Raw genomic sequence first — 46,605 nt, forward strand, 5'->3', positions numbered from 1 at the left:
GGTCGACGAGATCGCGACGGCCATCGCCGAGCAGGCGGACGCCAGCACGACCATCGCCCAGCAGCTGGAGCGGATCGCGCAGATTTCCGAAGAAAGCAGCCATGCGGCGGACGCCACGTCGAGCGCGGCTCAGCGTTTGAGCGGGCTGGCGGCGGAACTGCATGCCGCCGTCGCGCGCTTTAAGGTGTAAGGGCGATGCGCTGGACGGCATGCATGGCCCTCTTGCTGATGGCTGCTGCGGCGCTGGCGGAGCCGGCGCGCTATCAGTCCTACACGCTGGCGGTGGAACCTTGGGGCATACTCGACACCGACAGGGGGGTAGGCCCAGACTTCATCCGCTTCTTGGCCGAGCAGGCCGGTTTTGTCGTCGATGCCAGGGCTTGGCCGTATCTGCGCGTGATAGACGGCATGCGCAGCGGCGAGAATGCGATCAATCTGGGCATCCCCACGCCGGAGCGGGAGCGTTACGGCATCGCCATCTGCACCATAGGCTCGCTCAAGGTATCCCTGCTGTATCGGCGAGCGGGCGCCAAGCATCCCAACGCGGCCAGTTTCGCCGGCATGAGCATAGGCGAGCTGCGCGGCAGCCAGACCCTGGGCGTTTTCGACCGCGCCGTGCCGCATAAGACGGTCATGATCAATGATATGAGCCAAGGCGTGCGCATGCTGGCTGCTGGCCGGCTGGACGCCACGGTTTGCGTGCGACCGGGCTGCGGCAATGTGCTGGATCAGGCGGGCATCGAAGCCGAGCAAGTAGGAGAGTGGCTGCTCAGCGAGCAGCCGCTGGCGATCTACGTATCGCGCGAGAGCGCGCTGTCGCGCGATACGGCCACCATGCTGCGACTGCGCCTGGCGTGCGACTCTTATGCCGGAAGGCAAGAGGTGCGCCGCTTGCTGGCGCCGTATCGCTGAAAACGGCAGGCGCCGGCAGCCGGGCGGGCGGCATCCGGCGCGAGTCAGGTTTAGAGCGACATCGACATCAGCAGGCTGGAAATATCGTTATTGCCGGAGCTCGCCTGGAACAGGCTCAGCGCAGCCTGCAGCTGTTGGGAATTATTGATGGTGCCGGTCGTGCTGGAGGATTGCGGCTGATTGCCGTTGGCGGCGTTCAGCACGTTTTGCAAGCCGCCGCCGCTATTCTGTTCGCCGCCATCGCGATGATGGTGGTGATGGTGATGGCCTCCATCGGCCTGCTGGCCTTGTTGAGCGGCATCGGCTTGCAGACCTTGCTGCAGTTGCTGGAAGGCCTGTTGCGCCTGGCTCAGATTGCCGGCTTGCAAATCCTGGCCCAGAGCGTTCAGCAGGGAGGACATGGAGTTGCCGCTGCCTGAGGTCTGGCTGGTGTTGGCCGCGGCGAGCGGACTGGCGCTTGCCGAGCTGGCGGAGGAGGAGGCGCTGGCCGCTTTGATGGCGCTGTCCAGCGCGGCGCTGAAGTTCTGGTTGCCATTGCCGGACTGGGAGCCGTTCAGTTGCTGCAGAGCGGCCAGGGCTTGTTGCGCGCCGGCAAGATCGCCTTGCTGCACCGATTGCGTCAGGTTGCTGAAGTCCTGGCGGTGTTGCTGATGCATCGCCTGCAGTTGCTGCCAATGATTGCTGGTGCTGTTGATGGACATATTGCCTCTCCTTGAAAACGTGGATGCCGGGCAGCGCTTCACGGATCAGCTGCTGTCCTGAGCGGCGCGGCCTGCAATTTTTGCCGCCTTGCCGTCCTTGTTTGCCGCCTTGCCGGGATTCGGGCTTGGATTGCCCGGTTTTTCTTGCCGCAACAAAGGCTTGCTGTCATGAATGGCAGCAAGCGGCATGCCAGGAGAAGGCTGGTATTCGCATGCAAATGTTTACAAATATTACATCATAAGATTTAGCCGAATCCGCGCTGGCGCAGCGCCTGGTACAGCATGGCCACGCCCAAGGCGTCGTTGAGGGCGTCGTGGCGCGGCGGCGCGGGGATGGCCAGGTCGCGGTACAGCTCGGCCAAGCGCAGATCGATGTGGGCGCCGGGGTTTTGCCGGAATTTGTAATCGTAGAAGCGCCCGGATACTTCAATCTTCCGTTGCGGCAAGCCTATGCCCAGCAGCGGCTTCACGTATTTGTTCAGCACCGCCACATCGTATTCCAGGTAGTAGCCCAACAGCGGCCGGCCGCCTATGAATTCCAGCAGCAGCCGCACCGCCTGTTCCGGCGGCAGGGCCTGGTCGAGATCGCGCCGTCGCAGCCCATGCACCGCGATATTGTCGCCGGCCGGCGGGATTCGCGGCTTGACCAGCAGGTATAGCGCTTCGCTGTGCAGGATGCGGTTGCTGCGCAGCTTGACCGCGCCTATGGACAGCAGCTCCGCCTGTTGGACGTTGAGGCTGGTGGTTTCGCAATCCAGGCTGACCAGTTCTTGCGGATGTTCGTCGAGCAGGCCGCGCCAGGCTGGATCGCGCAGCCGCGACAACTGCCAGCGTTTGCGCAGGCGCTCCAGCATCATAGGCTGCCCAGCCGGTAATGATGGCGCAGCAGCGTTTTGAAGCGCTTCACCACGGCCAGCGCCTCTTTCAGCAGGTCGCGCTCCAGGGTCGACAGCCGCTCGGGTTCCAGCAGATTGTCCGGAGTCTGGCCGGCGTCCAGCCGGCGCAGGCCGTGTTCCAGCCGCAACTGCGACAGGATGGACAATGCCTCCGCGATGTCAGCGGCCAAGGCCGGCTCCAGCCGTCCGGCGGCGGCCAGCGCCTGGGCGCGGGCCGCGCTGGCGGTTTCTTCAATTCCATGCTCCAGCGCCAGCGCCCGCAGGCCGTGCACCAGCGGGAAGATACCGCCTTTTTTCAGGTCCAGCGCATCGCGCCCGTCGCGCTCGCGGGTACGCAGCCGCGAGAATGGCCCAAGCGGCGTGTCGAATTGCTCGATGGCGCGAGCGAAGCGCGCGTAGAAGCCCGCATCGTCCTGCAGCCGCTCGCGCAGATAGGCGCGGCTGTCCTCCAGCAGCGAGGCGTCGCCGCACACGGCCTCGGCATCGCAGAAGATGGCCAGCTGCATCATGCCTTCGCCGCTGGGATGAGCCAGCCAGCCGTGGATGCGCTCGCGCAGGGCAGCGCGGCTCAGGCGCCATTCCGGCCGGCTGACCATGACGCCGCCGGGGCAGGGCGGGTAGCCGAAGCGGGCGAGAGCGGCGGAGAAGGCCGCGCAATGCTCGGCCAGCCGTTCCGGCTCGTAGCCGTCGCGCAGCAGCAGCGCGTTGTCCTGGTCGGTTTTCAGTATCTGCTCGCCGCGGCCTTCCGAACCGAGCACGATCAAACAGCTGTTGTCCGCCAGTTCGGGCGGAACGATCATGCGCCAGGCGCGAGCGAACAGCCGGGCGCTGAGCGCCTGCACCAGCCGGCCCAGCTGAGCCGGCCGCACGCCGTGCCCGGACAGGATGCGGATCAGCCTGTCCATCTGGCCCGATGCCTCGGCCAGCTCATCCAGGCTGGCGGCCTGTTCCAGGCGCTGCGCGATCAGGTGGGAGTGGTTGGAGAAATAGGACAGCACGTCCACCTGGGCAAGCATGGCCACGGCGTGGCCGCGCTCGGTCACCACCAGGCGGCGCAGATTGCGCTGCGTCATCAGCAGCAGGGCGTTGAACAGGAAGTCGTCTATGTCTATGGTCAGCAATTCATAGCCGCAATGACGGCCCACCGGCTCGGCGCTGTCCACGCCGTTCAGGATCACGTCGCGAAAGTCCGTGGTGGTGAAGATGCCCAGCCGTTCGCCGTCGCGCACCAGCACCGATTTGCTGCGGCGCGTCTTCATCGCGGCGGCCACGTCGCGGATGCTGTCCTCGGCGTCGACGAAGACAGGCTGGCGGCCGCCGGCGTCGCGCACGGTGGCGGTCAGCAGGGTTTGCAGTTCCTGGTTGCCGGCGCGCTGCGCCAGCATGCCCAGCTTGTGCGACACGCCGGCGTAGAAATACGCGCCGAAGCGCGGGTTGCGCTCTGTCAGCGCCAGCAGTTCCGCGCGCGGCAGCGAGAGCAGCAGCGCTTCTTCTTCCGCCACGAAGCGGTGCGGCGTTTGGCCGGCGATCAGCGCTCGGGCGTCGAAGCTGTCGCGCGGGTGATAGCGCGCGATGATTTCTTCATCGGCCAGCTCGCACACCTTGCCCTTGATGATGACGTATAGCGCGTCTATGGACTGGCCCGGCGCGATGACCACCGCCTCGTCGGGAAAGTAGGCGACGTCGGCGCGCGCCTCCAGCGCGTCGCGCTCGGCGAGGCTCAGGGTGTCGAACGGCGGCTGGCTGAAGTCGAAACGGCTCATGGCGGGTCCGTTGGAGTGGGCCTGCCTTCAGCATACCGCCAATCGATGCGCGGAGTCAGTCCGCCTTGCGGATCAGCAGCGGCGCGCCGTCGCGGAACAGGATCAGTTCGCCCGGCGACAGCGCCGTCCAGTGCTCGTTGTCCGTCAGCGGCTGGGTGGCGATCATCGCCACTTGGTCGCGCGGAGTGGTGACGGCGGCGAAGTCCACGCTGACGTCGTCGTCCACCAGGTGGGCGGTGTTGAACGGCGCGCAGCGGATGATGTAGTGCAGCTGGGTGGAGCAGTGGGCGAACAGCGCCTCGCCGTTGCTCAGCATGAAATTGAACACGCCGTTGGCGCGGATTTCCGCCGACAGCCGGGCGACTTCCTCGAACAGCGCTTCCAACTCGGGCGGTTCTGCCCATTTGGCGCGCAGCCTTTCCATCAGATGGCAGAAGGCCTGTTCGGAATCCGTGGTGCCCACCGGACGGTAGTATTGGCCGGACGCGGGCTGGAAATTCTCCAGATTGCCGTTATGGGCGAAGATCCAGTATTGACCCCACATCTCGCGCATGAAGGGGTGGGTGTTGGCCAGGTTGACCACGCCCTGGGTGGCTTTGCGGATGTGGGCGATGACGTTTTCGGACTTGATCGGGTAACGCCGGACCAGGTCGGCCACCGGCGACTCGACCGAGGGCTTGTCGTCGAGGAAGACGCGGCAGCCCTTTTGTTCGAAGAAGGCGATGCCCCAGCCGTCGGCGTGATGGTCGGTCAGGCCGCCGCGGCGGTGGAAGCCCTCGAACGAGAATAGAATGTCGGTTGGGATGTTGCAATTCATGCCCAGCAGCTGGCACATCGGCTTGATTCCACTTCTTGACGGGTTGCTTGGCGCCGGACGTGACCGGCATGTTTCATGTAGCTGAGCTTAGGCGATCTGGCGGCTGGCGGCAATCGTCGGCGGCCATCCGGCGCGAAATTCATGTCGCCATTCCCAACGGGTCTAAGCGGACTGCCAGCCCGGCTGGCGATTCACTGCGTGAGGCCGGCGCTAGACGGCTGCGGGGCGGTCCCATGGCGGCTGCGGACCGCCCAGTTTTTCCACCAGAAAATCCAGCAGGCTGCGCAACGACAACGGCAAAAGCCGGCGCGACGGATACAGCGCGTGGATGCCCATCAGCTGCGGTTGCCAGTCCGGCAACAGTGCCACCAGCTCGCCGCGGCGGACGTAGGGCGCGGCCAGATAGCTGGGCTGCAGCGCGATGCCGCCGCCGGCCACCGCCGCGCAGAGCAGGGCGCTGGCCTCGTTGGCGCTGAGGGCGCCGCTGACGCGCGCGCTTTGCTCTTCGCCGTCGCGCTGGAAGCGCCATTCGCTGCGGCCGAAATTGCTGTAGCTGAGGCAATGATGCCGCTCCAGCTCCCGCGGGTGGGTGGGTGCGCCGTGGCGGGCCAGGTAGGCGGGGGATGCCACCACCAGCGAGCGGCAATCGCACAGCCGCCTCCCCACTAATCCGGGATCCGGCTCATTGGTGATGCGGATGGCCAAGTCTATTCTTTCTTCTATCAGATTGACCGCGCGGTCGCCCAGTTGCAGGTCCAGGCGCAGCTGCGGATGGCGCTCGCCAAACTCGGCCATCAGCCCGCCCAGCACGGCCAGGCCCAACGAGGTGCTGGCGGCCACCCGCAGCAGGCCGCGCACCTGGCCGTCGCGCTGGCTGGCATCGGCGCGCACTTCGGCCGCCAGCTCCAGCATCTGTTGGCAGCGCGCCAGGCAGGCCAGGCCGGCGTCGGTCAGCGTGACCTTGCGGGTGGAGCGTTGCAATAAGCGCACGCCCAGCCATTGCTCCAGTTCTTCGACATAGCGGGTGACCATGGGACGGGACATGTCCAGCTTGTCGCCGGCGGCGGTGAAGCTGCCCAGCTGGGCGACTTCGGCGAAAACCTGCATCGCGGTGAGTCTGTCCATTTATATGCACGATATAGGAAATAATAATGTGCAGTTTAGCGCATTTATTGGATCGATTACTGCGCTTATAGTGTGCGCATCTTCACTGAATCGCAGTGCAACCCGCCGGCGGGCGCCGGCTTCCAGACTTAAGGAGTTACACCATGATCCGTCAAACCCTGATCGCCGCCGCTCTCGCCGCCGCCGGTTTCGCCCATGCCGGCGACCTCAAGTTGTCCGTTTACAATGCCGACGGCAACAGCTTCAACGTTTCTTCTGTGCTGGTGACCGGCGACAAGGACGCCGTGCTGATCGACACCGGCTTCACCCGCGCCGACGCCTACCGCATCGCCGCCCGCGTGCTGGACAGCGGCAAGAACCTGCAGACCATCTACGTCAGCCAGGCGGATCCGGATTACTACTTCGGCGCATCCGTGCTGAAGCAGATCTTCCCCAAGGCCGAGCTGGTGGCCGCGCCGGAAGTGCTGGCCCACATCAAGGGCAATGTGAAGGGCAAGGTGGCGTTCTGGGGCCCCAAGATGGGCGCCAACGCGCCGCAGGCCAATCCGCTGCTGCCGACTGAAATCAAGGCCGACAAGATCATGCTGGAAGGCAAGGCGCTGGAACTGCGCGACACCAAGGGCGTGATGGCGCATCGCGGTTATGTATGGATTCCGTCCATCCGCGCCATCGTCGGCAATGTGGGCGTCTACTCCGGCATGCATGTCTGGACCGCCGACACCCAGAACGACGCCGAGCGCAAGGGCTGGTACAAGCAGCTGGACGATATGGAGGCGCTGAAGCCGGCCGTGGTGGTGCCGGGCCATATGATCGCGGGCGACAAGATGGACGTATCCGCCATCCGCTATACCCGCGACTATCTGAAGACCTTTGAGGCCAAGAATGCCGTCACCGCCAACAGCGGCGAGTTGATCGAGGCGATGAAGCAGGCCTATCCGAACGCGGCCGAAGTGTCCACGCTGGAGCTGGGCGCCAAAGTGCGCAAGGGCGAGATGAAGTGGTAAGCGAGCGCGCGATGAAACTGCATTACTTTTACGACCCGCTGTGCGGCTGGTGCTACGGCGCCTCTCCCTTGCTGAAGGCGGCGGCCGCTTTGCCGGGCATGGAGCTGGTCATGCACGCCGGCGGCATGATAGACGAAGCGGAAGGACGCACCATCACGCCGGAATGGCGCGGATACGTGATGCCGCACGATGCACGCATCGGCCAGATGAGCGGCCAGCCTTTCGGCGAGGCTTATTTCGAAGGCCTGCTGCGTGATATCGGCGCGCCGTTGGCGTCGGACCCGCCCATCGCCGCCATCCTGGCGGCCGGCAATCTGGGCCTGGAACCGCTGGCCATGCTGGCCCGCATCCAGCGCGCCCACTATCAGGAGGGACGGCGCATCGCCGAGTTCGATGTGTTGAGCGAGCTGGCGGCTGAGCAGGGCGCCGACGCTGCGGCTTTCGCCCAGGCCTGGAGCGCTGCGCGGACAGAAGCGGCAAGCCATATCGAGCAGACCCGGCAAATGATGGCCAAGCTGGGCCTGCGCGGCTTCCCATCGGTGCTGCTGGAGCAGGATGGCCAGCTGGAGCGGCTGGAGTTGTCCGGCTGGTTCGGCAAGCCTGAGCAACTGGCCGCCGCGTTGGCCGAACGGCTGCCCAAGCCGGCGGCGTCTGGCGACGACGCGCTGTTCTGTACGCCGGACAGCTGCCGATAAGATGCCGCGCAGCCGAAGCCGCGCCCGAGTGGGCGCGGTTTTTTTGCGTCTGTTTGTTTTGATAAATATCCAGGATGGATTTTCACCTTGCATTCTTGATTGCATCGCATAATCTGAAATACCAATCAAATACCAATTGGCTAAATCAAGACAAGGAGATGGAGATGCACAAGCGATTCGGCATGCCTCTGCGCGCGGTCGCCCTCGCGCTGCTGCTGGCCTGGGGGCAGGGCGCTTTGGCGGCGTGCCCGGCCTGGACCGAAGGAACGAGTTACAAGGCAGGGGACGTGGTCAGCTATAGCAATGCCAACTACACGGCCTTGGTGGCGCATACGGCTTATGTCGGCGCCAATTGGAATCCGCCGGCCACGCCAACCTTGTGGGCGCAGGGCGGCAGCTGCGCCGGCGGCGACCCCACCCCGCCGACGCCGCCGAGTCCTCCCACGCCGCCCAGTCCGCCGCCGAGCAATGGCGCGGCTTTTGCCAAGCATGCTTTGATCGGCTATTGGCACAACTTCGCCAATCCCAGCGGCCCGGCTTTCCCGCTGTCCCAGGTCAGCGCCGACTGGGATGTGGTCGTGGTGGCCTTCGCCGACGACGCCGGCAACGGCAATGTCAACTTCACGCTGGACCCGGGCGCCGGCAGCCAGTCCCAATTCATTCAGGACATCAAGGCCTTGCAGGTCAAGGGCAAGAAAGTGGTGCTGTCGCTGGGCGGGCAGAACGGCTCGGTGACGCTGAACAACGCCGCCCAGGTGCAGAACTTCGTCAACAGCCTGTATGGCATCATCGCGCAGTATGGCTTCGACGGCATCGATCTGGACTTGGAAAGCGGCAGCGGCATCGTGGTGGGCGCGCCGGTGGTGACCAATCTGGTCAGCGCGGTGAAGCAGTTGAAGGCCAGGGTGGGGCCGAACTTCTACCTATCCATGGCGCCTGAGCACCCCTATGTGCAAGGCGGCTTCGTCGCCTACGGTGGCAATTGGGGCGCTTACCTGCCTATCATCGATGGCTTGCGCGACGACCTGTCGGTCATTCATGTCCAGTACTACAACAATGGCGGCTTGTATTCGCCGTATTCCAATGGCGCGCTGGGCGAGGGTTCGGTGGATATGCTGGTGGGCGGCAGCAAGATGCTGATCGAAGGCTTCCCCATCGCCAACGGCGCCTCGGGCAGCTTCAAGGGCCTGCGGCCGGATCAAGTGGCTTTCGGCGTGCCGTCCGGCGCCAGCTCCGCCAATTCCGGCTTCGTCACGCCGGATACCGTGTCCAAGGCGCTGAGCTGCCTGACTGCCCTGCAAAGCTGCGGCAGCGTCAAACCCTTGCAAGCTTATCCGACTTTCCGCGGCGTGATGAGCTGGTCCATCAACTGGGACAAGCACGATGGCTACAATTTCTCCAAGCCGGTGGCGGCCAGCCTGCATCAACTGCCCGTGACCAACGCGGTCGGCATGAAAAAGGCCGCCGGCAAGAAGCCGGCGGCCCGATAGGCTGACAGGATGGCCGCTTAGGCGGTCATCTGGTAGCCGCTGATCTGGGCGGCGGATACCAGGCTGTTCAGGTATTCGTGCATGGCCTGGTTGACGGCCATGTCCGCCAGGTAGTGCTGCAGGCGTTCCTTGATCTCGTCGAAGCCGATCTTGCCGCCTTGCTCGCGCTGCTCAACCTGGATGATGTGGTAGCCGAACTGGGTTTCCACCAGGTGCGGAGTGATCTGGCCGGCTTCGGTGCTGAATACGGCTTGTTCGAATTCCGGCACCATCTGGCCGCGGCCGAACTGGCCGAGGCTGCCACCTTGCTTGCCGGACGGGCAGGTGGAGTGTTCCTGAGCCAGCGCGGCGAAGCGCGACGGGCTGGCTTGCACTTCGGCCAGGATGCCTTCGGCCTTGGCCTTGATCAGGCTGGCCTCCAGGCCTTCGCCCTTGGGCAGCAGGATGTGGTTGGCCATGGCGCTCTCGCCGGCGCTGAAGCGTTCCGGGTAGCGCTCGTAGAATTCGCGGCAGCTGGCCTCGTCGATGTCCGGCACTTGCAGCTTGCTGTCCAGCAGCGCCTGGATGGCTTGCTGTTCGTCAGCCACGTCCAGGCCTTCGCTCTTGGCCTGCTGCACCAGCAGGGTGTGCAGGATCAACTGCTGGATAGCGGTGTCGCGCGGGCTGGGCGTGTCGGCGTAGTGGTCCAGTTGGGATGCGATCATCTCTTCGCTGATTTCAACGCCGTTGACGGTAATGGTCATGAGAATTTCCTGTGCGGAGCGGCCGTGGCGGCGTTTCCGTTATGGGGCTGCCTGAGGCAGCGGGTGACTAGGGCAGGGCGGGCCTGCGCGGCGATGTGGCGCAAGGTAAGCGCGGCTGCGCGGACTGTCAAGCCCGCGCCACGCAAAACGGGGACGGCGCGCCGTCCCCGTCGCATCCGCTGGATGCGGCTTACTGCTGGATCTGGGACTTGGCTTTCAGTTCGCCCACGTATTTCTCGACGCGGGCGCCCATCACGCGCTGGGTCAGCTGCGGACGGATGTCGTCAAGCTTGGGCACGTTGCGCTCGGTGCGCACGTCGTCCAGCTTGATCACGTGCCAGCCATATTCGGTCTTCACCGGTTGGGCAGTCACTTCGCCCTTGGCCAGTTTGGCCATGGCTTCGGAGAACGGCGCGACGAAGGTGCCGGCTTCCTGCCAGCCCAGGTCGCCGCCATTGGCCTTGCTGCCCGGGTCCATGGACTTTTCCTTGGCCAGCTTGTCGAAGGACTTGCCCTTCTTCAGCGAGTCGATCACGGACTTGGCTTCGGCTTCGGACTTCACCAGGATGTGGCGGGCATGGTACTGCTTGGTTTCCGGCACCGAGGCCACCAGCTTGTCGTATTCAGCCTTCAGGTCGGCGTCGCTGATCGGGTTAGCCTTCTCGAAATCCTTGATCAGACGGTTGGCCAGCGCCATGGCTTGCATATTGGCCAGTTCGGCGGCGAATTCCGGCGACTTGTCCATGCCCTTTTTCACGGCTTCCTGGCGCAGCACCTCGGCGGTCACCAGTTGGTCCTTGATCTGGTCGCGGGCCTGCGGCGTGATGTTCTGGCCCTGGGCTTCCATCATCTTGGTCACGGCCTCGATGCGGGCGTCGGAAATTTGCTGGCCGTTCACGGTCGGGCCGGCGATGGCGCTGCCGGCGAAGGCGGCAACGAGGGCGGTATGCAGCAGGATCTTACGCATTTTGTTTTATTCCTGGTTCGTATTCGGGGGAGTTACTGGATTTTGCTCTTGGCGCGCAGATCTTCCACGGCCTTGGCAATGGCTTCTTCCTGCAATTGGCGGCCGATTTGCGGCTTGGCCTCATCCAGTGACGGCACTTGCGCGTCGCGGATGTCGGCTACCTTGAACACATGCCAGCCCAGTTGGGACTGGAAGGGCTGGCTGCTGACCTGGCCCTTGGGGATGGCCTTCAGCGCCTCGGCTAGCTTGGGTTCCATGCGAGCCAGATTGCCCCAGCCCATGTCGCCGCCGGTCTGTTTGGCGTTCGGGTCTACCGAACGGGTCTTGGCCAGTTCTTCGAACTTGCCGCCCTTCTTCAGTTGGGCGATCAGCTTCTGCGCATCGGCCTGGCTGGACAGCGTGATCTGATAGGCGTGGATTTCCTTGGTGCCGGCAAACTTGGCGACTTCCTGGTCGTAGCGGGCCTTGATCTGGGCGTCGCCCACGCCGGCTTTCTCGGCGATGTCGGCGAACAGCGCCTCGCGCAGCATTTCGGAGCGGACTTCGTCCATGCGCTTGGCGAAGGCGGGCTGCTTGTCCAGGCCGCGGCGCGCGGCTTCCTGCAGGATGACCTGGCGGCTGATCAGCGAGGTTTTGAGCTGTTCGCGCAATTCCGGCGAGTCCTGGACCCGGCCGCCATTGCTTTGCACCACATTGGCGACGGCCGCGTCGAGTTCGGACTTGTCGATGGCGACGCCGTTGACCACGGCGACCGATTCGGCGACGGCGGGCAGGCTGATGGAGGCTGCCAGCAGCAGCGCGGCGATACGGGAATGCTTCATGTTAGCCCTTTGTAGAAATTCAGAGTTCTTCTGGGGTGAGCGCGCGGATGGCCAGCGCGTGCACGCGGCTGTTCATCAGCTCGCCCAGGGTTTGGTAGATCAGCCGGTGGCGCTGCACGCGGCTCAGTCCTGCGAAACGGGCGCTGACTATGGTCAGCGTGTAGTGGCCGCCGCCGCTCCTGGCGCCGGCGTGGCCGGCGTGCAGGGCGCTGTCGTCCTGGATGTCCAGATGCTCAGGCGCGAGCGCTTGCAGCGCCGCCTCCAGCAATCGCGGAGTATCGCTCATGCGGGAAACACCTGGCGGAACGGCTTGACCTCGACGCTGGCGTAAACGCCGGCTGCGCGGTAGGGATCGGCGTCGGCCCAGGCTTGCGCCTCGGCCAGCGACGGAAATTCGGCGACGATCAGGCTGCCGGAGAAGCCGGCAGGGCCCGGATCCACGCTGTCTATCGCCGGGAACGGGCCGGCCAGGGTCAGGCGGCCGGCGTCCTGCAGGGCTTGCAGCCGGGCCAGGTGGTCGGGACGGGCGGCGAGGCGCTTGTCCAGCGAGCCGGGCGCGTCTTGGGCGACGATGGCGTACAGCATTATTTCTTTTCCTCGATGTACTTGGACAGGAACAGGCTCTGGGCGATCACGAACAGCAGCATCAGGCCCATGCCGCCGAACAGCTTGAAATTGACCCAGACGTCTTCGCTGAAGTGGTAGGCGACGAACAGGTTCAGCGCGCCCATGAAGGCGAAGAAGCCGCACCAAGCCCAAGTGAGCTTGCGCCATATGGCGTCCGGAAGGCTGATTTGCTGGCCCATCATCAGGCGCAGACCGTTCTTGCCGGCGAAGTCGCTGACCAGCAGGCCGCCGCCCATCACCCAATACAGCACGGTGGGTTTCCACATGATGAAGTGCTTGTCATGCAGCAGCAGCGTGGCGCCGCCCAGCACCACGATCAGCCCGAGGCTGATCCATTGCATGGTGTCCACCTTGCGGTGCTTGAGCCAGGCCCAGGCAACCATGACGACAGTGGCGGCGATGGCCACGCCGGTGGCGACGAACATGTCGCGCGTCAGCCAGTAGGCGCCGAAGAACAGCAGGACGGGGAGGAGGTCTGTAAAAAATTTCATGCGGATGATTATGCGGGCAGGCGCAGGCAGATTCAAGCCGCGCCGGGCCCTGCGGCAGGATTAACGGTTAGTTTGTTTAACGACGCTGAGCGCGCTGGCCACCAGCCCGCCGACGTCGGCGACGTTGCTTGGCATGATAATGGTATTGTTTTCCTTGGCCAATTTGCCGAAGGCGGCGATGTATTGCTCGGCCACTTTCAGGTTGACCGCCTCCAGGCCGCCTTCGGTGCGGACGGCGCCGGCGATACGGTTGATCGCGTCGGCTGTGGCGTCCGCCACCAAGCGGATGGCCTCGGCTTCGCCCTTGGCCTGGTTGATGGCTGCCTGCTTGCCGCCTTCGGAGTTGTTGATGGTGGCCTGCATCTCGCCCTGGGATTTCTGGATGGCGGCCTCGCGCGCGCCGGTGGCGAGGTTGATCTGCTCCACTTTCAAACCTTCGGACTGGGCGATGCGGGCGCGCTTTTCTCGTTCGGCGGTGATCTGGGCCTGCATGGCGTGCAGGATGTCCTGCGGCGGCACCAGGTCCTTGATTTCATAACGCAGCACCTTGACGCCCCAGTTGATGGCGGCTTCGTCCAGCGAGGCCACCACGCTGCGGTTGATGTCGTCGCGCTCCTCGAAGGTCTTGTCCAGCTCCAGCTTGCCTATCACCGAGCGCAGCGTGGTCTGCGATAGCTGGGTGATGGCGACGATGTAGTTGCTGGTGCCGTAGGAGGCCAGCTTGGCGTCGGTCACCTGGAAGTACAGGATGCCGTCCACCTTGAGCTGGGTGTTGTCGCGGGTGATGCAGATCTGGCTGGGCACGTCCAGCGGGATTTCCTTCAGGCTGTGCTTGTAGGCGATGCGGTCGATGAAGGGCGTGATGATGTTGAGGCCGGGCGTCAGCGTGGCGTGGTAGCGGCCCAGCCGCTCCACGATGTAGGCGTGCTGCTGCGGCACCACGGCCAGCGATTTGAAGATGAAAACGACGACAGCCAGAAACAGAATCAGGGCAATTTCCATGGTGGGCTCTTATTCGGGTTGTTTTGACGCGATTTTGAACAGATTGCCTTGGCGGCCGGCGATGTAGGCGCTGTCGCCGGCTTGCAGGGCGGTGTCCAGCAGCTCGGCATCCCATTCCGCGCCGCGGTAGTGGATGCGGGCGCGGCCGGGCGCGGTCAGCGCCAGGATTTCCACCTGGCGGCCCCAGTCCGGATCATCCTGTTGCTGGGGAGGCTTTGCCATGCGCCGCCTGCGCTGGCGCACCAGCAGCACGCCGCCGATTCCGCTGAAACTGGCCAGCAGCCACTGCCAGGGTTCGGGCGCGCCCAGCCAGGCGGCGAGTCCGCCGCAGGCCATGGCCAGCGAGACCACCAGCAGATAGAAGGTGCCGGACATGAATTCGAGGATCAGCGCGACGAGCGCGCTGCCCAGCCAGAAGGTGAGCGCTTGCGACATGAAATTCCCGCGTTGACGGCATGACGGCTATTGTCCGGCCATTTGCCTGAAATGACAACGAGCTGCGTCTTGGCCGCAACCTGATCGGCGCGCGGGCTCAGACGTGGTCGCGGTCAGGCAGGTAGTGCGACAGATGGATGGCGTCTTCGCTCTCCAGCCAGCACTTCCTGATGAACAAGCACAGGCCGGCGACGATCAGCGCGGAAGACAGCAGCAGGGTTTTCATGGCTATGCTCCATGGTTTCCGCTTTCAGTCTAGACCGTCGCTGGGCGCTTCGCGCGCGGCGGCGTACAATGCCCGCCCGTTTCAGACCGCAGGATGCGAAAAATGTTCCAGCTCGAAGAAAAAGCCTGCGCCGAAGTGGACATCCGCAAGAGCCGTTTCATCGGCATCGTGCAGCCGGCAGCCAGCCGCGCGCAGGCGCTGGCTGCGCTGGCCGAGATCCGGCAGCGCTGGCCGGATGCCCGCCATTATTGCGCCGTGCTGCTGTGCGCCAGCGACTCCATGCTGGATGACGACGGCGAACCGTCGGGCACGGCGGCCAAGCCGATGTATAACGTATTGCAGCATCGCGAAATCGCCAATGTGCTGGCCGTGGTGGTGCGCTATTTCGGCGGCGTCAAGCTGGGTGCGGGCGGGCTGGTCAGGGCCTACACTCAAGCTGTCAACGCCGCGTTGGAGGAGGCCAGGCTGGTTCCGGTGCTCAGGCTGCGCCGCTTGCGGCTGGGCGTGGATTTCGCCGGCGAGGCGAGGCTGCGCAGGCTATGTCAGGAGAAGGGCGCGACTGTGGTGGAGCAGCGCTACGCGGACAAGGCCTGGCTGACGGTGGAAATGCCGGAGGCGGACCTCGCCGCGAGGCTGGCGGAACTGGTCGACGGCATGGCCGGCGCGCTGGAAACGGCGTCGGACGATTGAGCGGCAAGGTGAATCGGGAGGGCTGGCGGAATGACGCAGAAACAATACAGGCTGGTCACGCGCAGCGACTTCGATGGCTTGGTGTGCGCGGTATTGCTGAACGAGCTGGGCTTGATCCGGGAGGTGCAGTTCGCCCACCCCAAGGACATGCAGGACGGCAAGGTGGAGATCAGCGGCGACGACATCACCACCAATCTGCCCTATGTGGCCAAAGCCCACCTGGTGTTTGATCACCACTTGTCAGAGACGCTGCGCAACGCGACGGACGCCGACAACTACGTGATAGACCCGCGCGCGCCGTCGGCGGCCCGCGTGGTGTACAACCACTATGGCGGCAAGCAGACCTTTCCCGACATCAGCGACGAAATGATGGAGGCGGTGGACAAGGCGGACTCCGCCCAGTTCAGCATCGAGGAAATCTTGAACCCCAAGGGCTGGGTGCTGTTGAATTATCTGATGGACGCGCGCACTGGCCTAGGGCGCTTCCGCGAGTTCCGCGTTGGCAACTTCCAGCTGATGATGGACCTGATAGGCTACTGCCGGAACCATTCCATCGATGAAGTCCTCAGCCTGGCGGACGTGCAGGAGCGGGTGGGGCTGTACCGCGAGCATGAAACCGAGGCCAAGGCGCAGATTCTGCGCTGCGCCAGGGTGCACGGCAATGTGGTGGTGCTGAACCTGCAGCGCGAGGACATCATCCACCCGACCAACCGCTTCATGGTGTATGCCTTGTTCCCGGACTGCAATGTATCCATCCACGTGATGTGGGGATTGAACAAGCAAAACACTGTGTTCGCAGTGGGCAAATCCATCGTCAATCGCAGCTCGCACAGCAATATCGGGGCCTTGATGCTGCAGTATGGCGGCGGCGGCCATGAAGCTGCCGGCACCTGCCAGGTGCCGCACGATCAGGCCGACGACGTGCTGGACGAGCTGCTCGCCCGCATCCGCGGCCTGGGCTGAGTCGTTTACAGCGCGCGGATCAGCTGCAGCGCTTGATGCAGATCGCCGCACACCGCCAGCGCGGCGGCGCGGTCGTCGTCCGTGGGCTGCAGCAGATCCGGCACTAGGATGACGCGCGCGCCGGCGGCCACGCCGGCCTGCAGGCCCATGCGCGAATCCTCCAACACCAGGCAGCGCGCCGGATCGGCGCCAAGCTGGGAAGCCGCCGCCAGATAGACGTCCGGCGCGGGCTTGGCGCGGGCTACTTCGTCGCCGGCGACCGTGATTTCAAAAAACGCGCCCAGGCCGCTGCGGTCCAGCTTCAGATCGGCCTTGAGCCGCTGGGTGGATGTGGCCACCGCGCGCGGGATGCCGCTTGCCTCGGCCCAGCGCAGCATTTCCATGATGCCGGCCTTCAGCGGAATGGGTTCGTGGCGCAGGATGTGCTGGTAATGCTTGTCCGAACCGCGCTGCAGGCGGTCCGCCGCCTCCTCGTCGCCCAGATACTCCGCCACGTAGCGGATGCACCCTTGGAATGACATGCCTACCATGGCGTCCAGCATTGCTTCCTGGATGTCGATTCCCAGCTCGGCGCCGGCGCGGCGCCAGGTCTCGTTGGAAAGCCGTTCCGTGTCCAGCATCAGGCCGTCCATGTCGAACAGCAGGGCGTCGAAACTGCGTGGCATTGCAACTCCTCTTGGGGCGTATGGTCTGTCTACAGGCGATTGTGCGGCCAGATGGCGGGAGCTGTCGAGCTGGACTGTCATGAAAAGGCCGGGGCTGCCATGGCTCTGGTATAGTGGCCGCATGCGGCAAAGAGGGGAGGGTGATGTGCGGTCGGTATTGATAGCGAATCCCAAGGGAGGCAGCGGCAAGTCCACGCTGGCCACCAATCTGGCGGGCTATTTCGCGGCCAGCGGCAAGAAAGTGATGCTGGGCGATGTGGACAGGCAACAAACCGCCTTGCACTGGCTGGGACAGCGCGACGCGGGCTTGCCGTCCATCTCGGGCTGGGAAGTGGAGCCCAATGAACCCAAACGGCCTCCCAAGGGAACGGAAGTGGTGGTGCTGGACAGCGCTGCCGGGCTGCGCGGCAAGAAGCTCAGCGCCTTGTTGTCGCAAGTGGGGCATGTGATCGTGCCCATTCAGCCGTCGCCGTTCGACATGTGGGCCAGCGAGGACTTCTTCGAGCAGATGTTGGAGGAAAAAACCATACGCAAGAACAAGGCCTTCATGGCGGTGGTGGGCATGCGGGTGGACCCGCGCACCCGCTCTGCGCGCGAGTTGGAGCAGTTTCTGGCGCGGCATGACGTTCCGGTGCTGACTTGGCTGCGCGATACCCAGCTTTACGTGCAGGCGGCCGGCGCCGGCATGTCTTTGTTCGATTTGCAGGCCTCGCGCACGGCTCGGGACCGCGAAGCTTGGCAACCCATCTTGCGCTGGCTGGGCGAAGACCCGCAGGCCTGGTGCGACAAGTAAATTCCAGTTCGAAACTCTTGACTTGAAGAAATAATGAGCGTAGCTTGATTACGTAACTGCGTGCGAGCCAAAGACGGCGTCGCAGGGGTAGCTGCAAATGGGAGCCTATATGGCTCCCGTCTTTGTTTGGGGCCCCTGTTTTTTCGACTACCTCTTACGCTTTGGGAGCAACACGCATGATCCAGACCGAACTCAATTACGGCGACGTATACCTGGTGCCGAAGAAAACCATGGTGGACAGCCGCAAGGAGTGTGACACCTCCGTGCAATTCGGCCCGCGCCGCTTTGTCATGCCGGTGTATCCGTCCAATATGAAGTCCGTGGTGTCGGCCGAGACCTGCGAGTACTTCGCCCGCCAGGGCTGGTTCTACACCATGCACCGCTTCAACGTCGACGCGGTGGAATTCACCCGCGACATGCAGGCCAAGGGCCTGTTCGCCTCCATCAGCGTAGGCGTCAACGAAGACACCATCGAGCAGCTGGACGCGCTGAAGGCGGCCGGCCTCGAGCCAGAATACATGACGCTGGACGTCGCCAACGCCTGGTGCGTCAAGGCCGAGCGCATGATCAAGCACATCAAGAAACACTTCCCGAAAACCTTCCTGATCGGCGGCAATGTGGCCACCGCCGAAGCCGCGCGCGACCTGGAAGCCTGGGGCTGCGACGCGATCAAGGCCGGCATCGCCGGCGGCCGCGTCTGCATCACCAAGAACAAGACCGGCTTCCACCGTCCGATGATCTCCACCGTGCGCGACTGCGTCGGCGCGGTGAAGATTCCGGTGATCGCAGACGGCGGCATCGTCGAGCACGGCGACATCGCCAAGGCCCTGGTCTGCGGCGCCAAGATGGTGATGGCCGGCTCGCTGTTCGCCGGCTATGACGAGTCGGCCGGCGACATCGTGGAAATCAGCGGCAAGCACTACAAGGAGTACTTCGGCAGCGCCTCTCAGTTCAACAAGGGCGCCTACGTCAACGTCGAAGGCAAGAAGATCCTGGTCGAGTACAAGGGCAGCATCCCCAAGCTGCTGCGCGAACTGCAGGAAGACCTGCAGTCCTCCGTCAGCTATGCCGGCGGCAGCACGCTGTCCGCGCTGCGCGAAGTGGAGATGATCCAGGTTTACCGTTGATGGCGCGAGCGCGCGCTCCGGTCATGCCGGCGCCGCGCTCAAACTAGCCGGCAGATGCTGTAGCGGTAGCCGTATTCCAATCCATCGGGGTTGGAGATGGCCGGCAGGCTGGCGTCGAGCAGGGTTTCCGCATCGGCATAGCCGAAGGTTTCGCTCAGGGCGGCTTCGATATTGCTCTGAGCGGTCAGATAGGCGATGAGCTGTCGCCGGCTGAAGGTCACCGGCAGCGATCCTTGCCCCTGGCTTATCAGCTGGATGCCGGTTTCTTCCGCTTGCGGTTGGAAATTCGGCGCGGCGCGTTGCGGTGCGGGAAACTGCCGCGGATAGCTGTCGCGGAGCCAGTGATTGAAAGCCGGATCCGCGCGGTGGCCGGCCAGCCAGAAGTTGTAGATCAGCCATATCGCACCAGGTTGTGACGCCCGGCGCATTTCCCGCAGCGCCTCCGCCCGATCAAACCAGTGAAAGGCCATGCAAATGGTCAGAAGGTCGTATTGGCCCGTGGCCAGCGACGCCAAGTCGCCCACACAGACGTTCAAGCCTTTGCGTCTGGCTTGCTCCGCCATTTGCGGCGAGGCGTCTATGCCTTCCACTTCATTGGCCAGGGCGAGCAAGGGCAGGGTGGGGTGGCCTGTGCCGCAGGCGATATCCATGGCGCGACGATAGGGGCCGACGAGTCCGGCCTCCCGCAGCCAGTCCTGTATGATGGCGTGCATGGACGGGCGATGCTGATCGTAGCGGCTGGCGATGTCCAGATTGGCGAAGTGATTGTAGCTCATGCGCGTTGTCTGGCAGTTAGGCATGCTTAAATCATAATGCCAATGTCAAGTTTTGGTCAAATTACCTGCTATTTCGAATGCGTGGCTAAGCGCGTTAGCCCGCATGCGGCCCACATTCCTCTCACCATGCAGCTTCGCCGCATGGTTTTGCATCCTTCAGCCAGGCATCTTATTCGTGGCATCAGGCGGCCTGATTTGTCTTCTTGCCGCTTTGGCGCGTCTGATTTCTGACCATTAAAACGAGAGGCGGCAGCTATGATGAAGGGCGGATTTCACGGAGCCTGGCCGCCTCCGCTCGGGCTAGGCGTGTGGCCGCATCGTCGGGAGGGGTGGCATGGCTGGCAAATGGTTAGGTTGGGTATGCATTGGCTGGGGCATGGCGGCGTCGGCTTTGGGGGCTCCGCTGCAACTGGGCACGGATGAATGGCCGCCTTATGAAACTTTGAATGAGGCGCAGGCGCCGGGCTTCAGCGTCGAGGTGATTCGCCGCGTATTCGACGCTATGGGCATGCCGATGGAGATGCATCAGTACCCGTGGGCCAGAGCGCAGAGCATGGTGTATGCGGGGCAGAACGACGGCTTGTTCTCGGCCTTCCGCAACGCGGAGCGCGCCTCGCATTGTTATTACCCGGACGAGCCGTTGGCGGTGGACCGCTGGGTGCTGTTCGTGCGGCGCGATAATCTCAACCGCCTGTCTTTCCACTCCCTGGCGGATTTGAAGGGGCGGCTGGTCGGCGTGGTGCGCGGGGCAGCGATTACGCCCGAATTCTGGAGCTTGGTGAAGAGCCAGCGCAATTACGAGGAGTCGGTGGACGACGATACCAATTTCCGCCGCCTGCTGGCCGGCCGAGTGGATTACGTCGTCGCCAGCGAGGCTAACGGCGCGCGAGAACGTTTCCGCATCCCGGATGGCGAGCAAATAGCGGAGCTGCCCGGCGCGGTGCTGAAGGAGGACGCGATGTACCTGATCTTCAGCAAGCAGACGGTGAGTGCGCAGACGGTGGCGGCTTTTTCCAAAGCGCTGCGCCAGTTCAAGCAAACCGGCGAATACCGGGCCATCGTGCAGCGCTATTTCCCGGATATGGGCGGCGGGCCGGGCAAATAGAGCGGGATGGTTTGGCGGCGCTTAGACCGTTTCGGCCATCTGCGCCGCCCGGCATTTCAACCAGATGGCGCACTCCAGCTGCATGGCGACGGCGTCGTCCTGATTGCGGGTGGTCCACTTCACCTTCACCACGCCGAAACCGGGCTGGCTGCCGGAGCGGCGCTTCTCCAGCACTTCCACTTCCACTTGCAGCGTGTCGCCGGCGCGCGTCGGCTGCGGCCAGCGCATCTTGTCTATCTGCATGCCGATCAGGCCATTGGCGGCCTTGCCCAGCTCAGACTCGGCCACTAGCCGCATGGTCAGGCTGCTGGTGTGCCAGCCGCTGGCGGCAAGGCCGTTGAAGAAGGTCTGCTTTGCCGCCTCCGGGTCCGTATGGAACGGTTGCGGATCGAACTGGCGGGCGAAGGCGATGATTTCGTCCTCGGGCAGGGTGTAGCTGGCGCTGAAAAAGCGCTGGCCGAGCTGCAGGTCTTCAAAGTAGAGCATGGTTCAACTTACGTTAACGTAATCTCGGCAGCCAGCATAGCGCGTGTCCGCGATCTGGTCAAAGACTGGATTGTTCTGGTTCGAAAACATAAATCCGGTCTACGGACGGCTCGCCGTGCAGCTCCGCCGCTTCCTCGCGCAGCGGTCGGAAGCCATTTTTGAGCAACACGCGCTGAGAGGCGGGGTGGAGGCTGTCCACGGCGGCCAGCACGGGGCCATGTTCCCGCCAGGGCCGCAAGGCCTGCGCCAGCCAGCCCAGCGCCTCGCTGGCCAGACCCCGGCCCCAGTGGGCTGGCGCCAGCTTGTAACCGAGCCACTGGCTGCCGTCGGCGAAGCGGGTGGCCTGCAAGGTGCCTATGGCTTCGCCGCCGTCCTTGAGGCGCAGCGCCCAGTTCAGCCAGATTTCGCCGCTTTCGGCCGGCGCGCCGCCGGCGAACTCGCGGTATTCGGCGCGCATGGATGCCAATGAGGGATGCGGCCGTTCCGGGATGAAGCGGGACAGCGCAGCGGCTTGAAAGGCGTCGAACAGTTCGTCCGCGTGGGCCTCGCGCAGCGCTTCGATGCGCAGGCGGGCGGTTTCTCCAGCCTGGGGGTTCATGCGTTAGCCTCCAGCGCCGATGCGATGGCGGCGGCGAATCCGGCTGGATTATCCCAGGCTAGGGAATGGCCGGCATTGGCGACGATGCGGGTAGCGATGCCGTGGCGCGGCAGCCATGCCGTATCCGGGTCGGGCAGGGAGCGTTCGCCGAAGATGATGCAACGCGGCATGCTCAGCGCCAGCAATTGCTTGCGCCAGCTGACCGGGCTGCCTGCTATCAGCCCCTTCGCCGCGCGGTGCACGGCCAGGGGAGAGGCGGCGGCCATGCTGCCGGCCCAACCGGGGTTGTCGGGGCCTAAAGCTCGTATGATGGCCGGTGGCGACGTAGTCTTGTTCGCTCCAGCTCGCCAGTGAGCGGCTATAAGTCCCGCCACCGCTATCCAGATTCGGTCCGGCCGAGACCAAATTCCGGATGCGAGCCGGCATCAAGGTGGCCAGTTCGATGGCGATGCTGCCGCCCATGCTGTGGGCGAATAGATCGAATTCGAGCAAATCCAGATGTTCGATCCATTGCGCGAGCGCGCGGGCCTGAGCGCCGGGGGTGTAGCTGAAATCCTCCGGTTTGTCGCTGAAGCCGAAGCCCAGCAAGTCGACCAACAGCGCGCGGCGGCCTGCCAGGCCAGGCTCGGCCAAAAGTCGCGGGTAGTCGAAGGATGAAGCGCAGCCCAGGCCGTGCAGCATGATGAGCGGCGCGCCGTGGCCGGGAAGGTCGTGATAGCGCAGATGGACGTCGAGATCGGGAAGCTTCAGGGATCGCATGCGTTTAAACCATGAGTTTTCGATACGTGCGGCGGGACTGGCCGCAATGGTGGATCAGTGTGATGTTGTCGGCATCGCGGCGGAAGGATAGTTGTTCGGGAACCCTGTCCGCGATGGCCTCGCAAGCATCCGACGTTGAGCTGACGGCCAGCAGCGGGCATGAGCAAGCGACGCCGTAGCGCCGGCGCATGCGGGCCACGCCGTCGCGGATGGACAGTTCTCCGCCCTCCGCGTCCAGATAGTCGCCATCCGTCCATGCCGGCAGCGTCAGTTCTGGGGCAGGCAGGCCCGGCGCGGCGCATTCCTGTCCATCCAGCAAGCCCGCCATGGTTTCCGCCAATGCCCAGGCGTCGGTTTGCGCCAGATTGCTGAGCACGATCACGCAGCGGTCCTGCGCCGGTTCGGCGTATAGCGCGGCGATGAAGCCGTTGACGTCGCCGATATGGGAGATCAGCGGACCTTGCGGGCCATGTTCGCGGTGCCAGCCGGCGGCGAAGTCGTCCGCGCCGTCCTCCGTGGCGAACATCCAGTCGCGGCTGGCCGGGCTGAGCGCGTCGCCGCGCCACGCGGCGCGCCACCAGCGCAGCAGGCCGGGCGCGGCGGCGCTCAGGCTGTAAGCGCCGTAGCCGTTGCTGATGTCCAGAGGTTCGGCCTCTGTCCACGCGCTATCCAGCCAGTAACCGCGCGCGGCGTCTGCCGCAGGCGACGCCATTTCGTCTTGTATCGAGCTCAAACCCAATGAATCGAGCATCTGGCGCAGCTGGACGGCAAAGGGCTGGCCGCCGACGGTTTCAGCTAGCCGCGCCAGCAGGGCGTAGCCAGTGTTGCTGTAGGCGCAATCGCTGCCGGGCGCGAACAGCAGCGGCCTGGCCAGCATATCGTTCAGCAATTGGTCCGGCGTCCAGCGGCGGCGCATGCGGTCCGGCCAGTAGTCGGGCAGGGCGGTGTGGTTGGCGAGGCCGGAGCGATGGCGCAGCAACTGGCCGGCGGTGATCTCGGCCGGCAGGTCCAGTTGCGGCAGCAAGGGGCGCAAGGGCTGTTCCAATGCCAGGCGGCCTTGGTCGACCAGCTGCAGGATCAGGGCCGCGGTAAAGCTCTTGCTGAGCGAGCCTATGCGCAGCGGCGTATCCGGCGTCATGGCGCGGCCGCTGGAAACATCGGCCAGGCCGTAAGCGCGCAGCCATTGGCGCTGGCCCTCGGCGGCAAGGATGACGCCGCTGAAGTTGCCGGCGGCGCTTAGTTGTTCCAGATAGGGCGTCAGCAAGTCCATGAGGGGGCGCCTAGTTAGTCAGGGCGTACAGGGCGGTGTTGCGCAGGCTGCCGTCCGGCGCGATGCGCTCTTGGCGCATGATGCCTTCCAGCGTGAAGCCGGCACGCTCCGCCACGCGGCGGCTGGCCACGTTTAGTTCGTCGGACAAGCAGGCGATGCGGCGCAGGCCCAGCTCCTGCCGCGCGAAGGCGCAGATGGCGCGCGCGGCTTCGCTGATCAGGCCTTGTCCCTGCCAGTCATGGTGGACCCAGAAGCCGATTTCCGCCCGCCGGTTTTTCCAGCTGATGGCATGCAGCCCGCTGGCGCCGACGAAGTGGCTGCCGTCCTTCAGGAATAGCAGCATGGTCAGGGTTTTGCGGGCCAGGTAATCGACGCGGCTCTGGCGGCAGAAGGTTTCCGAGATATCGACTGATGGTTCTTCCAGCGCCCAGGGCATGGAGGCCGGGAAGGCCCGCAGCGCTTCCAGCGAAGCGCAGACCGCGGAATATACGATGGGGCCGTCGCCCGGTTGCGGGCTGCGCAGAATCAGGCGCTCGCTTTCGATCTGATCCGGGATGTCGCGCAGAATATCGTCCATTTCATGCTCCTTGCATTGTTCGATGCAATGGTAACGTTTGGCATGAAATATTCAAATGGGAAATCTTAGACGCGCAGCGCGTCTATCAGCTTCGCCTCCAGCGCCAGCGAGTTCTTGTCGTCCTTGAGTCCCGGGCCGGAAATCAGGAAGGAGTCTTCGGCGCGGCTGCCCAGCGTCATGATCTTGGCGGACTGCACGTTGAGGCGGTAATCGGCCAGCACCTTGGCGATGCGGGCCAGGAGGCCGGGGCGGTCGCCGGCGACGATGGACAGGATGAAGTAATTGTCCTTGTCGTCCGGACGGATGGAGACCTGGGGCGTGATGGGGAAATGCTTCAGATGGCGGCTGATCCGTCCCTGCGGCGGCAATTGTAGTGGTTTGTCCTCCGCCAGCGCGGCGGCCAGTTCGAATTCGATGAAGTTGATCATGTCGCGGTAATCGCCGTCATGATGCTCCGGCACGAACACATGGAAGGTGTCCAGTGCGTAGCCATGGCGCGTGGTGTAGACCTTGGCGTCGGCAATGCTGTAATTGGTGCGGCCGAAGAAGGCGCAGGCGCGGGCGAACAGCTCCGGCCGGTCCGGTGAGTAAACCAGCACCTGGATGCCGTCATGGTCGTCGGCCAGCCGGGCTTTGACCTGCGGGACGTCCGGCGACAGCTGGCGGTTCAGCGCGCGGGCGTGCCAGGCGATTTCCTTGGCCTCGTGGCGCAGGAAATAGACGGTGTCCAGCTGGGCCCACAATCCGGCCTCCACGCCATCCGGGATGGCGTGCAGTCTGAGCAGGGCGCGCGCCTGCTTCTTGCGCGCCTCCAGCTCGGAGGCGACGTCGATTTCGCCGCCGCGCGCCAGCACGCGCAGCGTGGCGTGGTACAGATCCTCCAGCAGCTTGGCTTTCCAGGTGTTCCACACCTTGGGGCTGGTGCCGCGGATGTCGGCTACGGTCAGCAGGTACAGCGCGGCCAGCCGGCGCGGAGTCTGCGCGAGCTCGGCGAAGCGCTGCACGGTTTCCGGGTCGTAGATGTCCTGTTTCTGCGCGATGCTGGACATGGTCAGGTGGTGCTGCACCAGCCAGACGATCAACTCGCAGTCTTCTTCGCACAAGCCGTGGCTGCGGCAGAAGGCCTCGGCGTCGGCCATGCCCAGCTGCGAGTGGTCGCCGCCGCGGCCTTTGGCGATGTCGTGGAACAGGCCGGCCAGGTACAGCGCCTCCGGCCGTTCAAAATCATTGATCAGCCGGGACAGGAAGGGGTACTCGTGGTTGTAGGCGCTGATGGCGAAGCGGCGCAGATTGCGCACCACCATCAGGATGTGCTCGTCCACGGTGTAGACGTGGAACAGGTCATGTTGCATCTGGCCTATGATCTGGCCGAAATTGGGCAGGTATTGGCCCAGGATGCCGTACAGATTCATGCGCCTGAGCGTGCGGGTGAGGCCGGATGGCTCGCGGAACAGCTGCAGGAAGGTTGCGCGGTTGCGCGGGTCCTGGCGGAAGCGTCCGTTGATCAGGCTGCGGGCGTGCCACAGCGCGCGCAGCATGCGCGGCGCGAAGCCGGACAGCTCGGGGTGGCGCTGCAGCGTCAGGAAGGCTTCCAGGACGGCGTGCGGGTGGCGGTCGAAGACGTGGACTTCGCGTATGCCCAGCATGCCGTTCACAGCGTGAAAATGCTCGTTGATGTGTTGGGTGACCCGCGGCACCTGGCAGTAGATGCGGCCGCGCAGATTGGGCAGCAGGATGCCGTTGAGCTGATTCACGGTCTTGGCCGCGCGGAAGTACAGCTGCATCAGCTGTTCGCTGGCGCGCTTGGCCGGCGTGTCGGCCAGACCCCAGGCCTGGGCCATTTGCTGCTGCAGGTCGAAGATCAACCTGTCTTCGCGGCGGCGGGCCAAGAGGTGCAGATCGATGCGCAGTTTTTGCAGCTCGTCTTCGCTGTGCTTGATCAGCCGCGCCTCGGCCAGGGTCAAGATTCCGCGCCGCACCAGCGCGTCCCAGTTTTCGCCCAGGCCGGCGGCTTTGCTGATCCACAAAATGGTGTGCAGATCGCGCAGGCCGCCCGGGCTTTCCTTCAGATTGGGCTCCAGATTGTTGCTGACGCCGAAGTGCTTGGTGTGGCGCTGCTGCTGCTCGCGGGTTTTGCCTTCGAAAAAGGCCAGCGGGTCGCGTTGAGCTTCCAGCTGCTGGATCAACTGCAGCCACGGCGCCAGCGGGCCAGCCACCAGGCGGTTTTCCAGCAGATTGGTTTCTATGGTGATGTCGGCGCGGGCTTCGCTCAGGCATTCGGCCACCGTGCGCACGCTGTGGCCGATTTCCAGGCCGATGTCCCACAGCAGGCCGATGAAGCCGGCCACTTTTTCGTTCAGCGCGGCCGGCGTCGGGTCCGGCAGCAGGATCAGGATGTCGATGTCCGATCCCGGAAACAGCTGGCCCCTGCCATAGCCGCCCACCGCCGCCAGGCTGGCCTCGCCGTCCAGGCTCTGTTCGCGCCACAGCGCGGCCAGCACTTCGTCCACCGCGCGGCTGTAGTGCCGCAGGTAGGATGAGGCGTCGCGCGTTTCGCGATAGCGTTCTGCCAGTTGTTGTCGCTTGCCGGCCAGCGTCTGCCGCCAGTGTTGCAGGGGTGTGGCCGCGAGCGTCATGTCAGCGTCTTTCTTGTTTGGCGATGATGGCGATGCCGCCCAGGAAGAAGAGCAGGGTGGGCAGGGTGGCCGACAGGATGGCGTTCCACTCGTACAAGAGGCCCAGGTGGCCGAACAGGCGGTTCACGAAGTGGAAGGTCACGCCCAGGCAGATGCCGGCGAACAGCTTGATGCCGAGCTGGCCGTGGCGGCGTTGCTGCGGCGTGAAGGCCAGCGCCACCAGGGCCATCGAAATGCAGGCCAGCGGGTAGAACAGCTTGCTCCACAGCGCGATCTCATAACGCTGGGTTTGCTGCTTGTTCTTCTTCAGGTGCTCGATATAGGTCAGCAGATTCAGCGCCGACATCTGTTCCGGCACCACCAGCAGCACGGACAGGATGGCCGGCTCTACGATGGATTTCCAGCGCAGGGTAGGATAGAAGGCGCTGGCGGTGCGGTCGGTGCCCAGCACGGTTTCCTTGACGTTTTCCAGCTGCCAGCTGTGATCCTGCTTGGAGAAAGTGCCGCGTTCCGCCAGGCGGGTGCGCGTGAGCCGGAAGTCCTGGTCGTAGGTGTAGATGCGCACGCCGAGCAGGGTATTGTCCGGCAGCATTTCGCGCACATTGATGAAGTTCTGGTTGTCCTTCACCCAGGTGCCGGAACGAAACTCGCGGGCGATGATGGAGTGGGTGGCGGTCAGCTTGCCGCGCTCCGCCTCCTGCATGGACCAGGGGGCGACGAATTCGCCCAGCACGATGGTCAGCACGGCGAAGCCCAGGCCGAATTTCAGCAGCGTGGCGGCGATCTGCTGCAGCGTGACGCCGGAGGTGCGGATCACCGTGTACTCGCTGGAACTGGCCAGCTGAGTCATCGCCACCATGCCGCCTATCAGCACGGCCAGCGGCAGCAGCTCATAGGCGTGGCCAGGCGCCAGCAGCGCGACATAAGTGGCCATGGCGGCGGCGTTGTAATTGCCGGTGCCGAGGGCGGGCACCTCGCCCAGCAGGTCGAAAAAGCCATAGAGGCCGAGCAGCGCCAGCAGCGTGAACAGCGTGGACTGGGTCAGCGTGCTGATGATGTAGCGGTGGATCAGTTTCATCGGGGGTTTCGAATCAGTTTTTGCCGAACATCTGGGCCAGCGATTGGCTGAACGGAATTTGCGGGCGGTTGCGATGCTTGAGCAGCGCCATCGTTAGCAGCAGCATCAGCGCATGCACCAGCGCGATGGACCAGAAGCCGGTTTTGCCTTGGGAAATCCAGTTGCGGGCGACGGTCAGCCCGTTTTGGTAGACGAAGAAGGCCAGCAACGCGAACAGCAGATTGTAGGTGTGGCCGCTGCGCGGATTGTAGTAGGACAGCGGCAGCGCCAGCAAAGCCAGCACGATGCAGCTAAGCGGCATGGACAGCCGCCAGGCCAGCTCGGCCTTGTAGTCGGGGTTGCCGCTGCCCAGCAACATGCGGGTGGGAATGGATTGGCGGTTGCCGGCTGGGCCTGTGCTGGACTGGCTTTCTCCTATGCTGGCCGTGTAGCGCTTGAATTCGCCTATCTGGTAATCGGCCTTGCCCGGATCGCCGACATAGCGCTTGCCGTCTTCCAGCACCAATACGCGCTCGCCATCCTTGCGCGTGGTGATGTAGCCGCGTTTGGCGAAAATCGTGCTGACTTTGCCATCTGTCATGTCTTGCATGAAGATATTGGCGGCCGCGCCGCTCAGGCCGGAATAGCTTTCAATGAAGTAAACCTTGGTCGAGGAAGAGGACTCTTTGAATACGCCAGGGGAAATCGCGGAAATCTCCTCGCGGCGCTTGATGATTTCGGCGTAGTCCTGGCTGCGCTGATCGGCCCAGGGGCCGACGAACAGGGTGACGCCCGCCACCAGGGTGGCCAGCGGCAGGGTGAAGCGCATGATGGGCCATATCCAGTCGCGCAGCGACAGGCCGGCGGACAGCCAGACCACCATTTCATGGTCGCGCCAGGCGCGGGTCAGCACCACCAGCACGCTGACGAACACGGTCAGGATCATCAGCACCGGGAAGAAGCCCAGCGTCCAGAAGCCTATCAGCGCGGTGATGGCCTCGTTGGCGATCTGGCCTTCGGCGGCGCGGCCCAGCATATTGATGGCCTGAGTGGAGACAATGATGGCCAGCAACACGACGAAGACGCCCAGGGCGGTTAAAGTCAACTCGCGAGTCAGGCTTTTTTGAAAAACCATTTATTCAGTGCCTTTTTGACTTTTTGTGAAAAGCATTGTGATAATTCGATGAGACAATTCTGAAGCGCCGTTTTCGGCAAATTTGGATCAATACAACAATCCTTCGTTCACCGACGGCCTAGCCGTCCGTCTTCCCCGAGCTTAGACGGCCGTCATGAGGGTGAGCGACGACACTCGTTCTACAGCGGAGTACCTATGGAATTTAACATAAAAAGCGGCAGCCCGGAGAAGCAGCGCGTCGCCTGCGTCATCGTCGGCGTTTACGAATCCCGCAAGCTGACATTCGCCGCGGACCTGCTGGACCGCATCTCCAACGGCTTCATCAGCGACGTGCTCCGCCACGGCGATATGGAGGGCAAACTGGGCAGCACGCTGGTGCTGCATTCGGTGCCGCATACCCTATGCGACCGCGTGATGCTGGTCGGTCTGGGCAAGGAGCGCGAATTCCGCGCCAAGGAATACCGCGAAGCGGTGCGCGCCTCGGTCAAGGCTTTGACCCAGACCGCGGCTGGCGAAGCGGTGAGCTATCTGTCCGAACTGACGGTCAAGAAGCACGATGTGGAGTGGATGATCGAACAAGCGGCCGTGGTGACGCTGGACGCGCTGTATCGCTTCGACCGCTTCAAGAGCAAGCAGGACGAGTCCGCGCGCGAACCGCGCAAGCTGACGCTGGCCGTGCCGCGCCGCAGCGACCTGGCGGATGGCGAGAAAGGCCTGCAACGCGGCCTGGCCATCGGCAATGGCATGAAGCTGGCCAAAGACCTGGGCAATCTGCCGGGCAATGTGTGCACGCCGTCCTATCTGGCAGACGAAGCGCGCAAGGTGGCCGAAACCTTCGGCGCCGGCGCCGAGATACTGGGCCCGGGCGAAATCGCCGAGCTGGGCATGCATTCCTTCCTGTCGGTTGCCAAGGGCAGCGTGGAAGAGGCGCGCCTGATCGTGCTGAAGCATAACGGCGCCAAGGACAAGAACGACAAGCCCATCGTGCTGGTGGGCAAGGGCATCACCTTCGACTCCGGCGGCATCTCGCTGAAGCCGGGCGAAGGCATGGATGAGATGAAGTACGACATGTGCGGCGCGGCCACCGTGCTGGGCGCCTTCCGCGCCGCGGTGGAAATGAATCTGCCGCTGAACATCATCGCTATCGTGCCGGCCTGCGAAAACATGCCCAATGGCAATGCCAACAAGCCGGGCGACATCGTCACCTCGATGTCCGGCCAGACCATTGAAATCCTGAACACGGACGCCGAGGGCCGCTTGATCCTGTGCGACGCGCTGACCTATGCCGAACGCCTCAGCCCGGCCACCGTGATCGACGTGGCTACCCTGACCGGCGCCTGCGTGATCGCGCTGGGCCATATCGCCACCGGCCTGTACAGCAATCAGGACAGCCTGGCGCGCGAACTGCTGGCCGCGGGCGAAGAAGTCGCCGACCGCGCCTGGCATATGCCGCTGTGGGACGAGTACCAGGAGTCGCTGAAGAGCCCGTTCGCCGACATGGCCAATATCGGCGGCCGTCCGGGCGGCAGCATCACCGCGGCCTGCTTCCTGTCGCGTTTCGCCAAGGCCTACGACTGGGCCCACTTGGACATCGCTGGCACCGCCTGGAAGGGCGGCAAGGACAAGGGCGCCACCGCGCGTCCGGTGCCGCTGCTGGTGCAGTTCCTGCAAGACCGCGCCGACATCGCGCTGGGCAACGTGGTTCGCCGCGGCCGCCCGCGTCGCGAGGCGCCCGAAGTGGCGGAAGATGACCAGGATTGATTTTTACACCAATGTCGCCGACCCGCAGGCCTTCGCCTGCAGGTTGGCGGATACGGTGCAGCGCAAGAAGGAGCGGTTGCTGATTTGGCTCGACAGCGAACGCGATGTCGAGGTATTCAGCAACCGGCTGTGGAGCTTCGGCGATACCCGCTTCGTGCCGCATTGCCGGCTGGAAGCGGCCGAAGCGCCGGAAACGCCGGTATGGCTGGCCGCGCGCCTGCCGGACGATCTGGCGCATCCGGTCTTGCTGAACCTGGGACCGCGATTGCCCTATGCATTCGAGCGGTTTGAGCGCATTCTTGAAATCGTGGGGCGCGATCCGGACTCGCTGGCGACCGCCCGCGAGCGTTTTCGCGCCTATCGCGAGCGAGGCTGCGCGGTAGAACATCACGACATGAGTCAAACGCAGACATGACTGAGTCGCCGAAAGCCAATGAACCCGACTGGTCCGGCCTGAATCTGCCGGTGCTGACCGAGGTGGTGGAAGAGCAGGCGGTGCCTTTGCTGGCCGAAGAGGCCGGCGATGTGCCGGAGTTCGATTTCTCCAGCGAACTGGACCTGCTGGCGCACGAGCTGGAGGACGAGCGGCAGGACGGCGGCGCGACGCTGGAAATTCCCGAGCTCACGCTGGCGGATTTGCTGGAGCATGAGCCGCCTGCCATGGAGCCGGCCGCGGCGGCCCTGGATTTCAGCGCCTTGCCGTCCCTGGAGCTGGATGGGGACGCGCCGGACGAAACCACCGCGCTGGATTTCGTATTGCAGCCGCGCGAGCCCTCGGCGATGCCGATGGCGGACGCTTACCCGGACTTGTCCGCGGTGGACGAGGCCGCGGCGGAGGACGAACTCCCCGTTTTGGCGGGACTGTCCGCCGAAGAGGTGAGTTGGGATGATGTGGTGGCCGCAGCCGCGCGGCTGCCTGCCGCCGAGCCTGCCATGCCGGATGAGCCGCCCGCATGGGCGGCCGAAGAGGCTAACCCACCGGAACCCGACGTGTTTTCTTCGCAGGCGGAGCCCCTTGTGGAGCCGCAGCCGCCTGTTGCCAACCCCTTCGTTTCCATCCCGCTGGACAGCTTGCCTAGCGGCGTGTTGGGCGGCGGCATAGGCCGCGAACCGGCGCCGGAGACGGGGCTGGAATGGTTGAACGAATTGCCCAAGCCGGCCGGCGCGGTTGCGGCGGCGGCTCCAGTCGAAGCGCCTTCATTGCAGGACGTGCTGCTTGAGGCGGAGCGCGTGCTGGCGGAAGAGCGCGCCCAGTCGGCGGCCGCGCCGGCTGAACCGGAAGCCGCCGGCCAGAACGAAGCGGTTCCGGCCTCTGTTATGTCGCCTGACGCTTCGTCGGACGCCGCGGAAGCGGTGGCGGCGCTGGCGGATGAGCTTGACGCTTTCGGCGCCTTCGGCGCGGAAGCTGAGCGAGAGGCTGATGCTTGGGCCGAGCAAGCCCAAAGCGCGCAGCCGCAGGATGAGCCGGTCGCTGCGACATTGGACATGGCAGCCAGGTCCGAGCCGCCATTGCCGTTTATGGAGGAGGACGCTGCCGAGCAGATTCCCGCTGCGTTGGCGGCGGATGCGGGAAGTCACGAGGCGGATAGGCGGGCAACCCCGTCCCCGGAGCTTGCTGTCGAGGCGGTGGATTCGACAAACGCCGATGCGGAGCTGGCTGCGGCGTTCGCTGCCTTTGACGAATCCGCCTTATCATCCAGCGGCATGGCGCCGCCTGCGATGAGCGAAGCGGAGCCGGCCGCGGAGAGCGATGCCGAGTTTTGCGCCGAATGGTCCTCCTTCTCCGGCGAGCAGGCGCTTGGACCTGTTGCAAGTGTCGATGAGGCGCGATTGGCGGATGAGGCGGACGCGGAGCTTGCCGCAGCATTCTCGGCATTTGGCGAGCGCGAGCCGGAAGAGGCTGCGCCTGCGGCTGAGGCAGTGATCGAGCCTGAGCGGGAAGTCGAAACAGACTTGTCTGCGGCCGCCATTGAACTGTTGTACGAAGGCGAGGCGGAGGTAGTTGCGCCTGCGGCTGAGGCAGTGATCGAGCCGGAGCGGGAAATCGAAACAGACTTGTCTGCGGCTGGCATCGAACTGCTGTACGAGGGCGAGCCGGAAGAGGTTGCGCTGACGGCTGAGGCAGTGATCGAGCCTGAGCGGGAAGTTGAAACGGATTTGTCCGCCGCTGGCATCGAACTGCTGTACGAAGGCGAGCCGGAGGTAGTTGCGCCTGCGGCCGAGGCAGTGATCGAGCCTGAGCGGGAAGTCGAAACAGACTTGTCTGCGGCTGGCATCGAACTGCTGTACGAAGGCGAGCCGGAGGCGGTTGCGCCGCTGGCTGAGGCGGTGATCGAGTCTGAGCGGGAAGTCGAAACAGACTTGTCTGCGGCTGGCATTGAACTGTTGTACGAAGGCGAGCCGGAAGAGGTTGCGCTGACGGCTGAGGCGGTGATCGAGCCTGAGCGGGAAGTCGAACCGGATTTGTCGGCCGCAGCGCTCGAACTGATGCATGAAGGCGAGCCGGAGGCAGTTGCGCCGCTGGCTGAGGCTGTGCCGGGATCGGAAATGGCGTCCGCCGCATCGGAGTCGGCCGTGGCCGTCTCTGCTGCTACGGCGACGGCAGACATGGTCGAGGCGCTGTACGAGGAAGTGCCGACGCCGGCTTTGGCGACGGATGATCAGGATATGCCGGCCTTGTCCGGGCTGCTCGAACGCGGGCAGACGCATACCGTGCCGCCGCTGCCGGATGCCGCGGCCGAGTCTGCGGTGTCGGTTGTCCAGGTGTCCGCGCTGGCTTCTGCCGGCGCGCCGGCCAGTCGGCCCGCGCCGGCGCCGTTCGACGAGCAGGCGCTGTACCAGGCGCTGTATGACAAGATGCTGCCGAGGATGAAGGTGGAGTTGTCGCTCTGGCTGCAGGATGCGATAGAGGCGCAGGCCAAGCAGATGCTGTCCGGCATGATGCACCAGTTGAAGGAAGACTACGAAATGCTGTTCGGGGACGCCCTGAAGGAAAGCCTGCGGCAGGCGCTGAACGATGCCGGCATCGGCGCGAAGGAGGGGGAGCAGGAATGAGCGATCGCTTGTCCGATATCGTGACCCGAACCGGGGATGACGGCTCCACCGGGCTGGGAGACGGCAGTCGCGTAGCCAAGGACAGCGCCCGCATCCAGGCGCTGGGCGATGTGGACGAGTTGAATTCGGCCATCGGCGTGCTGCTGGCGGAGCAACTGGCTGAGCCCATGGCCGAATGGCTGGCCGAGGTGCAGCATGATTTGTTCGATCTGGGTTCGGAGCTGGCCGTTCCCGGCTATCTCGCCATCCAGGATGGGCATGTCCAGGCGCTGGAAGGTTTGGTGGCGTTCATGAACGAAGAGCTGGGGCCGCTGAAGGAGTTCATTCTGCCTGGCGGCCTGCGCGCGGCCGCGCTGGCTCACCAAGCCCGATCCATCTGCCGCAGGGCGGAGCGTTCCGTAGTCGCGCTGGCGCGCGGGGAGGAAATATCCGCTCCATTGCGGCGCTATCTGAACCGCCTGTCTGACTTCTTGTTTGTGTTGGCGCGCTATCTGAACCGCGAAGGGGGCGTGTCAGACGTCCTGTGGAAGCCGGGCCGGGCGCGCTAAGCGCCCGTTCGCCGCCCGCGGGCGCCGGATTTGCGTTTTCCGATCACTTCCTGAAGAGTTGGTTGAGCTCCGCTCCGGCAGGCGTCGCGGCAATGCCGTCGAAGCGGCCCTGCTCGGCGAGGGAGCGAGCCGCGCGCAGGAAGCCGCTCCAGGCGGATCGGGCCAGCGCGCCGCCTACGCTGACGCGCCTGACCCCGAGCGCCGCCATATCCTGCATGGTTAGATCGCTTGTCCAGCCAATCAGCACATTGACGGGTTTGGGCGCGACGGCTTCCACTACGGCGCGAATCTGTTCGCGCGTCTTGATGCCGGGCGCGTACAGACAATCCGCTCCCGCTTCGGCATAGGCTTTCAGGCGCGTGATCGTGTCTTCAAGATCCGCGGGGCCCACGAAGAAGTTTTCCGCGCGGCCAATCAGCAGGACATCCCCTCCCATTTCGTCGATCGCCGCGCGCGCGGCGCGCATGCGGGCAACGGCATCCGGCAGGTCTCTGAGCGGCGATTCCGCATTGTCGCTAGCGTCTTCTATGGAGACGCCCGCCACGCCAGTGTCGATGGCCATGCGCACGCTTTCCGCCACGCCGGCCGGCGTCTCGGCGAAGCCGCTCTGAAAGTCGGCATTGATGGGCAAATTTGTCGACTGCGCCATGTCTCGCATGTGGGCCAAGGTTTCTGCGCGAGAAAGCTGGCCATCGGCCCGCGCGAGCGACCAGGCGTGCCCCGCGCTGCTTGTGGCCAGCGCCTTGAATCCTAAGCCCGCCAAGGCTGCGGCGCTGCCTGCGTCCCATGGATTGGGCAAGGCGAAGCAGCCTGTCCGATGCAATTCCCGGAATGCGGCGCGTTTCTGGGATGGCGTGAGTGTGTTCATGAATGCCCCTTTCGCTTTTCAAGTGAATGAACTGAGGTTTATTCAACTGCTGTGCATGGTGAAGCCAGTGCGGGTGACGTTTGCCTGAGCCTGGGGAGCCCGCGCGCGTGGAGGAGGGGAGTCGGCGGGCGTTGACTCGGCATAGCGCAAGCTATCATGCTTTTTGCATGCGCGGCGGCGCTGTTGGCGCACCTTCCATACTTATGGCCGGTCGAATGTCAGGCTTGCCCAGTTCCTGGCGATACTGGCGCGGCGTCAAGCCCGTCAGGGCCTTGAACTGGCGGCTGAAGGCGCTGTGATCGGCATAGCCGCAGCGCAGGGCCACTTCGGTGATGGCCATATCCTCATGCAGCAGCCGGTGCGCGTGCTCCAGCCTGGCCTTGTGTATCATCTGCCGCGGCGACAGGTGGAACACTTTTTTGCAGTAGCGCTCCAGTTGGGCGGCGGACATGCCGGCGATGCCGGTTAGCTCCGCCATGGTGACCGGCTGGCTGAAGTTGCGGCGGATGAACTCGTCCACCGCCGCCAGGCGTTTGTAAGCCGGGTGGGTCTGGCTGGCTGATTGCAGGTCCAGCGAGATGCCTATCAGGCCGATGATTTCGTCTTGCCGGTCGCGCAACGGCCATTTGTAGGTCAGGCACCAGCCCGGCTCCCGGTTCTTGAACAGATGCAGTTCCAGTTGGCTTTCCAGAACTTGGCCGTCTTGCAGCACCTTGATGTCCTGCGCCGTATAGACCGAACCCAACTGTGCCGGGAACACTTCCGCGCTGGTCTTGCCCAGCAGCGGCTGCAAGTCCTTCAGCCCGCAGCGCTGCACCAGCGTCTGGTTGGCGCAAAGATAGCGCGCTTGCCCGTCCTTGATGAAGATGGCCGCATTGGGGATGAGATCCAGCACCGGCAATAGCGGCGCCATGCCTGCCAGCAGCTCGTCTATCGTCGCCGGGCGGACTGCGTCCCGCCAGCGGGCGATTTTTTCCACGGTCTCGCTCGTCATCCATCCCGCCTTTCTTGGCGCGCCCAACGCCGCGCTTGGCCGTCGGCGTCCGTTGCCGCGCCGCCATCCCGGATATTCTGCGCGCCATCCAAGTAGGGGCCTGCCGCGCCCGCCCATGCCCCTTGAAACGCAAACTATGCCGATTTCGTCATCGCAACTGATGATAACCATCAAGATTGTCGGCGGCAACGCGGCCATGCTATCGGGGTGGAAGCGAATGCGGATGCGGCGTGGAGATTCAATGGAATCAACAATCTGCGCGCCGACGATATGGCGAGCCGGACTGGATGGAGTTTGGAATGGACAAGCGAATGAAGCAGCTGGAGATCATCGACTCCCACACCGGAGGCGAACCCACCCGGCTGGTATTGAGCGGCTTTCCTGCCCTGCAGGGGGACGCCATGGCGGACAAGCGCGACGCGCTGCGCGAGCGGCATGACCCATGGCGCCGCGCCTGCCTGCTGGAGCCGCGCGGCAGCGATGTGCTGGTGGGCGCGCTGTATTGCGAGCCGGTTTCGCCCGACGCCGCCTGCGGGGTGATCTTCTTCAACAACACCGGCTACCTGGGCATGTGCGGCCACGGCACCATAGGGCTGATCGCCTCCTTGCACTACCTGGGACGCATCGCGCCCGGCACGCACAAGATCGATACCCCGGTGGGGCCGGTCAGCGCCGTCTTGCACGAGGATGGATCGGTGACGCTGCGCAATGTGCCGGCCTATCGTTACTGCCGGCAGGTATCGGTAGCGGTGCCCGGGCATGGTCAAGTGCTCGGCGATGTCGCCTGGGGCGGCAACTGGTTCTTTCTGGTGGCCGAGCATGGTCTGAGCGTGCGCTTGGACAATGTCGAAGCGCTGAGCGCTTTTACCTGGGCCGTGCAGCAGGCGCTGGAAGCGCAGGGCATCACCGGCGCCGACGGCGCGCGCATCGATCATATCGAACTGTTCGCCGACGATGAACATGCAAACAGCCGCAACTTCGTCATGTGTCCGGGCAAGGCCTATGACCGCTCCCCCTGCGGCACCGGCACCAGCGCCAAGCTGGCCTGCCTGGCGGCCGACGGCAAGCTGGCCGAAGGCGAGCGTTGGGTGCAGGCCGGCATCACCGGCAGCCGCTTTGTCGGCCATTACCAGCGGGAGGGTGACTTCATCCGCCCCTACATCACCGGCCGCGCCCATATCACGGCCCGCGCCACGCTATTGATCGACGAAGAAGACCCCTTCGCGTGGGGCATTTGAGCTCCGCGCCTCCTATCTATCCCTATCACCTGAATGAATGCCGCAAGGAGCAAAAACAATGAGCGATAACATTTTCACCGGTTGCATCCCGGCGCTGATGACCCCGTGCACCGCCGATCGCCAGCCGGATTTCGACGCGCTGGTGGCCAAGGGCAAGGAACTGGTGTCCCTGGGCATGAGCGCGGTGGTGTACTGCGGCTCCATGGGAGACTGGCCGCTGCTGAGCGAAGCCCAGCGCCAGGAGGGCGTGGCGCGGCTGGTGGTTGCAGGCGTGCCGACCATAGTCGGCACCGGCGCCGTCAACACCCGCGAGGCGGTTTCCCATGCCGCCCACGCCGCCAGGGTGGGGGCGCATGGGCTGATGGTGATCCCGCGCGTGCTGTCGCGCGGGGCGTCGCCTGCCGCGCAAAAGGCGCATTTCTCGGCCATTCTGGCCGCCGCGCCCAAGCTGCCGGCGGTGATCTACAACAGCCCCTACTACGGCTTTGCCACCCGCGCCGACCTGTTCTTCGAGCTGCGCCGCGCTTATCCCAATCTGATCGGCTTCAAGGAGTTCGGGGGCGCCGCCGACCTGCGCTACGCCGCCGAGCACATCACCTCCCAGGATGACGAAGTCACGCTGATGGTGGGGGTGGACACCCAGGTGGTGCACGGCTTCGTCAATTGCAACGCCACCGGCGCCATCACTGGCATCGGCAACGCGCTGCCGCGCGAAGTGCTGCATCTGGTGGCATTGAGCCGGGCGGCGGCCAGGGGAGATGCCGTCGCTCGCCGCCGCGCGCATGAGCTGGAATCGGCGCTGGCCGTGTTGTCTTCCTTCGACGAGGGCTGCGACCTGGTGCTGTATTACAAGCAGCTGATGGTGCTGAACGGCGACAAGGAATACGCGCTGCATTTCAACGAGACCGACGCGCTGAGCGCCGCCCAACGCCGCTATGCCGAGACCCAGTACGCGCTGTTCCGCGAGTGGTATCGCCATTGGTCGGCCGAGCAGAACGTCGCCTGACGCTTAATCACACAGGAAACATGATGAACCTGACAGGCAAGATGCTTATCGGCGGGCAGGCTGTCGCCGGCCGCCGCGAGACGATCCGGGCGATAGACCCATCCACCGATCAAGCGCTGGAGCCGGGCTACCCCGGCGCAGACCGCGAACAGGTGGAGCAGGCCTGCGCATTGGCGTGGGAGGCGTTTGACGCCTACCGAGAAACCGCGCCGGAAACGCGGGCGCGCTTTCTCGAAACCATAGCCGATGAAATAGAAGCGCTGGGCGATGCGCTGATAGAACGCGGGATGGCCGAAACCGGCCTGCCGCGCGCCCGGCTGCAAGGCGAGCGCGGCCGCACCTGCGGCCAGTTGCGGCTGTTCGCCCGCACGCTGCGGGCCGGCGAGTGGCTGGACGCGCGGGTAGACCCCGCCATGCCGCAGCGCCAGCCGCTGCCGCGCGCCGACTTGCGCCAGCGCCAGGTGGCGCTGGGGCCGGTGGCGGTGTTCGGCGCCAGCAACTTCCCCTTGGCCTTCTCGGTGGCCGGCGGCGACACCGCTTCCGCGCTGGCGGCCGGCTGCCCGATCATCGTCAAGGCCCATAGCGCCCACCCCGGCGTCAGCGAGCTGGTGGGGCAGGCCATCGCGCGGGCGGTGGAAAAATGCGAACTCCCGGCCGGCGTGTTTGGGCTGCTGTTCGGCGAAGGCCGCGAAGCAGGGCAGGCCTTGGTGGCCGATCCGCGCGTCAAGGCGGTGGGTTTCACCGGCTCGCGCAGCGGCGGCCTGGCCTTGTGCCGGCTGGCGCAAAACCGGCCGGAGCCGATTCCGGTTTACGCGGAAATGAGCGCCACCAATCCGGTGTTTCTGCTGCCGGCGGCGCTGCGGGCGCGCGGCGAGGCGCTGGCGAAGGGCTTCGTCGGTTCGCTGACGCTGGGCGCGGGACAGTTCTGCACCAATCCCGGCTTGATCATCGCGGAGCAAGGGCTGGCGCTGGACGGCTTCATCGCCGCCGCGTCCGCCCTGCTGCGGCAGAGCCCGGCGCAGACCATGCTGACGCCCGGCATTTGCCGCGCATACCAGGCGGGCGTAGACGCGTTGTCCGGCCATGCCTGCCTGGCGGCCGCCGGCTTGCCGGCTACCGGGCCGAACCAGTGCCAGGCCCAGCTGTGGCTGGCCGACGCGCGGGACTATCTGGCCAAGCCGGCCTTGCGGGCCGAGGTGTTCGGCGCCGCCGCCTTGATCGTGCAATGCCGGGACGCACGGGAATTTCGCGAGTTGGCCGAGCAGCTGGAAGGCCAGCTCACCGCCACGCTGCAGCTGGACGAGGGCGATTTGGACCTGGCCCACGTGCTGCTGCCCACGCTGGAGCGCAAGGCCGGCCGCATTCTGGTGAACGGCTGGCCCACCAGCGTGGAAGTGTGCGACGCCATGGTGCACGGCGGGCCGTACCCGGCCACTTCGGACGCGCGCGCCACCTCGGTGGGCACCGCGGCCATCCAGCGCTTCCTGCGGCCGGTGTGCTACCAGGACTTCCCGGACGCGCTGTTGCCGCAGGCATTGCAACACGCCAATCCACTGGCGCTGCGCCGCCTGCTGGATGGCGGGCGGGAGGGCTGAGCGATGGCGCCCGCTCTTGCGCCCGGCGCGGCCGTCATCGTGGCGGGCGCCGGCGTGGTCGGCATCGCCGCCGCCTTGCAGCTGCGCCTGGCCGGTTTCGAAGTGACGCTGCTGGACCGCGGCGAGCCGGCGATGGAAACCAGCTACGGCAATGCCGGCGCTTTCGCTGTCAGCGATGTGATTCCGCTGGCCGAGCCGGGCGTGCTGCGCAAGGTTCCCGGTTGGATGCTGGACCCGCTGGGGCCGCTGGCCCTGCGCTGGCGATACCTGCCCACGCTGGCGCCCTGGCTGCTGCGCTTTCTGGCCGCCAGCCGGCCGCGGCGCGTGGCGGAGCTGACGCAGTCTCTGGCCGCGCTGCTGGGCCGAGTCAACGACGACTACGCCGGGCTGATCGCCCAAGCCGGCCTTGGCCATCTGTGGCGGCGGCACGGCAACCTGACGCTGTATCGCAGCCGGGAAGAGTTCGACGCCGCCGCGCCGGCCTGGGAGGCCAAGCGCCGCCATGGCGTGCAGTGGCAGGCGCTGGAGCGCGAGGCGCTGGCGGGAGAAGAGGCGAGCTTGGGCGAGGAATGGCGCTACGCGGTCAAGGTGCCGGCGTGGTCTCATGTGGACGATCCCTATGTCTTCAGCCGCGGCTTGTTCGACGCCTTTATCCGCGAGGGCGGCCGCTTTGTGCGGGACGAGGCGCTGGCCACGGCGACGGAAGCCGGGCGCGTAGTCGGCGTGGAAACGGCCGGCAGGGGCCGGCTGCGCGCCGACGCGGTGCTGATCGCCTGCGGCGTGTGGAGCGACCGCTTCGTCAAACAGCATCAATACCGCGTGCCGCTGGAAAGCGAGCGCGGCTATCACGTCAACCTGCCCAAGGCCGGGGTGACGCTGCGCCACTTCATCCAGTGCGCCAGCGAGAGCTTCGTCATCCTGCCCATGGCCAACGGCGGCTTGCGTCTGGCCGGCACGGTGGAGCTGGCGCACCGTGACGCGCCGCCAGACTGGCGCCGCGCCCACATCCTGCTGGACAAGGCCAAGCGCATCGTCGGCGATTTCTCCACCGAGGACATGACGGTGTGGATGGGCAACCGCCCGTCGCTGCCGGACACCTTGCCCATCATCGGCCCGGCGCCGCAGCCGGGGCTGTGGTTCGCCACCGGCCACGGCCATCTGGGCCTGACCCTGGCGGCCACCACCGGCGCGCTGCTGCGCGACATGCTGCAGGGACGGACTCCGGCGCTGGACATGCAGCCGTATCGGCTATCTCGTTTTTGACCCCGCCTCAGGCCGGCGCAGACCGGCCGCGGCGGGGGAGTAGTGGCGGGGAGGGCCAGGTGGTTTTCCCCGGTAAATGCAGCATCAAAGGAGACATCTCATGGCTTGGAACAAACTGTTTGCGGAAGTGAACTGGGTGGTGGCATTGGGCGGCATGATGGCGCCGTTCGCCATGGCGGCGGCCCATGCCGATACCGTGGTCAAGATAGGCTTCGCCTCCCCGCTGTCCGGCCCGCAGGCTCACTATGGCAAGGACAATGAAAACGCCGCCAAGATGGCGGTGGACGATGTCAACGCCAAGGGCCTGGTGGTGGGCGGGCAGAAGATCCAGTTCGAGCTGGTGTCCGAGGATGACCAGGCGGACCCGCGCATCGGCACCCAGGCGGCGCAGCGGCTGGTGGATGCCGGCGTGAAGGCCGTCATCGGCCACTTCAACTCCGGCGTGTCCATCCCGGCCTCGCGCCTTTACTCCGACGCCGGCATTCCGCAATTGTCCGTAGCAACCAACCCGGCCTATACCCAACAAGGCTACAAAACCGCCTTCCGCCTAGTGGGCAGCGACAGCCAGATAGGCGGCGCGCTGGGGCAGTTTGCCGTTAAAACGATGAAGGCCAAGACCATCGTCGCCATCGACGACCGCACTGCCTACGGCCAAGGCATCGCCGACGAGTTCGTCAAGGCGGTGGCCGCCAACGGCGGCAAGGTGGCGCGCCGCGAATTCACCACCGACAAAGCCACCGACTTCACCGCCATCCTCACCTCGCTCAAGGCCGTCAACCCGGACGTGGTGTTTTACGGCGGCGCCGACGCCCAGGCCGCGCCCATGGTCAAGCAGATGAAACGGCTGGGGCTCAAAGCCAAGCTGATGGGCGGGGACATGCTCAACACCCCCACCTTCATCCAGCTGGCCGGCGCGGACGCGGCCGGCCATTACTCGGCGGTAGCCGGCGGCGTGCTCGGCGCCCGCCCGGCGGGCAAGGCGTTTGAGCGCCGCTACAAGGAACGCTTCCATCAAGACGTGGTGCTGCTGGGGCCGCAGTTCTACGACGGCGTGATGCTGGTGGCCACGGCCATGAAACAGGCGGGCTCGGTGGAACCGGCCAAATACCTGCCCAAGCTGGCCGCCATCCGCTACAGCGGCGTCACCGCGGACTTCGCCTTCGCGCCCAACGGCAGTCTATTGAAAGCGCCGGTGACGCTGTCCACGGTGAAAAACAACGCCTGGACCGTGGAAACGGTGGTCCGCTGAACGCGGCCAGGCAAGACGATATTTCCCCCGGCGTACTCCTCCGCCTTTGGGCCGGCTCTCTTGATTGGGGGCTGGCTTCTTTTTTATTTGGGGCGTTGGTTTGGCGTAGGAGGGAGGATGTCTGGCTACTGCAACTAAGCTAGTCAGATGGGCTGCTTATCGGCCTTTGCTGTCGTTGAGGGGGCCTCGAGCGAATGGCCGGTATTTCCTCGATTGCTGACGTAAGCGAGTCGATCGTCAGCAGTACCGATTCAAGAGCGCCCAGTGCTGTGGTCGTAATGCACTCGGCAAGGAGATAGGCATTTGAATAACTTATCCGATAGAAAGGCCGCTTGTATTTACCGAACTACCCCTGCCTCCTCAATGAAAGGATTCACGATGGATAGGCGATGGGGCAGAACACCCGCTGAAACCCAGATACCTTCGGCTACAGGCTCTTCATCGTGGCTTTGATCAATCGCCAGGACGAGGGGAGCCCCCTTCCGCTCGCCCACGGCCATAGCCTCTTCAGCGATGTTCGTTAAATGGACTACGCGCCGCTGCATCGGGACCAAGCCCTCACGGATGATAGCGTCCAGCGCCGACCAGCTAGAACCGTGAAAGAGAGAAGCCGGTGAGCCAAGTTTGATGCCGACATCAATGACAACGTCTAGGGAGTGACCGTAGAGCGCTCTGATGCGACCGTCTCGAACCTCGAATCTTGGCTCGCCGGGATGCTCAGCGATAGCCAGTAACTGGCTCGAGTCCACTTTGAGAGTGAGCGCTAGGTCATCCATCGACGCGAATCCGGCTTGATCGATCGGAACACCGTTGTTCGGGCCCTGGTGACGAAGCTGGTACGCCATCGCCGTGCTTAACCGCCGATGGTCATGAGTCGGGACGGACTCATTTATGTCTGACTGTTCGGTGCGCGAGAGCGCTTGAAGTAGCACTCGCGCCAAATCCTTGGTCGCATCATCACCGCAGTCCATCAACAATCCGCACAGCTCGCGCGCGTGGCGCCGCAACTGCTTTCCAGCCTCCTTCTCAGTGCCTAGCCGCAACGCGCGGGTAAGGGCAAACCATCCGTATGCAGCGGTCAGAGCAGCGTCGCTGAGTGTTTTTCCTATGCCAGATAGGTAGCGCGCCATGATTGCTAGCCGCCTGTACCAGCCTTCTGGGTTCGCTGGTACTAGGGCGTTGTCTTCGATCAATTGAGCAACGTCGTACCCAATCGGGACGAAGTCACTGGACTCAAGATCAATGGCGACAATTCGTCCTACGGGGTCCACGAGCCAGTTGGACGCATGACCATCCCGTTTCCTTACCAGCGATAGTTTCTCTGGGAAGAGATTGCGCAGAGAATCCACGAAGCGCTCAGCCTGTTCCGGCTCGAATAGGGTTCTCGACCACATCTTGAGATACTCCTTCAGCGACCGCCATGCTGACTTTCCTGCCGGCGGGCTTCCAGCAATGCGATGGAAGACCCCAAGAAGGTCTACGATCGGCTCAAGTACACCTGAGGCCTCCTCAGTGCGCAGTTCGCTCACCAATCGTCCAACAGCTCGTTGAGAGACGTGTACCCATCGCCGCTCATCGTCAAAAGGAACCTCGACGATCGCAAGCGAACGAGGTACTTCGAATCGATTTGCATCGCCCTGCTGATTGATCTCGTTTCGCAGTGCTGTAAGCATCGATGCTTCGTGCTCAGCCTTGGCTTTGGTTGTCCTCTTAAAAACGAACGCCTCAGACAGAAATCCTCTTGCGTCGGCAACCGCAAAGACTTCATTGCGCCCACCCAGGTGCGATCGTGCATAGACGGTTGAGCCCAGCGCAAGTGTCGCCGCGTCCCGCCAACTGTCTGCAGTAGCTGAAGCACTCCCCCCAGATTCGCTGACAAGGAACTCTCGGACTCGCGCAATGCCGATTCGCGGAAGCGGCCAAGTCGAATGGCGGGCGGCAAGTTCATCGAATATCTCCAGGGCTTGGCATGCCAAATCCTGATCTCCAGTTTGCTTCGCCGCGGATAGCGCTGCTGCACCAGCCTCCCACTGAACGTGTCTGTTCCAGGATGCCTTCGTAGCTAGCCATCCCGTGATTTCCACGTAGCGTGAAAAATCTTTCGGCTGAAGAAACTCGACTGGTCCGTCGACCATCTGGCGTAGGAATCGGGCACTCAGCACTGCTGCAGGAACCACCCCATTACTGATTCGCAGATTTTCGAGCCCATCAATCACTCGCCTGATGATTTCCCAGAGTTCGCAAGATGGCTTTGTAGCCATTGAAGTGATGAGCCCTCTCGGGATCGCCATTGATCTGGCTGACGTAACGAGTTGTTGCTGCTCGGCCTCCGCTACTAGGGTGGACAGAACGCTGCAGCGGGCCTTTTCAACACCGTTCCGTGGACGGCACTCCTCAAGCAGACTCGCTGCTCTGCTAAGGTAGCGTCTAGCATCTCTGGATCCCGGCACCGCGAGTTGTGCAAGGCGTAACCGAGCCTCGGCCTGGGCGATCTCCGAACCCTCGGCGAGATTCTGATTCGCCGAAAGAAGCTCTAGCGCATCTCGCAATAGCGAGGCATCGCCGGTTTGATCGAACTGTTGAACCAGAAGCTCGAGCCGATAGACAAGCGTTTCAGGCTGCACGTTTCCAAGCTTCATCGACTCTTGGGAGTACAGCAAGGCTCTTGAAACCACTTCAGGCGATACGTTGATCCAGCGCCCGATCATTGCAACTGCAGTCGCGTACTTTCCAGTAGCTATTCGCCTTGTGTCGTCCGAAAGGAACTGACTCTCGATGGAGAACCGAAACTCTGACAGTGCTGTTCGGAATCGCGCGATGGCTATATCGATTTCATCACCGGCAAAACTTGCCTTGGCGTCTTTGTACAACGCATCAGCTGCTCTAAATGCAACATTGGCTAGCGTTCTGGAGAACCCCAGACTGATCATCGCCAATGAATTTCCCGTATCGGCCGGGTTTCGGCGCATATGTTCGAGTATCAGCAGGAGTCCCGGCGTCGGGAGGGTAACACCCTCCCTGAGTACCTTGCGCCACAGCTCGGCTGCGGACGCATGGCTGTCAGCGTTAATGATTGAGTCCAGCTCCGACGACAATGGGGAATTGGTGAGCCAACTGATCGAGGACGCTGACCCAAGGTAGGCAAGTGAAGTAAAGCTTTCGCCTAGCTCCGGAGCCCACGCGTGTAGCGCACCCGCAATCTCATCAGTTTGTGTCATGGCCTGCCTTTTCTCCCGAATCGACGGAATTTAAAAGTCATAAAGCATAGCGTAGCCGGTTGGGACTCCAAAAGCAGCCGATGCTCTTGCTCTTGCACTAAGAAACCAAGCGAGAATGTGCGGCCTAAGAGCAAGTCTGGATTGTTACGCAAAGCGGACATAACCTGGGCGGCTTTGCCATGACTACTTCGGCCGAATAGCGGCCACAGCGGCCCATCATGGTGTGTCTATTGTCCTAAAGGATCCAGCCATCTAGCTAGAATCGCTGACAACCCAGTCCACCAGCAATGAAAAAGCCCGCGCTCATTTTAAGAGACGCGGGCTTTTGTCTGTGCAAGACAATACCGTGCCTTAGAACGGTTGTTAAGTAATCACGAAAAATTGATTTGAAACTTGTCGCCATAACCACCAAGCAGCGCCGAGATCTCTGCATCCAGCGTTTCGCGGGTCCACGTGATG

46 protein-coding genes (1 of these 46 running past the window's edge) are annotated in these 46,605 nt (G+C 64.1%); 19 read left to right on the forward strand and 27 right to left on the reverse strand.

Annotated elements, in window-relative coordinates; all coding sequences use genetic code 11:
- Together C2I19_RS03525 and C2I19_RS03530 are read left to right on the forward strand one after the other, a co-directional pair.
- On the forward strand, positions 1 to 190 hold the final stretch of the coding sequence (locus tag C2I19_RS03525; protein ID WP_103901333.1) for a methyl-accepting chemotaxis protein. Its footprint begins 1,433 nt before the window's first position; only the last 190 of its 1,623 coding nucleotides appear in the window; its start codon lies beyond the left edge, outside the window; its stop codon occupies positions 188 to 190.
- 23 nt (positions 191 to 213) lie between these two features.
- On the forward strand, positions 214 to 912 hold the full coding sequence (locus C2I19_RS03530; RefSeq protein ID WP_158253629.1) for a substrate-binding periplasmic protein: 699 nt from the start codon (positions 214 to 216) through the stop codon (positions 910 to 912).
- A gap of 50 nt (positions 913 to 962) precedes the next feature.
- Here C2I19_RS03530 and C2I19_RS03535 read toward each other — a convergent pair whose 3' ends face one another.
- From C2I19_RS03535 to C2I19_RS03555, 5 genes are all read right to left on the reverse strand, one after another.
- Positions 963 to 1,613: a hypothetical protein gene (locus C2I19_RS03535; protein ID WP_103901335.1), complete on the reverse strand. Its 651-nt coding sequence runs from the start codon at positions 1,611 to 1,613 to the stop codon at positions 963 to 965.
- A gap of 245 nt (positions 1,614 to 1,858) precedes the next feature.
- A complete protein-coding gene (locus C2I19_RS03540) occupies positions 1,859 to 2,470 on the reverse strand; it encodes a 3'-5' exonuclease (protein ID WP_369406681.1) in 612 nt (203 codons plus the stop codon).
- A complete protein-coding gene (locus tag C2I19_RS03545; RefSeq protein ID WP_103901336.1) occupies positions 2,467 to 4,272 on the reverse strand; it encodes a putative nucleotidyltransferase substrate binding domain-containing protein in 1,806 nt (601 codons plus the stop codon). The genes C2I19_RS03540 and C2I19_RS03545 overlap by 4 nt, the downstream gene beginning before the upstream one ends.
- 55 nt (positions 4,273 to 4,327) lie before the next feature.
- Positions 4,328 to 5,107: a class II glutamine amidotransferase gene (locus tag C2I19_RS03550; RefSeq protein ID WP_103901337.1), complete on the reverse strand. Its 780-nt coding sequence runs from the start codon at positions 5,105 to 5,107 to the stop codon at positions 4,328 to 4,330.
- Positions 5,108 to 5,299: 192 nt separating this feature from the next.
- A complete protein-coding gene (locus C2I19_RS03555; protein ID WP_103901338.1) occupies positions 5,300 to 6,214 on the reverse strand; it encodes a LysR family transcriptional regulator in 915 nt (304 codons plus the stop codon).
- Positions 6,215 to 6,357: 143 nt separating this feature from the next.
- On the opposite strand from C2I19_RS03555, the gene C2I19_RS03560 reads away from it, so the two are divergent.
- The 3 genes from C2I19_RS03560 (at position 6,358) to C2I19_RS03570 (ending at position 9,403) form a co-directional block, all read left to right on the forward strand.
- On the forward strand, positions 6,358 to 7,218 hold the full coding sequence (locus C2I19_RS03560) for an MBL fold metallo-hydrolase (RefSeq protein ID WP_103901339.1): 861 nt from the start codon (positions 6,358 to 6,360) through the stop codon (positions 7,216 to 7,218).
- A gap of 11 nt (positions 7,219 to 7,229) precedes the next feature.
- On the forward strand, positions 7,230 to 7,913 hold the full coding sequence (locus C2I19_RS03565; protein WP_103901340.1) for a DsbA family protein: 684 nt from the start codon (positions 7,230 to 7,232) through the stop codon (positions 7,911 to 7,913).
- A 164-nt stretch (positions 7,914 to 8,077) separates the two neighbouring features.
- The gene (locus tag C2I19_RS03570; RefSeq protein WP_103901341.1) at positions 8,078 to 9,403 is read left to right on the forward strand and encodes a chitinase; all 1,326 of its coding nucleotides are present in this window, start codon (positions 8,078 to 8,080) and stop codon (positions 9,401 to 9,403) included.
- A gap of 17 nt (positions 9,404 to 9,420) precedes the next feature.
- Here the strand turns inward: C2I19_RS03570 and C2I19_RS03575 are convergent, their stop codons facing one another.
- The 9 genes from C2I19_RS03575 to C2I19_RS22715 all read right to left on the reverse strand — a co-directional run bounded on the left by C2I19_RS03575 (position 9,421) and on the right by C2I19_RS22715 (position 14,715).
- Positions 9,421 to 10,146: a peptidylprolyl isomerase gene (locus tag C2I19_RS03575; protein ID WP_103901342.1), complete on the reverse strand. Its 726-nt coding sequence runs from the start codon at positions 10,144 to 10,146 to the stop codon at positions 9,421 to 9,423.
- A gap of 190 nt (positions 10,147 to 10,336) precedes the next feature.
- A complete protein-coding gene (locus C2I19_RS03580) occupies positions 10,337 to 11,113 on the reverse strand; it encodes a peptidylprolyl isomerase (RefSeq protein ID WP_103901343.1) in 777 nt (258 codons plus the stop codon).
- 32 nt (positions 11,114 to 11,145) lie between these two features.
- Positions 11,146 to 11,934, reverse strand: a complete 789-nt coding sequence (locus C2I19_RS03585; RefSeq protein WP_103901344.1) for a peptidylprolyl isomerase — start codon at positions 11,932 to 11,934, stop codon at positions 11,146 to 11,148.
- A 19-nt stretch (positions 11,935 to 11,953) separates the two neighbouring features.
- Complete coding sequence (locus C2I19_RS03590) at positions 11,954 to 12,220, reverse strand: BolA family protein (RefSeq protein WP_103901345.1); 267 nt, start codon at positions 12,218 to 12,220, stop codon at positions 11,954 to 11,956.
- The gene (locus C2I19_RS03595) at positions 12,217 to 12,519 is read right to left on the reverse strand and encodes a YciI family protein (protein ID WP_103901346.1); all 303 of its coding nucleotides are present in this window, start codon (positions 12,517 to 12,519) and stop codon (positions 12,217 to 12,219) included. The genes C2I19_RS03590 and C2I19_RS03595 overlap by 4 nt, the downstream gene beginning before the upstream one ends.
- Positions 12,519 to 13,052 (reverse strand): septation protein A, encoded by a 534-nt coding sequence (locus tag C2I19_RS03600; protein ID WP_103901347.1) that lies wholly within the window; start codon positions 13,050 to 13,052, stop codon positions 12,519 to 12,521. The genes C2I19_RS03595 and C2I19_RS03600 overlap by 1 nt, the downstream gene beginning before the upstream one ends.
- A 60-nt stretch (positions 13,053 to 13,112) precedes the next feature.
- Positions 13,113 to 14,054: an SPFH domain-containing protein gene (locus tag C2I19_RS03605; protein ID WP_103901348.1), complete on the reverse strand. Its 942-nt coding sequence runs from the start codon at positions 14,052 to 14,054 to the stop codon at positions 13,113 to 13,115.
- A 9-nt stretch (positions 14,055 to 14,063) separates the two neighbouring features.
- Entirely contained in the window at positions 14,064 to 14,489 is a 426-nt protein-coding gene (locus C2I19_RS03610) for an NfeD family protein (protein ID WP_103901349.1), read from the reverse strand.
- A gap of 97 nt (positions 14,490 to 14,586) precedes the next feature.
- Entirely contained in the window at positions 14,587 to 14,715 is a 129-nt protein-coding gene (locus tag C2I19_RS22715; RefSeq protein ID WP_255410691.1) for a hypothetical protein, read from the reverse strand.
- 102 nt (positions 14,716 to 14,817) lie between these two features.
- On the opposite strand from C2I19_RS22715, the gene C2I19_RS03615 reads away from it, so the two are divergent.
- On the forward strand, positions 14,818 to 15,405 hold the full coding sequence (locus C2I19_RS03615; RefSeq protein ID WP_103901350.1) for an IMPACT family protein: 588 nt from the start codon (positions 14,818 to 14,820) through the stop codon (positions 15,403 to 15,405).
- A gap of 30 nt (positions 15,406 to 15,435) precedes the next feature.
- The gene (locus tag C2I19_RS03620; protein ID WP_103901351.1) at positions 15,436 to 16,368 is read left to right on the forward strand and encodes an exopolyphosphatase; all 933 of its coding nucleotides are present in this window, start codon (positions 15,436 to 15,438) and stop codon (positions 16,366 to 16,368) included.
- 5 nt (positions 16,369 to 16,373) lie between these two features.
- Here C2I19_RS03620 and C2I19_RS03625 read toward each other — a convergent pair whose 3' ends face one another.
- Positions 16,374 to 17,033 (reverse strand): HAD family hydrolase, encoded by a 660-nt coding sequence (locus C2I19_RS03625; RefSeq protein WP_103901352.1) that lies wholly within the window; start codon positions 17,031 to 17,033, stop codon positions 16,374 to 16,376.
- Between the two features lie 145 nt (positions 17,034 to 17,178).
- Here C2I19_RS03625 and C2I19_RS03630 point away from each other — a divergent pair, with 145 nt between their 5' ends.
- Both C2I19_RS03630 and C2I19_RS03635 read left to right on the forward strand, forming a co-directional pair.
- Positions 17,179 to 17,826 (forward strand): nucleotide-binding protein, encoded by a 648-nt coding sequence (locus tag C2I19_RS03630; RefSeq protein WP_233201097.1) that lies wholly within the window; start codon positions 17,179 to 17,181, stop codon positions 17,824 to 17,826.
- Positions 17,827 to 18,002: 176 nt separating this feature from the next.
- On the forward strand, positions 18,003 to 18,953 hold the full coding sequence (locus tag C2I19_RS03635) for a GMP reductase (RefSeq protein WP_103901354.1): 951 nt from the start codon (positions 18,003 to 18,005) through the stop codon (positions 18,951 to 18,953).
- Positions 18,954 to 18,991: 38 nt separating this feature from the next.
- Here the strand turns inward: C2I19_RS03635 and C2I19_RS03640 are convergent, their stop codons facing one another.
- A complete protein-coding gene (locus C2I19_RS03640) occupies positions 18,992 to 19,729 on the reverse strand; it encodes a class I SAM-dependent methyltransferase (protein ID WP_158253630.1) in 738 nt (245 codons plus the stop codon).
- 334 nt (positions 19,730 to 20,063) lie between these two features.
- Between C2I19_RS03640 and C2I19_RS03645 the strand changes: the two genes are divergently transcribed.
- A complete protein-coding gene (locus tag C2I19_RS03645) occupies positions 20,064 to 20,834 on the forward strand; it encodes a substrate-binding periplasmic protein (RefSeq protein ID WP_103901356.1) in 771 nt (256 codons plus the stop codon).
- Positions 20,835 to 20,855: 21 nt separating this feature from the next.
- Here C2I19_RS03645 and C2I19_RS03650 read toward each other — a convergent pair whose 3' ends face one another.
- From C2I19_RS03650 to lptF, 8 genes are all read right to left on the reverse strand, one after another.
- Positions 20,856 to 21,320: a MaoC family dehydratase gene (locus C2I19_RS03650; protein ID WP_103901357.1), complete on the reverse strand. Its 465-nt coding sequence runs from the start codon at positions 21,318 to 21,320 to the stop codon at positions 20,856 to 20,858.
- A 58-nt stretch (positions 21,321 to 21,378) separates the two neighbouring features.
- Entirely contained in the window at positions 21,379 to 21,918 is a 540-nt protein-coding gene (locus tag C2I19_RS03655) for a GNAT family N-acetyltransferase (protein WP_103901358.1), read from the reverse strand.
- 48 nt (positions 21,919 to 21,966) lie between these two features.
- A complete protein-coding gene (locus C2I19_RS03660) occupies positions 21,967 to 22,677 on the reverse strand; it encodes an alpha/beta fold hydrolase (RefSeq protein WP_199181064.1) in 711 nt (236 codons plus the stop codon).
- Between the two features lie 4 nt (positions 22,678 to 22,681).
- On the reverse strand, positions 22,682 to 23,947 hold the full coding sequence (locus C2I19_RS03665) for a serine hydrolase domain-containing protein (protein WP_103901359.1): 1,266 nt from the start codon (positions 23,945 to 23,947) through the stop codon (positions 22,682 to 22,684).
- Positions 23,948 to 23,957: 10 nt separating this feature from the next.
- A complete protein-coding gene (locus tag C2I19_RS03670) occupies positions 23,958 to 24,524 on the reverse strand; it encodes a GNAT family N-acetyltransferase (protein ID WP_103901360.1) in 567 nt (188 codons plus the stop codon).
- 65 nt (positions 24,525 to 24,589) lie between these two features.
- Entirely contained in the window at positions 24,590 to 27,160 is a 2,571-nt protein-coding gene (locus C2I19_RS03675) for a [protein-PII] uridylyltransferase (protein ID WP_103901361.1), read from the reverse strand.
- Between the two features lies 1 nt (position 27,161).
- The gene (gene lptG / locus C2I19_RS03680; protein WP_103901362.1) at positions 27,162 to 28,238 is read right to left on the reverse strand and encodes an LPS export ABC transporter permease LptG; all 1,077 of its coding nucleotides are present in this window, start codon (positions 28,236 to 28,238) and stop codon (positions 27,162 to 27,164) included.
- 13 nt (positions 28,239 to 28,251) lie between these two features.
- Complete coding sequence (gene lptF / locus C2I19_RS03685; RefSeq protein ID WP_103901363.1) at positions 28,252 to 29,352, reverse strand: LPS export ABC transporter permease LptF; 1,101 nt, start codon at positions 29,350 to 29,352, stop codon at positions 28,252 to 28,254.
- Between the two features lie 195 nt (positions 29,353 to 29,547).
- Between lptF and C2I19_RS03690 the strand changes: the two genes are divergently transcribed.
- From C2I19_RS03690 to C2I19_RS03705, 4 genes are read left to right on the forward strand one after another with little or no spacing between them, the layout of a single operon-like run.
- Positions 29,548 to 31,113 carry a leucyl aminopeptidase gene (locus tag C2I19_RS03690; protein WP_103901364.1) on the forward strand — a complete coding sequence of 522 codons (1,566 nt, stop codon included), beginning with the start codon at positions 29,548 to 29,550 and terminating at the stop codon, positions 31,111 to 31,113.
- Positions 31,100 to 31,528: a DNA polymerase III subunit chi gene (locus C2I19_RS03695; RefSeq protein ID WP_103901365.1), complete on the forward strand. Its 429-nt coding sequence runs from the start codon at positions 31,100 to 31,102 to the stop codon at positions 31,526 to 31,528. The genes C2I19_RS03690 and C2I19_RS03695 overlap by 14 nt, the downstream gene beginning before the upstream one ends.
- On the forward strand, positions 31,525 to 34,167 hold the full coding sequence (locus C2I19_RS03700; RefSeq protein ID WP_103901366.1) for a hypothetical protein: 2,643 nt from the start codon (positions 31,525 to 31,527) through the stop codon (positions 34,165 to 34,167). Before C2I19_RS03695 ends, C2I19_RS03700 begins: the two co-directional genes overlap by 4 nt.
- On the forward strand, positions 34,164 to 34,715 hold the full coding sequence (locus C2I19_RS03705) for a cob(I)yrinic acid a,c-diamide adenosyltransferase (RefSeq protein WP_103901367.1): 552 nt from the start codon (positions 34,164 to 34,166) through the stop codon (positions 34,713 to 34,715). Before C2I19_RS03700 ends, C2I19_RS03705 begins: the two co-directional genes overlap by 4 nt.
- A 43-nt stretch (positions 34,716 to 34,758) precedes the next feature.
- Here C2I19_RS03705 and C2I19_RS03710 read toward each other — a convergent pair whose 3' ends face one another.
- Positions 34,759 to 35,583 carry an isocitrate lyase/PEP mutase family protein gene (locus tag C2I19_RS03710; protein WP_103901368.1) on the reverse strand — a complete coding sequence of 275 codons (825 nt, stop codon included), beginning with the start codon at positions 35,581 to 35,583 and terminating at the stop codon, positions 34,759 to 34,761.
- Between the two features lie 154 nt (positions 35,584 to 35,737).
- Positions 35,738 to 36,577 carry an AraC family transcriptional regulator gene (locus C2I19_RS03715; RefSeq protein WP_103901369.1) on the reverse strand — a complete coding sequence of 280 codons (840 nt, stop codon included), beginning with the start codon at positions 36,575 to 36,577 and terminating at the stop codon, positions 35,738 to 35,740.
- Between the two features lie 311 nt (positions 36,578 to 36,888).
- On the opposite strand from C2I19_RS03715, the gene C2I19_RS03720 reads away from it, so the two are divergent.
- From C2I19_RS03720 to C2I19_RS03740, 5 genes are all read left to right on the forward strand, one after another.
- Positions 36,889 to 37,815: a 4-hydroxyproline epimerase gene (locus C2I19_RS03720; protein WP_103901383.1), complete on the forward strand. Its 927-nt coding sequence runs from the start codon at positions 36,889 to 36,891 to the stop codon at positions 37,813 to 37,815.
- 58 nt (positions 37,816 to 37,873) lie between these two features.
- On the forward strand, positions 37,874 to 38,821 hold the full coding sequence (locus tag C2I19_RS03725; RefSeq protein WP_103901370.1) for a dihydrodipicolinate synthase family protein: 948 nt from the start codon (positions 37,874 to 37,876) through the stop codon (positions 38,819 to 38,821).
- A gap of 20 nt (positions 38,822 to 38,841) precedes the next feature.
- Positions 38,842 to 40,416, forward strand: coding sequence for an aldehyde dehydrogenase (NADP(+)) (locus C2I19_RS03730; RefSeq protein WP_233201099.1), 1,575 nt, complete (start codon positions 38,842 to 38,844; stop codon positions 40,414 to 40,416).
- A 3-nt stretch (positions 40,417 to 40,419) separates the two neighbouring features.
- Positions 40,420 to 41,679 carry an NAD(P)/FAD-dependent oxidoreductase gene (locus tag C2I19_RS03735; RefSeq protein ID WP_103901372.1) on the forward strand — a complete coding sequence of 420 codons (1,260 nt, stop codon included), beginning with the start codon at positions 40,420 to 40,422 and terminating at the stop codon, positions 41,677 to 41,679.
- 100 nt (positions 41,680 to 41,779) lie between these two features.
- Entirely contained in the window at positions 41,780 to 42,928 is a 1,149-nt protein-coding gene (locus C2I19_RS03740; RefSeq protein ID WP_103901373.1) for a branched-chain amino acid ABC transporter substrate-binding protein, read from the forward strand.
- 338 nt (positions 42,929 to 43,266) lie between these two features.
- Here the strand turns inward: C2I19_RS03740 and C2I19_RS03745 are convergent, their stop codons facing one another.
- Positions 43,267 to 46,146: an RNA 2'-phosphotransferase gene (locus C2I19_RS03745; protein ID WP_103901374.1), complete on the reverse strand. Its 2,880-nt coding sequence runs from the start codon at positions 46,144 to 46,146 to the stop codon at positions 43,267 to 43,269.
- Positions 46,147 to 46,605 lie beyond the last annotated feature (459 nt).

It is taken from the genome of Chromobacterium alticapitis (assembly GCF_002924365.1).
Taxonomy (GTDB): domain Bacteria; phylum Pseudomonadota; class Gammaproteobacteria; order Burkholderiales; family Chromobacteriaceae; genus Chromobacterium; species Chromobacterium alticapitis.

Bases quoted from the DNA above. Each gene is read 5' to 3' on its own strand.
- C2I19_RS03530 (WP_158253629.1), top strand. From the start codon at position 214: ATGGCCCTCTTGCTGATGGCTGCTGCGGCGCTGGCGGAGCCGGCGCGC.
- C2I19_RS03535 (WP_103901335.1), bottom strand. From the start codon at position 1,613: ATGTCCATCAACAGCACCAGCAATCATTGGCAGCAACTGCAGGCGATG.
- C2I19_RS03540 (WP_369406681.1), bottom strand. From the start codon at position 2,470: ATGATGCTGGAGCGCCTGCGCAAACGCTGGCAGTTGTCGCGGCTGCGC.
- C2I19_RS03545 (WP_103901336.1), bottom strand. From the start codon at position 4,272: ATGAGCCGTTTCGACTTCAGCCAGCCGCCGTTCGACACCCTGAGCCTC.
- C2I19_RS03550 (WP_103901337.1), bottom strand. From the start codon at position 5,107: ATGTGCCAGCTGCTGGGCATGAATTGCAACATCCCAACCGACATTCTA.
- C2I19_RS03555 (WP_103901338.1), bottom strand. From the start codon at position 6,214: ATGGACAGACTCACCGCGATGCAGGTTTTCGCCGAAGTCGCCCAGCTG.
- C2I19_RS03560 (WP_103901339.1), top strand. From the start codon at position 6,358: ATGATCCGTCAAACCCTGATCGCCGCCGCTCTCGCCGCCGCCGGTTTC.
- C2I19_RS03565 (WP_103901340.1), top strand. From the start codon at position 7,230: ATGAAACTGCATTACTTTTACGACCCGCTGTGCGGCTGGTGCTACGGC.
- C2I19_RS03570 (WP_103901341.1), top strand. From the start codon at position 8,078: ATGCACAAGCGATTCGGCATGCCTCTGCGCGCGGTCGCCCTCGCGCTG.
- C2I19_RS03575 (WP_103901342.1), bottom strand. From the start codon at position 10,146: ATGACCATTACCGTCAACGGCGTTGAAATCAGCGAAGAGATGATCGCA.
- C2I19_RS03580 (WP_103901343.1), bottom strand. From the start codon at position 11,113: ATGCGTAAGATCCTGCTGCATACCGCCCTCGTTGCCGCCTTCGCCGGC.
- C2I19_RS03585 (WP_103901344.1), bottom strand. From the start codon at position 11,934: ATGAAGCATTCCCGTATCGCCGCGCTGCTGCTGGCAGCCTCCATCAGC.
- C2I19_RS03590 (WP_103901345.1), bottom strand. From the start codon at position 12,220: ATGAGCGATACTCCGCGATTGCTGGAGGCGGCGCTGCAAGCGCTCGCG.
- C2I19_RS03595 (WP_103901346.1), bottom strand. From the start codon at position 12,519: ATGCTGTACGCCATCGTCGCCCAAGACGCGCCCGGCTCGCTGGACAAG.
- C2I19_RS03600 (WP_103901347.1), bottom strand. From the start codon at position 13,052: ATGAAATTTTTTACAGACCTCCTCCCCGTCCTGCTGTTCTTCGGCGCC.
- C2I19_RS03605 (WP_103901348.1), bottom strand. From the start codon at position 14,054: ATGGAAATTGCCCTGATTCTGTTTCTGGCTGTCGTCGTTTTCATCTTC.
- C2I19_RS03610 (WP_103901349.1), bottom strand. From the start codon at position 14,489: ATGTCGCAAGCGCTCACCTTCTGGCTGGGCAGCGCGCTCGTCGCGCTG.
- C2I19_RS22715 (WP_255410691.1), bottom strand. From the start codon at position 14,715: ATGAAAACCCTGCTGCTGTCTTCCGCGCTGATCGTCGCCGGCCTGTGC.
- C2I19_RS03615 (WP_103901350.1), top strand. From the start codon at position 14,818: ATGTTCCAGCTCGAAGAAAAAGCCTGCGCCGAAGTGGACATCCGCAAG.
- C2I19_RS03620 (WP_103901351.1), top strand. From the start codon at position 15,436: ATGACGCAGAAACAATACAGGCTGGTCACGCGCAGCGACTTCGATGGC.
- C2I19_RS03625 (WP_103901352.1), bottom strand. From the start codon at position 17,033: ATGCCACGCAGTTTCGACGCCCTGCTGTTCGACATGGACGGCCTGATG.
- C2I19_RS03635 (WP_103901354.1), top strand. From the start codon at position 18,003: ATGATCCAGACCGAACTCAATTACGGCGACGTATACCTGGTGCCGAAG.
- C2I19_RS03640 (WP_158253630.1), bottom strand. From the start codon at position 19,729: ATGAGCTACAATCACTTCGCCAATCTGGACATCGCCAGCCGCTACGAT.
- C2I19_RS03645 (WP_103901356.1), top strand. From the start codon at position 20,064: ATGGCTGGCAAATGGTTAGGTTGGGTATGCATTGGCTGGGGCATGGCG.
- C2I19_RS03650 (WP_103901357.1), bottom strand. From the start codon at position 21,320: ATGCTCTACTTTGAAGACCTGCAGCTCGGCCAGCGCTTTTTCAGCGCC.
- C2I19_RS03655 (WP_103901358.1), bottom strand. From the start codon at position 21,918: ATGAACCCCCAGGCTGGAGAAACCGCCCGCCTGCGCATCGAAGCGCTG.
- C2I19_RS03660 (WP_199181064.1), bottom strand. From the start codon at position 22,677: ATGCGATCCCTGAAGCTTCCCGATCTCGACGTCCATCTGCGCTATCAC.
- C2I19_RS03665 (WP_103901359.1), bottom strand. From the start codon at position 23,947: ATGGACTTGCTGACGCCCTATCTGGAACAACTAAGCGCCGCCGGCAAC.
- C2I19_RS03670 (WP_103901360.1), bottom strand. From the start codon at position 24,524: ATGGACGATATTCTGCGCGACATCCCGGATCAGATCGAAAGCGAGCGC.
- C2I19_RS03675 (WP_103901361.1), bottom strand. From the start codon at position 27,160: ATGACGCTCGCGGCCACACCCCTGCAACACTGGCGGCAGACGCTGGCC.
- lptG (WP_103901362.1), bottom strand. From the start codon at position 28,238: ATGAAACTGATCCACCGCTACATCATCAGCACGCTGACCCAGTCCACG.
- lptF (WP_103901363.1), bottom strand. From the start codon at position 29,352: ATGGTTTTTCAAAAAAGCCTGACTCGCGAGTTGACTTTAACCGCCCTG.
- C2I19_RS03690 (WP_103901364.1), top strand. From the start codon at position 29,548: ATGGAATTTAACATAAAAAGCGGCAGCCCGGAGAAGCAGCGCGTCGCC.
- C2I19_RS03695 (WP_103901365.1), top strand. From the start codon at position 31,100: ATGACCAGGATTGATTTTTACACCAATGTCGCCGACCCGCAGGCCTTC.
- C2I19_RS03700 (WP_103901366.1), top strand. From the start codon at position 31,525: ATGACTGAGTCGCCGAAAGCCAATGAACCCGACTGGTCCGGCCTGAAT.
- C2I19_RS03705 (WP_103901367.1), top strand. From the start codon at position 34,164: ATGAGCGATCGCTTGTCCGATATCGTGACCCGAACCGGGGATGACGGC.
- C2I19_RS03710 (WP_103901368.1), bottom strand. From the start codon at position 35,583: ATGAACACACTCACGCCATCCCAGAAACGCGCCGCATTCCGGGAATTG.
- C2I19_RS03715 (WP_103901369.1), bottom strand. From the start codon at position 36,577: ATGACGAGCGAGACCGTGGAAAAAATCGCCCGCTGGCGGGACGCAGTC.
- C2I19_RS03720 (WP_103901383.1), top strand. From the start codon at position 36,889: ATGAAGCAGCTGGAGATCATCGACTCCCACACCGGAGGCGAACCCACC.
- C2I19_RS03725 (WP_103901370.1), top strand. From the start codon at position 37,874: ATGAGCGATAACATTTTCACCGGTTGCATCCCGGCGCTGATGACCCCG.
- C2I19_RS03730 (WP_233201099.1), top strand. From the start codon at position 38,842: ATGATGAACCTGACAGGCAAGATGCTTATCGGCGGGCAGGCTGTCGCC.
- C2I19_RS03735 (WP_103901372.1), top strand. From the start codon at position 40,420: ATGGCGCCCGCTCTTGCGCCCGGCGCGGCCGTCATCGTGGCGGGCGCC.
- C2I19_RS03740 (WP_103901373.1), top strand. From the start codon at position 41,780: ATGGCTTGGAACAAACTGTTTGCGGAAGTGAACTGGGTGGTGGCATTG.
- C2I19_RS03745 (WP_103901374.1), bottom strand. From the start codon at position 46,146: ATGACACAAACTGATGAGATTGCGGGTGCGCTACACGCGTGGGCTCCG.